This is a genomic window from Armatimonadota bacterium (genome assembly GCA_037138755.1).
GTDB lineage: Bacteria > Armatimonadota > Fimbriimonadia > Fimbriimonadales > Fimbriimonadaceae > Fimbriimonas.
In genome coordinates, this window is sequence record JBAXHT010000001.1 from 57,672 (window position 1) to 113,805 (window position 56,134).

At 54.6% G+C, this 56,134-nt stretch carries 58 protein-coding genes (2 of these 58 only partly in view); 26 read left to right on the forward strand and 32 right to left on the reverse strand.

The features are described from left to right. Window positions 1-833, forward strand: partial view of a Gfo/Idh/MocA family oxidoreductase gene (locus tag WCK51_00205; protein ID MEI7575286.1) — the 3' portion only. It extends 532 nt beyond the left edge of the window; 833 of the gene's 1,365 nt are visible here — the last part of the coding sequence; its start codon lies off the left edge, out of view; the stop codon is at window positions 831-833. Here WCK51_00205 and WCK51_00210 read toward each other — a convergent pair. Then, window positions 830-1,351, reverse strand: coding sequence for a hypothetical protein (locus WCK51_00210; protein ID MEI7575287.1), 522 nt, complete (start codon window positions 1,349-1,351; stop codon window positions 830-832). The two genes, WCK51_00205 and WCK51_00210, sit on opposite strands and share 4 nt — an antisense overlap. A 59-nt stretch (window positions 1,352-1,410) precedes the next feature. Between WCK51_00210 and WCK51_00215 the strand changes: the two genes are divergently transcribed. Further along, window positions 1,411-2,178: a DUF2071 domain-containing protein gene (locus WCK51_00215; protein ID MEI7575288.1), complete on the forward strand. Its 768-nt coding sequence runs from the start codon at window positions 1,411-1,413 to the stop codon at window positions 2,176-2,178. Here WCK51_00215 and WCK51_00220 read toward each other — a convergent pair. Continuing rightward, entirely contained in the window at window positions 2,159-2,629 is a 471-nt protein-coding gene (locus WCK51_00220) for a hypothetical protein (protein MEI7575289.1), read from the reverse strand. The genes WCK51_00215 and WCK51_00220 overlap by 20 nt on opposite strands. Window positions 2,630-2,670: 41 nt before the next feature. Between WCK51_00220 and WCK51_00225 the strand changes: the two genes are divergently transcribed. Continuing rightward, entirely contained in the window at window positions 2,671-4,260 is a 1,590-nt protein-coding gene (locus tag WCK51_00225) for a peptide ABC transporter substrate-binding protein (GenBank protein ID MEI7575290.1), read from the forward strand. After that, window positions 4,257-4,751 carry a pantetheine-phosphate adenylyltransferase gene (gene coaD / locus WCK51_00230; protein ID MEI7575291.1) on the forward strand — a complete coding sequence of 165 codons (495 nt, stop codon included), beginning with the start codon at window positions 4,257-4,259 and terminating at the stop codon, window positions 4,749-4,751. The genes WCK51_00225 and coaD overlap by 4 nt, the downstream gene beginning before the upstream one ends. On the opposite strand, the gene WCK51_00235 is transcribed toward coaD, so the two are convergent. After that, window positions 4,741-7,398 (reverse strand): pitrilysin family protein, encoded by a 2,658-nt coding sequence (locus WCK51_00235; protein ID MEI7575292.1) that lies wholly within the window; start codon window positions 7,396-7,398, stop codon window positions 4,741-4,743. The genes coaD and WCK51_00235 overlap by 11 nt on opposite strands. 58 nt (window positions 7,399-7,456) lie before the next feature. On the opposite strand from WCK51_00235, the gene WCK51_00240 reads away from it, so the two are divergent. Beyond that, the gene (locus WCK51_00240) at window positions 7,457-8,053 is read left to right on the forward strand and encodes an aminodeoxychorismate/anthranilate synthase component II (protein ID MEI7575293.1); all 597 of its coding nucleotides are present in this window, start codon (window positions 7,457-7,459) and stop codon (window positions 8,051-8,053) included. Here the strand turns inward: WCK51_00240 and WCK51_00245 are convergent. The 3 genes from WCK51_00245 to WCK51_00255 are packed head-to-tail and all read right to left on the reverse strand — an operon-like array spanning window position 8,041 to window position 10,777. After that, window positions 8,041-8,496 carry a hypothetical protein gene (locus WCK51_00245; GenBank protein ID MEI7575294.1) on the reverse strand — a complete coding sequence of 152 codons (456 nt, stop codon included), beginning with the start codon at window positions 8,494-8,496 and terminating at the stop codon, window positions 8,041-8,043. The two genes, WCK51_00240 and WCK51_00245, sit on opposite strands and share 13 nt — an antisense overlap. A gap of 22 nt (window positions 8,497-8,518) precedes the next feature. Beyond that, a complete protein-coding gene (locus tag WCK51_00250) occupies window positions 8,519-9,061 on the reverse strand; it encodes a hypothetical protein (protein MEI7575295.1) in 543 nt (180 codons plus the stop codon). Window positions 9,062-9,070: 9 nt separating this feature from the next. After that, window positions 9,071-10,777 (reverse strand): ATP-binding protein, encoded by a 1,707-nt coding sequence (locus tag WCK51_00255; protein ID MEI7575296.1) that lies wholly within the window; start codon window positions 10,775-10,777, stop codon window positions 9,071-9,073. 97 nt (window positions 10,778-10,874) lie between these two features. On the opposite strand from WCK51_00255, the gene WCK51_00260 reads away from it, so the two are divergent. The 3 genes from WCK51_00260 to WCK51_00270 all read left to right on the forward strand — a co-directional run bounded on the left by WCK51_00260 (window position 10,875) and on the right by WCK51_00270 (window position 13,879). After that, window positions 10,875-11,540 (forward strand): LON peptidase substrate-binding domain-containing protein, encoded by a 666-nt coding sequence (locus WCK51_00260; protein ID MEI7575297.1) that lies wholly within the window; start codon window positions 10,875-10,877, stop codon window positions 11,538-11,540. Window positions 11,541-11,623: 83 nt separating this feature from the next. Beyond that, window positions 11,624-12,829, forward strand: coding sequence for an aminotransferase class I/II-fold pyridoxal phosphate-dependent enzyme (locus WCK51_00265; GenBank protein ID MEI7575298.1), 1,206 nt, complete (start codon window positions 11,624-11,626; stop codon window positions 12,827-12,829). Window positions 12,830-12,838: 9 nt separating this feature from the next. Beyond that, entirely contained in the window at window positions 12,839-13,879 is a 1,041-nt protein-coding gene (locus WCK51_00270) for a glycosyl hydrolase 53 family protein (protein MEI7575299.1), read from the forward strand. On the opposite strand, the gene WCK51_00275 is transcribed toward WCK51_00270, so the two are convergent. From WCK51_00275 to WCK51_00285, 3 genes are read right to left on the reverse strand one after another with little or no spacing between them, the layout of a single operon-like run. After that, on the reverse strand, window positions 13,876-14,349 hold the full coding sequence (locus tag WCK51_00275; protein ID MEI7575300.1) for a DUF1003 domain-containing protein: 474 nt from the start codon (window positions 14,347-14,349) through the stop codon (window positions 13,876-13,878). The two genes, WCK51_00270 and WCK51_00275, sit on opposite strands and share 4 nt — an antisense overlap. Before the next feature lie 9 nt (window positions 14,350-14,358). Continuing rightward, the gene (locus WCK51_00280) at window positions 14,359-16,230 is read right to left on the reverse strand and encodes a M48 family metalloprotease (GenBank protein ID MEI7575301.1); all 1,872 of its coding nucleotides are present in this window, start codon (window positions 16,228-16,230) and stop codon (window positions 14,359-14,361) included. Window positions 16,231-16,258: 28 nt separating this feature from the next. Further along, the gene (locus tag WCK51_00285) at window positions 16,259-16,525 is read right to left on the reverse strand and encodes a hypothetical protein (GenBank protein ID MEI7575302.1); all 267 of its coding nucleotides are present in this window, start codon (window positions 16,523-16,525) and stop codon (window positions 16,259-16,261) included. Between the two features lie 122 nt (window positions 16,526-16,647). Here WCK51_00285 and WCK51_00290 point away from each other — a divergent pair, with 122 nt between their 5' ends. From WCK51_00290 to WCK51_00305, 4 genes are all read left to right on the forward strand, one after another. After that, complete coding sequence (locus tag WCK51_00290) at window positions 16,648-16,926, forward strand: DUF485 domain-containing protein (GenBank protein ID MEI7575303.1); 279 nt, start codon at window positions 16,648-16,650, stop codon at window positions 16,924-16,926. Further along, window positions 16,923-18,890 (forward strand): cation acetate symporter, encoded by a 1,968-nt coding sequence (locus WCK51_00295; GenBank protein MEI7575304.1) that lies wholly within the window; start codon window positions 16,923-16,925, stop codon window positions 18,888-18,890. The genes WCK51_00290 and WCK51_00295 overlap by 4 nt, the downstream gene beginning before the upstream one ends. 161 nt (window positions 18,891-19,051) lie before the next feature. Then, window positions 19,052-19,528 carry an SRPBCC domain-containing protein gene (locus WCK51_00300; GenBank protein ID MEI7575305.1) on the forward strand — a complete coding sequence of 159 codons (477 nt, stop codon included), beginning with the start codon at window positions 19,052-19,054 and terminating at the stop codon, window positions 19,526-19,528. 1 nt (window position 19,529) lies between these two features. Then, entirely contained in the window at window positions 19,530-19,838 is a 309-nt protein-coding gene (locus tag WCK51_00305) for a metalloregulator ArsR/SmtB family transcription factor (GenBank protein ID MEI7575306.1), read from the forward strand. A 5-nt stretch (window positions 19,839-19,843) separates the two neighbouring features. On the opposite strand, the gene WCK51_00310 is transcribed toward WCK51_00305, so the two are convergent. Further along, a complete protein-coding gene (locus tag WCK51_00310) occupies window positions 19,844-20,515 on the reverse strand; it encodes a hypothetical protein (GenBank protein ID MEI7575307.1) in 672 nt (223 codons plus the stop codon). 78 nt (window positions 20,516-20,593) lie between these two features. Between WCK51_00310 and WCK51_00315 the strand changes: the two genes are divergently transcribed. The 4 genes from WCK51_00315 (at window position 20,594) to lepA (ending at window position 27,553) form a co-directional block, all read left to right on the forward strand. After that, window positions 20,594-21,274: a hypothetical protein gene (locus tag WCK51_00315; GenBank protein MEI7575308.1), complete on the forward strand. Its 681-nt coding sequence runs from the start codon at window positions 20,594-20,596 to the stop codon at window positions 21,272-21,274. A gap of 47 nt (window positions 21,275-21,321) precedes the next feature. Continuing rightward, a complete protein-coding gene (locus WCK51_00320; protein ID MEI7575309.1) occupies window positions 21,322-22,365 on the forward strand; it encodes an LLM class flavin-dependent oxidoreductase in 1,044 nt (347 codons plus the stop codon). 5 nt (window positions 22,366-22,370) lie between these two features. Then, entirely contained in the window at window positions 22,371-23,522 is a 1,152-nt protein-coding gene (locus tag WCK51_00325) for an amidohydrolase (protein MEI7575310.1), read from the forward strand. Between the two features lie 2,234 nt (window positions 23,523-25,756). Beyond that, window positions 25,757-27,553 carry a translation elongation factor 4 gene (gene lepA, locus WCK51_00330; protein ID MEI7575311.1) on the forward strand — a complete coding sequence of 599 codons (1,797 nt, stop codon included), beginning with the start codon at window positions 25,757-25,759 and terminating at the stop codon, window positions 27,551-27,553. Window positions 27,554-27,680: 127 nt separating this feature from the next. Here the strand turns inward: lepA and WCK51_00335 are convergent, their stop codons facing one another. Genes WCK51_00335 through WCK51_00350 form a run of 4 tightly spaced genes read right to left on the reverse strand, consistent with a single transcriptional unit; the run spans window position 27,681 to window position 31,572 of the window. After that, window positions 27,681-28,619: a carbohydrate kinase family protein gene (locus tag WCK51_00335; GenBank protein ID MEI7575312.1), complete on the reverse strand. Its 939-nt coding sequence runs from the start codon at window positions 28,617-28,619 to the stop codon at window positions 27,681-27,683. Continuing rightward, entirely contained in the window at window positions 28,616-29,737 is a 1,122-nt protein-coding gene (locus tag WCK51_00340; GenBank protein ID MEI7575313.1) for a Gfo/Idh/MocA family oxidoreductase, read from the reverse strand. The genes WCK51_00335 and WCK51_00340 overlap by 4 nt, the downstream gene beginning before the upstream one ends. After that, the gene (locus tag WCK51_00345; GenBank protein ID MEI7575314.1) at window positions 29,734-30,561 is read right to left on the reverse strand and encodes an aldolase; all 828 of its coding nucleotides are present in this window, start codon (window positions 30,559-30,561) and stop codon (window positions 29,734-29,736) included. The genes WCK51_00340 and WCK51_00345 overlap by 4 nt, the downstream gene beginning before the upstream one ends. A 45-nt stretch (window positions 30,562-30,606) precedes the next feature. Then, a complete protein-coding gene (locus tag WCK51_00350; protein ID MEI7575315.1) occupies window positions 30,607-31,572 on the reverse strand; it encodes an endonuclease/exonuclease/phosphatase family protein in 966 nt (321 codons plus the stop codon). A 169-nt stretch (window positions 31,573-31,741) separates the two neighbouring features. On the opposite strand from WCK51_00350, the gene WCK51_00355 reads away from it, so the two are divergent. Beyond that, the gene (locus WCK51_00355) at window positions 31,742-32,929 is read left to right on the forward strand and encodes an ATP-binding protein (GenBank protein ID MEI7575316.1); all 1,188 of its coding nucleotides are present in this window, start codon (window positions 31,742-31,744) and stop codon (window positions 32,927-32,929) included. Window positions 32,930-32,947: 18 nt separating this feature from the next. Here WCK51_00355 and WCK51_00360 read toward each other — a convergent pair whose 3' ends face one another. Both WCK51_00360 and WCK51_00365 read right to left on the reverse strand, forming a co-directional pair. After that, window positions 32,948-33,253, reverse strand: a complete 306-nt coding sequence (locus tag WCK51_00360) for a hypothetical protein (protein ID MEI7575317.1) — start codon at window positions 33,251-33,253, stop codon at window positions 32,948-32,950. A gap of 16 nt (window positions 33,254-33,269) precedes the next feature. Then, window positions 33,270-33,542 (reverse strand): metal-sensitive transcriptional regulator, encoded by a 273-nt coding sequence (locus WCK51_00365; GenBank protein ID MEI7575318.1) that lies wholly within the window; start codon window positions 33,540-33,542, stop codon window positions 33,270-33,272. Window positions 33,543-33,611: 69 nt separating this feature from the next. Here WCK51_00365 and WCK51_00370 point away from each other — a divergent pair, with 69 nt between their 5' ends. Then, on the forward strand, window positions 33,612-34,325 hold the full coding sequence (locus tag WCK51_00370; protein MEI7575319.1) for a prepilin-type N-terminal cleavage/methylation domain-containing protein: 714 nt from the start codon (window positions 33,612-33,614) through the stop codon (window positions 34,323-34,325). Here the strand turns inward: WCK51_00370 and WCK51_00375 are convergent. Continuing rightward, a complete protein-coding gene (locus WCK51_00375; GenBank protein ID MEI7575320.1) occupies window positions 34,322-34,768 on the reverse strand; it encodes a thioredoxin family protein in 447 nt (148 codons plus the stop codon). The two genes, WCK51_00370 and WCK51_00375, sit on opposite strands and share 4 nt — an antisense overlap. 38 nt (window positions 34,769-34,806) lie before the next feature. Here WCK51_00375 and cysS point away from each other — a divergent pair, with 38 nt between their 5' ends. Together cysS and glpX are read left to right on the forward strand one after the other, a co-directional pair. Then, complete coding sequence (cysS, locus tag WCK51_00380; protein MEI7575321.1) at window positions 34,807-36,276, forward strand: cysteine--tRNA ligase; 1,470 nt, start codon at window positions 34,807-34,809, stop codon at window positions 36,274-36,276. 81 nt (window positions 36,277-36,357) lie between these two features. Beyond that, window positions 36,358-37,341, forward strand: a complete 984-nt coding sequence (gene glpX, locus WCK51_00385) for a class II fructose-bisphosphatase (protein MEI7575322.1) — start codon at window positions 36,358-36,360, stop codon at window positions 37,339-37,341. On the opposite strand, the gene WCK51_00390 is transcribed toward glpX, so the two are convergent. After that, the gene (locus tag WCK51_00390; protein ID MEI7575323.1) at window positions 37,338-37,970 is read right to left on the reverse strand and encodes a carbonic anhydrase; all 633 of its coding nucleotides are present in this window, start codon (window positions 37,968-37,970) and stop codon (window positions 37,338-37,340) included. The genes glpX and WCK51_00390 overlap by 4 nt on opposite strands. Before the next feature lie 314 nt (window positions 37,971-38,284). Here WCK51_00390 and WCK51_00395 point away from each other — a divergent pair, with 314 nt between their 5' ends. Then, window positions 38,285-38,713: a cupin domain-containing protein gene (locus WCK51_00395; protein MEI7575324.1), complete on the forward strand. Its 429-nt coding sequence runs from the start codon at window positions 38,285-38,287 to the stop codon at window positions 38,711-38,713. After that, window positions 38,710-39,426 (forward strand): GNAT family N-acetyltransferase, encoded by a 717-nt coding sequence (locus WCK51_00400; GenBank protein ID MEI7575325.1) that lies wholly within the window; start codon window positions 38,710-38,712, stop codon window positions 39,424-39,426. Before WCK51_00395 ends, WCK51_00400 begins: the two co-directional genes overlap by 4 nt. Here WCK51_00400 and WCK51_00405 read toward each other — a convergent pair whose 3' ends face one another. Continuing rightward, entirely contained in the window at window positions 39,427-41,049 is a 1,623-nt protein-coding gene (locus WCK51_00405) for a CTP synthase (GenBank protein MEI7575326.1), read from the reverse strand. 134 nt (window positions 41,050-41,183) lie between these two features. Further along, window positions 41,184-42,854 carry a hypothetical protein gene (locus tag WCK51_00410; GenBank protein MEI7575327.1) on the reverse strand — a complete coding sequence of 557 codons (1,671 nt, stop codon included), beginning with the start codon at window positions 42,852-42,854 and terminating at the stop codon, window positions 41,184-41,186. Window positions 42,855-42,939: 85 nt separating this feature from the next. Here WCK51_00410 and WCK51_00415 point away from each other — a divergent pair, with 85 nt between their 5' ends. Further along, window positions 42,940-43,965 (forward strand): cellulase family glycosylhydrolase, encoded by a 1,026-nt coding sequence (locus tag WCK51_00415; protein MEI7575328.1) that lies wholly within the window; start codon window positions 42,940-42,942, stop codon window positions 43,963-43,965. A 142-nt stretch (window positions 43,966-44,107) separates the two neighbouring features. Here WCK51_00415 and WCK51_00420 read toward each other — a convergent pair whose 3' ends face one another. From WCK51_00420 to WCK51_00445, 6 genes are all read right to left on the reverse strand, one after another. Then, on the reverse strand, window positions 44,108-45,280 hold the full coding sequence (locus WCK51_00420; GenBank protein ID MEI7575329.1) for an agenet domain-containing protein: 1,173 nt from the start codon (window positions 45,278-45,280) through the stop codon (window positions 44,108-44,110). Window positions 45,281-45,520: 240 nt separating this feature from the next. Beyond that, window positions 45,521-46,216, reverse strand: a complete 696-nt coding sequence (locus tag WCK51_00425) for a peptidase E (GenBank protein ID MEI7575330.1) — start codon at window positions 46,214-46,216, stop codon at window positions 45,521-45,523. A 48-nt stretch (window positions 46,217-46,264) separates the two neighbouring features. Further along, complete coding sequence (locus tag WCK51_00430; GenBank protein ID MEI7575331.1) at window positions 46,265-46,528, reverse strand: hypothetical protein; 264 nt, start codon at window positions 46,526-46,528, stop codon at window positions 46,265-46,267. 19 nt (window positions 46,529-46,547) lie between these two features. Then, window positions 46,548-46,697, reverse strand: a complete 150-nt coding sequence (locus tag WCK51_00435; protein MEI7575332.1) for a hypothetical protein — start codon at window positions 46,695-46,697, stop codon at window positions 46,548-46,550. Between the two features lie 193 nt (window positions 46,698-46,890). Further along, window positions 46,891-48,144 carry an aspartate aminotransferase family protein gene (locus tag WCK51_00440; protein MEI7575333.1) on the reverse strand — a complete coding sequence of 418 codons (1,254 nt, stop codon included), beginning with the start codon at window positions 48,142-48,144 and terminating at the stop codon, window positions 46,891-46,893. Between the two features lie 15 nt (window positions 48,145-48,159). After that, the gene (locus WCK51_00445) at window positions 48,160-48,618 is read right to left on the reverse strand and encodes a MarR family transcriptional regulator (protein MEI7575334.1); all 459 of its coding nucleotides are present in this window, start codon (window positions 48,616-48,618) and stop codon (window positions 48,160-48,162) included. A gap of 29 nt (window positions 48,619-48,647) precedes the next feature. Here WCK51_00445 and WCK51_00450 point away from each other — a divergent pair, with 29 nt between their 5' ends. Together WCK51_00450 and WCK51_00455 are read left to right on the forward strand one after the other, a co-directional pair. Further along, entirely contained in the window at window positions 48,648-49,658 is a 1,011-nt protein-coding gene (locus WCK51_00450) for an NAD-dependent epimerase/dehydratase family protein (protein ID MEI7575335.1), read from the forward strand. A gap of 71 nt (window positions 49,659-49,729) precedes the next feature. Then, window positions 49,730-51,196, forward strand: coding sequence for an erythromycin esterase family protein (locus WCK51_00455; GenBank protein ID MEI7575336.1), 1,467 nt, complete (start codon window positions 49,730-49,732; stop codon window positions 51,194-51,196). On the opposite strand, the gene WCK51_00460 is transcribed toward WCK51_00455, so the two are convergent. Beyond that, complete coding sequence (locus WCK51_00460) at window positions 51,193-52,143, reverse strand: D-2-hydroxyacid dehydrogenase (protein MEI7575337.1); 951 nt, start codon at window positions 52,141-52,143, stop codon at window positions 51,193-51,195. The genes WCK51_00455 and WCK51_00460 overlap by 4 nt on opposite strands. 41 nt (window positions 52,144-52,184) lie before the next feature. On the opposite strand from WCK51_00460, the gene WCK51_00465 reads away from it, so the two are divergent. Next, entirely contained in the window at window positions 52,185-52,601 is a 417-nt protein-coding gene (locus tag WCK51_00465) for a hypothetical protein (GenBank protein MEI7575338.1), read from the forward strand. 27 nt (window positions 52,602-52,628) lie between these two features. Here the strand turns inward: WCK51_00465 and WCK51_00470 are convergent, their stop codons facing one another. The 5 genes from WCK51_00470 to WCK51_00490 all read right to left on the reverse strand — a co-directional run. Continuing rightward, window positions 52,629-53,366 (reverse strand): hypothetical protein, encoded by a 738-nt coding sequence (locus WCK51_00470; GenBank protein MEI7575339.1) that lies wholly within the window; start codon window positions 53,364-53,366, stop codon window positions 52,629-52,631. Then, window positions 53,363-53,929 carry a DUF4337 domain-containing protein gene (locus WCK51_00475; GenBank protein ID MEI7575340.1) on the reverse strand — a complete coding sequence of 189 codons (567 nt, stop codon included), beginning with the start codon at window positions 53,927-53,929 and terminating at the stop codon, window positions 53,363-53,365. Before WCK51_00475 ends, WCK51_00470 begins: the two co-directional genes overlap by 4 nt. Window positions 53,930-54,071: 142 nt before the next feature. Then, on the reverse strand, window positions 54,072-55,007 hold the full coding sequence (locus WCK51_00480) for a glycine--tRNA ligase subunit alpha (GenBank protein ID MEI7575341.1): 936 nt from the start codon (window positions 55,005-55,007) through the stop codon (window positions 54,072-54,074). A gap of 53 nt (window positions 55,008-55,060) precedes the next feature. Further along, complete coding sequence (locus tag WCK51_00485; protein MEI7575342.1) at window positions 55,061-56,026, reverse strand: WD40 repeat domain-containing protein; 966 nt, start codon at window positions 56,024-56,026, stop codon at window positions 55,061-55,063. Window positions 56,027-56,122: 96 nt separating this feature from the next. Beyond that, on the reverse strand, window positions 56,123-56,134 hold the 3' end of the coding sequence (locus WCK51_00490) for an HD domain-containing phosphohydrolase (GenBank protein MEI7575343.1). The gene runs 588 nt beyond the window's last position; the window shows 12 of its 600 coding nt (coding positions 589-600); its start codon lies off the right edge, out of view — the gene reads right to left on this strand; it ends in the stop codon at window positions 56,123-56,125.

The window sequence follows — 56,134 nt, forward strand, 5'->3', positions numbered from 1 at the left end:
ACGTTTGCTACGGACGCGAGGAGCTTCTTGTTTTGAACATGGCGCGTCACGGCGTTTTTGGTGACTTGTTGCATGGCGAGGCGTCGTACATTCACGACCTCCGAGGACAGATGTTTGAGGTGGAGCACGGGACGGGTTCTTGGCGAACCTACGAGTACGCGCAGCATAACGGGAACCTCTATCCCACCCACGGTTTAGGGCCGGTGGCGCAGTATATGGACGTTAACCGGGGCGATGCTTTCGACTATATGGTCTCGATCAGCTCGCCGGCGAAGATGCGAAACAACTACGCGAAAGAGAAGTTTCCGCCGGACCACAAGTGGAACAAGATGAACTTCGTTTGTGGCGATATCAATACGTCGATCATTAAGACGAAGCTTGGTAGAACGATCATGTTGCAATGGGACGAACAGTTGCCTCGGCCTTATTCGCGACACAACTTCTTGCAGGGCACTCTTGGTGCTTGGGGCGGATTTCCAGATCGGATGTCTCACGAAACCAACGAAGGTGGCCCAGACGAGTGGAAGTCCGGAAAGGACTTGGAGAAGTGGTACGAAAAGTACGAGCACCCTCTGTTCAAGCGCATGGGTGAGGAGTCGAAGAAGAATGGCGGCCACGGCGGAATGGACTTTATGATGCTGTGGCGCATCGTTTACTGTTTGCGAAACGGGATTCCGGTTGACCAGGATGTTTACGACGCGGTTGCTTGGTCGGCGCCGTTCCCATTGAGCGAGATGTCGGTGGCGAACCGCGGAAAGTCGATGGACTTCCCCGACTTCACTCGTGGAGAGTGGAAGACGAGGAAGCCCCTCGATAACATGTCGAACGCTTAGTTCTTGGTGAAGACGATTGACACCGAAGGGGTCTTCATCCCTTTCGGTGCTCCGCTCTTCGATGCCTGCTCTTGAGCTTGCTTTGATACGTCAAACGTGATGGTTTTTCCGTTCGAGCTCAGCGTTCCAACGAGAGTTTTTGGTCCCTTACTCGACTTGCTTCCCGTCATCGTCACTTGGTTACCTTTCATCGTCCAAGTGCCTTCTTCAGTCTGTGGCTTCTGAGCTCCGGGACCTCCGGTGGTCGTCATGGTGTACTTTCCACCCTTCATAAGGACCGCGTTCATCCGAATTCCGGAGACCATGCTCATGCCCATTGCCATCTGCTGATCCATCATCTTGACCTGTTCTGGAGTCATCTTCTTTCCTCCCGCTTCGGCAGCCTTTATTGCTGCAGCCTTGGCTTCCTTCATGTCCATGTTGATCTTGCCGGTCCATTTTCCGGTGATATCGGCGGCATATGCGCTAAGGGTGAGCGCGAGCGCGCTGACGGCGAGGACGGTTCGAGTGAATTTCATATCTTCCTGTGTTCCTTACGGCAAGAACTACGAGTATTGTGAACGATAGGTTACGATTGATGGTTCCCATACGCTCAAATCCGCTTTATGATCGACTGGTGGAGCAGCGGGATAGGCCAACGAAAGACCCAGTGATGCGTCAGGCCTGGGAGCACCTGCTTTTCGCTCACGCTCGATGCGATGCGGAGGCTCTTGCCCGTGACCTGCCACACGGACTGGAACTTCAGACCTTTGATGGCGACGCCTGGCTGGGATTCGTGCCGTTTGCGATGCGTTCGTTGCGTTCTTTCCAGCTCACATGGCCCGACTTCTTAGAGACGAATCTACGAACCTACGTAAACCACCCTGTTCATGGCCCTGGAGTGTGGTTCTATTCACTGGATGCAAGTGCCTACCTCCCTTGCTTCGGGGCTCGGGCTAATTTCAAGTTGCCTTATTGCTACGCCGGACTCGACTTCGTCGAGAACGCTGACTGCGTGGCCTACTACGGAACGCGAGTTGACCGCCAGAGACTACCGTGGGTTTACGAGCGGCCTTCACCAGACTTCCGTTACACCGCCGAGGTTCGGGTCAGTGCGGAACAGCATCCAGCAGAAGTCGAGTCATTCGACTTCTGGCTTCTCGAACGGTACCGGCTCTATGCCGCGGATCGTAAGGGACGATTGTTGACTGGTCGGGTTTGGCATGAGCCTTATACAGTTTCCGAACCAGACGTTTTGCGGCTAAGTGTAGAGTCTGGTGACCCCAAGTTTGGAGAACTTCACTTTGAGCACTTCCGATACTGTCGGGGAGTCAGAGTGGAGTGTTTCAAACCCGAGTGGGTTTAGTGGGTTCAGCCTTTTTGACAGGTGCCGGAATTCGGGCGAATACTAGCTTCGTGACTGGAAGTCCGGGCTTACTCGAAATCACTACGAGCCACCTCTTTCCGGTTGCATCAAGTTTCGCCGTCATCGAGCGGGATACCTTGGCTCCATTTTCGTTGGTCGTTATGAGAGTGAGGACTCCCATTTTCTCCTTCCAAATGCCAAAGCTCTTTCGGCGCTCAATGTCGGCTCCGTTCACGGTGGCGACGAATGTTCCGTCGGCTTTGAGTTCGATTTCGTAGCGAAGGCTTTTGAGGAACGCCTTGCTCATTTGAAGTTTGAGAAGTGCATCGGAGTCCATGCTCTGCGCGATTTTGCTCGGCCCGAGCATCGCGATCCCAATCCACTTACCGGACACATCTGCCCAGCCCGCCGAGGCGGTGAGAAGCGCGAGCAGAACGAGCAGTTGGCGCATAAACCGTCATTATTATGAGGCAAACCGCTAAACTAGTGACCGTGAAAGCGCAGTTGCTTTTGGTGGTCGCCCTGGTTTTAGTAGGGTGTGGTAGCGATTCTTCGGGCGGGGGCGGTTTCTCGTCACGCAAGAATGAGGGGTCTGCAACGACATTCCGCTATGCCCTTTCAAACAACCCGACCACTCTTGATCCGGCCAAAGTTCAGGACGTGGATACGATGGATCTGCTCGGAAACATCTTCGAGCCGCTTGTTCGGTATGGCGAGGATAACAAAGTCGAAGGCATTCTTGCTGAATCCTGGACGGTCTCCAGTGACGGGCTTGTTTATACGTTTAAGTTGCGCAATGCGAAGTTTCACGATGGCTCGCCGGTCACGGCTACCGATGTTAAAGCGTCCTTGGAGCGTGCGCTCAGTAAAGACATGGCATCTCCGACAGCGGAAACCTATTTGGGGGACATCATCGGAGCGAAAGAGCTCTTGGCGGGTTCTTCGAAGAAACTGAGCGGGGTTAAAGTTGTTGACCCTAAGACTGTTCAGATCTCGATTGACAAGGCTCGACCGTACTTTCTCGGCAAGCTGAGTTATGCTTGCGGATCGGTGATTCCGGCGAAGCAGGGGGTTGAAGAGATTCGTGAGATCAGGACCGCGGTGGGCACAGGTCCATTTGCACTGGAGACGTTTTCACCTGAGCAGCAGGTGACCCTGAAGGCCTTCTCTGATTATCACGGTGAGAAGCCTGCTATTACTTCGATCCAGAGGCGGATTATCAAGGACGCATCGACGCGGCTTGCGCTCTTCAAAAGCGGAGAAACCGACATGACGACCTTGGAGAAGCAGGACTGGGCGGCGGTGAAGAACGATGCCAAGCTGAAAGATGAACTCAAGTTAATCAACCGTCCGGCGGTTTTTTACTTGCTGCTTTCAGCTAAGGCACAGCCTGCGTTTAAGGATGTTCACTTGCGCCGAGCAATGATGATGGCGATTGATCGGGACCGAATCACTCAGCAGATTCTGGCAGGGGTTCCCACGGCAAATCGTTGGCTGCCTGAAGGGATCAACTCCAAAGCTCCGTCGGTAACTGCTTTTGGATTTGATCCAGCGAAGGCAAAAGCCGAGCTTTCACTGTCTGAGTTTAAGTCGGGAGACAAGGTTCCGCCGATCGAGATCACGTTTCGGGCTGAGAACTCAGATGCCAAAGCAGTCGTTGAGGCGGTCGCCGGAGACTTAAGACGTAATCTTGGCGTGACCGTTCAGCCGCGGTCTCTCGAATGGGGGGCAATCCTAAAAGCTCGAAACCGAGGAGAGCTGCCTTGCGCGTTCCTCAGTTGGTATGGCGACTACATCGACCCGCAGAACTTCCTCTCCATGCTCTTGACCACCGATGCTTCGGCGAACTTTGACAAGTGGTCGAACCGGGAGTTTGATACTCTGTGCGCCACTGCGGATGTTGAGCCAGACGCTGAACGACGGGCTGAACTTTACGCCAAGGCAGAAGCAATTATTCTGACCGATGTTCCAAGGATTCCGCTTTATCATCAGATTGACGGCGTGCTTGTGAACCCTCGGGTTCAGGGGCTTCGATACAATCTATTGGGCTCTTTGCCTCACAACAAGGTGACCCTCAAGTGAGGGTCGTCGCGGTCTATCCAGGTACGTTTGACCCGCCGACGAAGGGTCACGCTGACATCATTGAGCGGGCATCGAAACTCTTTGACAATGTGATTGTGGCAATTGGCAAAAACTCGCACAAGGTGCCGTTGCTTACCGTGGACGAGCGTTTGGAGGCACTCACTGCTATCTCTCAGCCCTATAAAAATGTCTCCGTTGAGTCGTTCGATGGTTTGCTCGTCGAGTTTGCCAAGGCTAAGGGAGCGAAGTCGATTGTTCGCGGGCTGAGGGCAGTCGCTGACTTTGACTATGAGTTTCAGATTGCGATGGTGAACCGGAAGCTGGAGCCAGAAGTTGATAGCGTGTTCTTGATGACTCGCTGGGAATATAGCTTCCTAAGCTCTTCCGTGGTTCGCGAAGTTGCTCTGCTAAAGGGTGATGTGAGCACCATGGTTCCGGACCCGGTGCTCACGATTTTGAGTCAAGCCGTCGAGCGACGGCTTAAGGGTTAACGAACTCGGGCTTCGGCAGATCAAGCCCCTTGATCTGCTCGAGGATTGCTTTCTTGTCGCCAACGAGGACGATCAGAGAATTCGAGCGATTGTACATTCGCTTCCCGATTGCGTTCAGTTGGGCCGCGGTGAGCTTGGAGACAGCAACTAGTTTTGCATCCTGTTTGGTTTGAGTTGTTCCCATTGCCTCGAGGCCGAGAGCCGTTCCCACGATTTCGTTCAAGGAGCCGTATCCCGTGACAATGTTGGTTCGGATCAGCTTGCCCGCCTTGCCAGCTTCTGTTTCGGTGACATCCATGGACTGAATCCGGTCAAGTTCCTTGATGAACTCCTTGAGCGAAGCCCCTGTCACGTCGGTACGAACCGACGAGCTCAGTCGGAGGTACCCGAAGCTGGCATTTGCGGTCATTGACGCTCCAGCTCCGTAGGTGTAGCCTTTGTCTTCCCTCAAGTTCTGGTTTAGCCGGCTGGTGAACGAACCTCCGAGGATGGTTGTCACGGCATCTAGAGGAGTAGCCTCGGCATCGCTCTCTTTGAGGCCGGGGAAGTAGAGGCCAATAACGGTTTGAACCGCATTCGGCCGATCCACGATCACGAGGCGGGATTTGCTGACGCTGGGTGCGGCGAAGCTCTGATAGCTTGCCGACTTAGCACCTTTCAGCTTTGCAAGCTTCGTTGCGAGCAGAGATTTTGCCTGCGTGATCGACATGCCTCCGGCGGCGAGGATCGAGTTTCCGCTTGCTCGTACCTGGGTGACAACCGCCTTAACATCCTTCAGGGTGATTGCTTTCAGGCTAGCTTCAGTTCCGCTTGCCGGACGGGCGTAGGGGTGGGTTGCGCCAAAGAACTCGCGCATTGCGACCTTTCGGGCGACGGAATTAGGGTTATCATTCTCCTGCTTCACCTGGGCCATCACTTCGTCTTTGAGGTCCTTGAAATCGGAATCTGCCAGCGTTGGCGAGAGGATTGAGTCGACCATGAGGTCGATGGCCGCGGACGCATTGGAGAGAGGGGCGGTCAGGCTGAAGGTCGTTCCCGAAGTTCCAGTCGTGACGTTCAGGTTTGCTCCGAGGGCGTCAAGGAGTGCAGAGGTGTCGCTGGCCGACTTTCCCTTTGCACCGCGAACCATCATCTCAGTTGCCAGGTTGACGAGCCCTTCTTTACCTTTGGGATCGGCAAATGTGCCTTGGGAATACTGGACGCTTACAGTCACCTGAGGGACACCAGCGCGGCTCCAATAGCGGATGCCACCGATGTCGGTTGGCTTTGGAGAAGTAAACGTTCCTGCTTCATCAATCGACGGCTGGGTGTCGCGGGGATTCTGCTCGGCGGAGGTCGATTCTGGCACGACGCGCAGAGTTAAGCGAGGTTTGCCAACTAGCGAGTTCGCCACTGCCTGCTTCACTGCCGCTGGAGTCAGGGCCTTATAAGCGTCGATCTCCTTCTGGAAGTAGTCAGGCGTTCCGTAGTAGAATTCGTACTCGTTCATCTTGTCCGCCTTCTGATCGAGGCTTTGGAGCGTGCGCGCCGTTGCGCTTTCTCGGCTGGCGACGACGCGCTTGAGTTCGTCGGCGGTTGGTCCACTTTTGGCTAGTCCGGCGACGACACGGTCGATTGCGCGTTCCATTTCGACTTGAGACTTACCCTCAGCAACCGTTGCATCAATGTAGAACACCGAGCCGAGGTAGCTGGAGTCTTGGTAAGCAGAGACGTCTGAGGCGAGTCCTAGCTTGCTGACGACTTCCTGTTGCAATCGGCTGGCGAGTCCGCCAGCGAGAATTGTCCCCGTGGCTTTCAAGGCGAGATCACCCACTTTGCCGTATGCTGGCGTATGGTAGCAGAGGAAGGATTTGGGCGCGGAAACAGCGTCCACCATCGTAACGGTGCGGCTTTCAAACTTGAACGGCTGGACCAGTTTGCGTCCGATATCGTTCTTGCGAGGCAACGTGCCAAACAATTTCGCAATTACAGGTTTGATCTTTGCGGGATCAAAGTCGCCAGCGACGATCAGAGATGCGTTGTTCGGGACGTAAAACTGGTTAAAGAAGTCTTTAACATCCTGCACCGATGCCGCAGTCAAGTCCTCGTGGGAACCAATCACCGATGTGCTGTAGGGGTGACCCTTGGGATAGAGCAGGCCAGGCATGGCCTCCTGGGCTTTGCCGTAGGGTTCGTTCTCAACATTCTGCCGTCGCTCGTTCTTCACGACATCGCGCTGGAGATCGACCTTCTTCTCGGTCATGTTTTCGGCGAGAGCTTCAAGCCGATCTGCATCCAGCCAGAGCAGAGTGGGAAGAATGTTCGAGGGACCGAAGGAGAAATAGTTCGTTCGATCCGTAGAGGTTGAGGCGTTGTTGTATCCTCCAGCCTTCTCCATGATCTGGTCGAATTCGCCGTTCGGAACCCGCTTGGTTCCCATGAACATGAGGTGCTCGAAGAGGTGGGCAAAGCCGCTTCTTCGCTCGGGCTCGTCTTTGCTGGCGACGTAAAACCATGTGTTGATCGTCGCTACGGGCAGCGTCTTATCAACGTGAAGAATTACCTTCATTCCGTTCGGGAGGGTGTACTTCTCGAAGGGGACCTTGATTCCGCCGCTGGCTTGGCCAGCGAGAACCGTAGTGAGTGCGAATGTAGCGAGAATCGGCATACGGCATAGTCTATCGCCTTTGCGAGCACGATGGTTCCGGCTAAACTATGCGGACGCTATGATCCTGGTTATCGATAACTACGACTCCTTCACCTACAACCTGGTCCAGTATCTGGGACAGTGCGGTGCCGAAGTCGTGGTCTACCGAAACGACCAAATCACCCTTGAAGAAATCGTCGCTCTGAAGCCCTCCGGGATTCTCTTGAGCCCAGGGCCTTGCACCCCCAACGAATCTGGGATCTGTGTCGATATTCTTCGCCAAGCTCTTGCCGGGGCTCCGGGATTCGACGTTCCGGTGTTTGGTGTCTGCCTTGGTCACCAGGCGATCGGGTTCGTCACCGGTGCCACCGTTAATCGAGCGAACAAGACGATGCACGGAAAGGCGTCGATGGTTTCACACGACGGCATTGGACTGTTTGAGGGAATGCCAAATCCGTTTTCGGCGATCCGCTACCACTCGCTTGTAGTGGATCGCTCGACCGTTCCGGAGGGGTTTGTTGTGACCTCCCGATCGAACGATGACGACGAGATCATGGGGCTTCGTCACGAGTCGCTGCCGATTGAAGGGGTTCAGTTCCACCCCGAGTCGGTTCTCACCGAACAAGGGTTTAAGATGGTCGAGAACTTTGCCAAGCGCGTGGCTCAGCGGAGTTGATTGAGCAGTTCCTGCCGGACACGTTTGCGCTGGATGTGTCTTGGCTCCGATGTGACGCTGAGAAGTTTCGGCTGCTCATTTTCGTTGCTCACCCGAATGATGTAGGTCCCCTCGCCTTTCTCGAATTGGCAGTAAGCGTAGTAGCTGAACTCGTTCTTGCCGCTGGTCATATCGCCCATGTCGGCCATTCCCATGATGTTGGTGATCTCTTGAAACTTGCCCAGTGACTTCTCGAGCTTTTGAGAATGCAGTTGTATCTCAGGTGATCCTTTTCGGTCCTGATGAGCGGCTATCAACTCGGTTCGGATGAAGTCTTTATCCCGGCCAACAATCGCCATGAAGCCTCGGCCATAGGTGGCACCGACAATGGCGAGGAGGAAGAGGACAAGACCAAAAATGGCCAGAATCGTGGTGAGAACTTTTCGTTTGGGTTGCTTCGCCATCGGCGATTTTCAACCCTTCCGATTACTTCTTAGTTCCCTCAGTAGTCTTCTTCAGTCGCTCTTTGGCTTGATCGAGACCGGAATCTGTCATTTCCATCAGCTCGTTTGAGTTAAGCGCAATCGAGTAGATTTTCGGTTTGGGACCGTCGTTGCGAACCGTTACCTTGAACTTCCCTTTCCCCTTTTCAAACTCACCATCGACGGTGAACGAGAGGTAGAAGCCACGATCTTTCTCGCCGGACTTGGTGACTAGGCTTTGAGGAACGTCTTCGACCTTTCCAAGCGTCTTGAGCTTGCCGAGTTTTTGGTTGAAGATCGCGAACCGCTTCTTCGTACCGTCCCGACCCTCGGGAGTGAGGAACTCTTTGTCGGCGAATTCGGCAAACACTGCCTCATCCCAGCTCTTTCCTGTTTTCTCAAGAGAAGTCGCGACGAAGGAACGGTTAGAGGCGATGGTCTCTTTCACGCGCTCCAACGTGGTTCGAGTGAGATAGAACACGCCTCCACAACACAGCACCAGCACCCCGATGAGGGAGGCGAGGAGGATGCCGGTCTTTTTGTTCATGCCGTTATCTTACTGGTTTGCAGCCTTGGCTTCTTCGATGTCGATATCCGTCGGAATTCGGAACATAAAGTCCGACCCGACGCCGACTTCAGATTCGCACCAGATTTTGCCCATGTGAACCTGCTCGACTAAGTGCTTAACCAAGAATAGGCCCAGGCCCGTTCCATAAATCTTTCGGTTGTCGTCATTGTTGACTCGATGGAACTTCTCGAAGACTTTGCCGAGATGATCCTTTGGAATTCCAAGTCCCTGATCCTTGACACCAATCAACAAGGTCTTGCCTTCGTTTCGGGCATGGATAATCACGTCGCCACCGTTTGGCGAGTATTTGATGGCGTTGTTCATCAGGTTCGTGAGAATCTGATCCATCTTGTCTTGATCGCCTACGATCAGCTTTGGAAGCGGATTTTCGATTTCCACCTTTATGGTGTGTTTGCTGGTTGCTTGCTTTTGAACCATCGCGACCTTATGAATAAGGTCTGTGACGTCGACGTGGCCATAATTCGGGCTGAGCGATTCGCCCGCCTCGATTCGGCTTGTGTTGAGCAGGTCATCAATCAGGCGGCGAAGTCGGTCGCACTCGCCAACAACGATGCCAAGGAACTCTCGCTGATCGTCCTTGGTATACATGTCCTCGTCGATGCCTTCGAGTAGAGTCGATGAAAAGCCTTTGATCGCGGTAAGCGGGGTTCGCAGCTCGTGCGAAGCCATGGCAACGAACGAGGACTTCATGCGGTCGATGTTTCGGATCTCGGTCACGTCGGCAAGGATTGCGACGACGCCGATTCCCTTACCGTCTTGCCCGGTCACGCTTGCAAACTGGGACTCATAGATCCGCTCGCTGTTGCCGAGCACCACGTAGGTCTCAACTTTGCCGGGATCGGTGCCGTCGATGAGCTTCTGGATGGCATCCACAACCGCCGAGTCCTTGATGACCTCGTTCATGTGCTTGCCGAGAGCATCCTGTGGAGCTTGGAACACCGCACGGGCGGTGGCGTTGACCTGGCTGAGCCGACCTTCGGTTGAAACCAGAACCAGTCCGGAGGTCAGAGACTCGAAGGTCTGAGCAAGCTCTTCCTTCTCTTCGACCACCTCGCGGTACATCTGGAGATTGGCGATGATCGAGCCAACGTTTCGCGCCATGCGCTCTAGGAGCCGAACGTCCTCGTCGTTGAAGTCTTCACCGTGTCGCTTGTTGAATGCGTGAAGTACGCCGATGGTCGACTTCTCAATGACTCGGTTCTCTTCGTCGCGCTTCTCGATGATGAGCGGTACGCAGACGCCATTGGAAACGTGAAGCAATCCGTACGACTCCTCGCGTGACTCTTCGTGGGACTCGATGTCGTGATAAATTAGAGCTTCGCCTTCGCGGAAGACCTTGCCGGAGATGCCGTGAGTTGCTCTAACTTTGAACGCAGCCAAGTGAGCTTCGTCGAGACCAAAAGCTGGCGGGATGCCTTTCAGCTCGCCGATTTCTCGGTCGTGGAACATGATGACGATCTTTTCCGCCTGGAGGATCATCGCGATGCGCTGGACGAGCCGGCGAAGAGTGATGTCGGCCTGGTCGATTGGGGTGACATCGACGGACTGCTCGGATCGCTGCGAAACGGGCAGATTCTTATCGGTCTCTAGCTCGCTAATTCGGCGATTGAGACGATCTACTTCCGCTTGCAGCTCGTTTATCCGCAGTTGACTGTTTGACAGTTCTTCAGGCATCTTGCAAAAAATCCTTTGTGATGACGACCAAAAACCGCCGCCACCTAAAATGACACGTCTAGTATGACCGTTTGTAGCGTATAAAAGACAGTAAGAAATGAGCGAAGAACACCCGGAAATTCCGATCTTTCCGCTGCACGCAGTGCTGTTCCCTCATTCACGCCTACAACTTCACATTTTTGAGACCAGGTACCGCCAAATGGTGTCGCATTGCATCGCTTCTGGTGGGTATTTCGGCGTAGCTCTGATCCGCATCGGCGAAGAAAGCGGGGAGCCCGCTGAGCCGTATCTCGTTGGGACCCTCGTGCGGATCGTTGACGTTCACACCTATACCGATGGACGGTTCGATATCAATGTTTTGGGACTAAGCAGGTTTCGTATTCGCCATCTGGATGAGACGATGCCTTATCTCACCGCTCAGGTTGAACCACTCATAGAATCGACCGTCTCGAACGAAGATGAGTTAGATGTTTTGGCAAAGGAGTGTCGCCAGTTGTGCGAGAACCTGATTCGCCACCAGTTAAGGGTGGCCGAGATGGACATCGACGTTCGCTTCCCGGACGGGCCGGAAGGGCTGTCGTACTCGATAGCTAACCTATTGGACTTCACCCTGCTGCAGAAGCAGTCATTCTTGGAGATGACGGACACAGTTTCTCGGCTTGAGGCGATGCACGCTTACTTGGCTGACCTAAACATCCCGAGTGAGACGGAGCCGAAGCGACTTCGAGCGATTGATTTGAGAGACTGGGTTTCTGTTAATTAGTCAAATCACTGAATTTCAAACTCTTTATTAGTTTCCCTTAAGGTTTAACGAATCATTCTGAGTCAAAGTGGAATAATTGACTTATGATCGAAAACTCAGTTGATCCCGGAACACGGTTGAATGCTGACCGGATGCAACACCCCTCGGGTCACGTCAATACCCCGATCTCTGACTCGGCGATGTTTGCATTTGGAACGGGGGCCGAGATGACCGAGATGTTTGAAGTCGGAATCCCCGGGCGGTTCCTCTATTCTCGTCACGCCAATCCGAGCTGCGCGGCACTTGCGGTTAAGCTCGCCGCATTGGAAGGGACCGAATCCGCCTTGGTGACGGCCTCGGGGATGTCCGCAATTGCGTGCGCGATTCTTCAAACCTGCTCTGTTGGCGACCACATCATCGCCAGCCGAACTGTGTACGGTGGCACGTATGCACTTCTCGACAACTTCCTTCCACGTTTTGGAATCACCACCTCTTTCATCGACATCAACGATGGCGCGTCCCTTGCTTCGGCTTTGACGCCGAACACCAAAATGGTCTTCGCCGAGACGATGAGTAATCCTCTGCTGGCGGTGTGCGATATTCCTAGCCTAGCTACTTTTGCGCAGCAGAACGGGTTGACGCTCATGATTGACAACACGTTTGCGCCGCTCATTTGCAGCCCCGCTGAGCACGGTGCAGATATCGTCATTCACAGCCTCACGAAGTACATCAATGGCATGGGTGACCACCTTGGGGGCGTCATTTGTGGCGGTGAATCTCTTATTCAATCCTTAATGGATGTCAACACCGGAGCGACGATGCTGCTGGGGCCCTCGATGGATGCTGGCGTCGCTGCGGATGTCCGAAAGAACCTCCAATCTCTGCCCGTGAGAGTGCGTCAGCATTCGGCCAATGCGCTCAAAGTTGCGGGCAGGATCCAGGAGTCAGGTTTTCGAGTTGTGTATCCGGGTCTGGTTTCGCATCCTGACTTCGAGCGACTTGGCTCTTTGGCGAATACAGGCTATGGAGCGGGGGCAGTTATGACCCTCGACTGCGGAAGCCGCGACCGGGCCGACGTGCTGATGCAGCGCCTGAAAGAAGCCGGGGTCGGCTTCTTGGCAGTCTCGTTGGGTTACGTTCACACGTTGTTCTCGATGCCCGCCTGCTCAACCTCTAGCGAAATCCCCGCCTCGGAAAGGGAGCGAATGGGACTGAGCGAGGGATTTGTGCGGTTTTCAATTGGGATCGATGCGGACGGCGATTGGCTTGCCTCGCAGATTGTCGACATCACTAAATCGGTTCTCTCGTAGAATAGCAACGTGATTTTCGCTGCACTCGCTCTCGCTCCGACTTACTACAGAGGGGTCGATGCCTCATTCATCCCAGAATATCGGGATCTGAAGGCGGAGTTCTTTGTGGGTGCAAAGAAGACTGAACCTTTGACCGCGTTCGCCGGGGCCGGTGTCAATATTCTGAGGCTGCGGGTTTGGGTGAACCCGCCCAAGGGGTACTGTGACCTGGCTCATACGCTCCAGATGGCGAAGGAGGCCAAAGGGGTCGGGATGGAGACCCTGATTGACTTCCACTATTCCGACGACTGGGCCGATCCTCAGCACCAGATCACGCCTTTGGCGTGGCAGAAGATGAACCTAAAAGAGCTCTGCGAGGCGACTCGGGCTCATACCAAACAGGTTTTGGATGCATTGATCAAACAAGGCACTCCTCCGAAACTGGTCGCAATCGGGAACGAGATACGTAATGGGATGATGTGGCCGCTCGGCAAGCTTCCTGAAGGCGGCTACGACAATCTGGCGGCGTTGCTTAAAGCCGGTTTGCAAGGCGCGGCACAAGCCGAAGGTAAGCGAGATCGCTGGCAGACTCAAATCCACCACGATTCGGGCGGTGACGCCAAGGCCTGCCGAGTATTTTTTGACAACTTGAAGTCCTGCGGGGTGAAGTACGACACGATCGGTCTGAGCTACTACCCCTGGTGGCACGGCACGTTTGACCAACTGCGCGAAAACCTAGCGACGCTTGCAGAGCGGTACCGCAAGCCGGTGATGGTTGCCGAAACGGCTTACCCGTTCAGCTTCAAATGGGCGGACGACACCGGAAACTTCGTGTGGGAGAAGACGGATATGAAGTGTGCGATTCCTGCTACACCGGAAGGTCAGGCACTGTTTCTGCGCGAGCTTCACAAAGTCGTTCGAGCGACTCCGCGTGGACTAGGTGCAGGAGTGATTTACTGGGCTCCGGAGTACGTCGCGCATCCGGGTATGAAGACACCATACGAAAACCTGGCGCTCTTCGACTTTGAACATCGCCTTTTGCCGGGGGCTGCCGCACTCGCCGGACGTTAGGATTTCGCATCCAAGCGTTTCAAAATTTGCTCCATCATTTCTTGATGCTTTTCGAGCCTCAGTAGAATCTCGGTGATTTCGTGCTCGGCTCGCACGTTGACTTCAAAATCACTTTCCGCCCGAAGCTCGCTGTGACGGGACTGCAGATTCTGGCCGACCATGATGAGCGGCATGAGCAGAATCTGAATCACGTTTGAGATGAGGAGATAGGCGACAAAGGCAGGGAACGGATCGAACGCTTCGAGCCCAAAATGTGGGGCGAACGCATTGTAGGAAACCCAACACACTGTCCAGGTGAAGATCAAGAGGAAGAAGGACGGCGAGCCGACCTTGTCGGTGATCTTCAACGCGAGAATTTCTAGCGGACTCAGCTTGTCGCAGTGCTCGCGGTTTGGGTTGAGAACCGGCTTCGGCTCCGCCAGAACTTGATCTTTGGTTCGGTGTTGATGCCTGCGTTTGTAGATGCCCATTCACTAAGCTTAGTCCGGGTTTGCTAGCCTGAGTGCTGCAATACGATTTTTGAGGGACGGGTGTGTCGACAAAACCTCATCAAACTTAACTAGCTCATGAGGAGCCTCGTTGAGGGTGTGAATGGCGACCAAAGCCCTCTCCACCGTTTCACGACTACCAATTGTCTCCATCGCAAAGCGATCAGCTTCTCGCTCCGCTTTGCGCTTCTGCCAACTGACGACAGGAAGGATGATAAAGGAAATCAGCATGTTTGCGAAAATGCCAAGCCCGAAGAGGCTGATCTTATAGTTACGGTCGAGCCACTCGGCAAACGAGTAGTAGCCGAAGAAGAGCGGAACCTGCAACGCCAAAGAGAGCAGGATCCCTTTTGGCACGTGTTGGAATCGGATATGTCCAACTTCGTGAGCGATGATCGCTTTCACTTCCTCTTCAGGTAGTTTTTCAAGTAGTCCCTCGTTGATGGTGACAATGCGCCACAAACTGGCAGATGCATTGATCACCTCCGTCTTCTGGATTCTTACCCCGCGAATCTTTGCGTTCGCCCGCTGGGCGTAATCCATCGTGACGTCGTACCACTGATCGCCAGGACTAAGTTCGATGTGTGTTTCGTTCCTCTTCTTCCGGCTGATCAGCGCCATGGCTGCAAAGGTGATGACCATCGGAGCAAAAATGATGACTCGGATCAGGGTGGGGTTGACCCCGCGCAAGTACGGTTTCAAAAAGGGCATTCCAACCAGAAACGCCATCATGAAGATCAGAGGAATCATTATTAGCTTGAGAAACCACATTGACTTCTCGGCCTCAATCTGCTCCTTGGTCTTTGGGACTTTATCAATTCCCCGTCGCCTGAGTTTTAGTTTCAACCAGATTCGTGACCCCACGAAGCTTGTCCCCGCCAGAAGAACCATTGCAGGCAACAAAAAGTTTGTTGGTATTCGATTCAAAACCTCTGGTGTTGGTGCTCGATCCATTGCGCCCCGGCCCAAAACCATGGGAAGGACGATGAGCATTGGGAGTACGCCCGGCAGGGATTTCAGTATTGCCATCGGACGATTTTTGACCGACTCAAGATAGGCCGCTTGTACCTCTTCGGGCGATTTTGGGGGCTTTGATTCTTCGCCCGGAGTCCCGACGGCTGCTTGCTTGGCAAATTCGTCAGCGTTGCGAAGAGAAACGACAGCGGGCCACCACATTAGAATCGGCATCGCGAGCACCAGAACCAACATGAAGCCGATCATCAACCAGGCGACCGACTTTCCGAGCAAGGTCACAGTCTCATGGTAGACGAGCTTTGAGGCTGGTTTGACTTCCTTCGCGGAGAAGAAACTGGAGGTAGTTAGGTCGCGAGAGTCGACCTTTCCATCTACATTTAGCTTTATAAATTTTGCGTCTGACTTTCGGACGTAGTAGTAGATCGGCTTCGGTAAGACTTTGCTTTTCTCGAACGCTTCGACGAGCTTGGAAAAATTCCACTCAAAGTGACTGGTGTCTCCCGCTCTTCTAATGTAATCGTTTGCTTCGAGATCGACCATTCTCGTCTTCGTCCCTTCGGCTTCAATGAAGTCAATTTTTGGAAGATCCACCTCGTTCGCAATTCTCTTGGAGTCCTCAAGAAGTGCTTTTCGATTGACATCGAAAGGAACCATCACAAGTAGGTCGACATTATCGACCTTAAAGAGAATATGAACCTGCGTGCCCCTATCGCCTCCTATCAGGTCGACCCAGTTTGTGCCTTGATTCTCGCTCTCTCTGAGTGCGCCGCGCATTGCACTCGAATAACTCTCGGTCTGAAATCTAACGTCCTGGCCCGATGCAAACTGGGCCGATGCAAGGCTAGTCAAGAGCGCAACAAACAAGAGAACTGCGCGGACGTAAGTCACGTCTGCATTGTATCAAAACTGACCGTCTCTAAATGTAAAGATTCCAGCCTTTTGTCTCGCTAGGAGAATTCGTTGTCTCGTGGGTGATGTACCTGATCTGGTGAGCGGGGACAAAGAAGTTCATCCCGTCGACGGCGTGGATTTCGATGAAATCGCCGTAGACCTTGACGGTTGCGGTGTAACCCATGTCGGGTACTCCTTCGCCGATGAGCTTGAATTCAACCGTATGGTGCTGCTCATGCTCGCGGCGGATGATTCGGGCGATATAGTCGGACGTCGGGTGCATTGTTGACATGGCGTAATCCTATCACGATTGATTTGGGTTGCCAAGTTCCATATCATCACCGACGCGTATAAAGCGGATAAAACCGAGGACTCTTCCTCCGCCCCGCAAGAACCCGCTATAATCCCTCACCCATGGATGACGCACAGAAGCGTGAACTGACTCATCGGCTGATCAAGCGGCAACTGAACCTGAGCCTTCGCATTGCAGCGATATTTGTGCTGATCCTGGTCGGGCTTCCGCTGGTGAATCTGTTTTTGCCCGATCTGGCGGCGACAAACATAGGTGGGTTTAGCGCGACTTGGCTCGTTCTCGGCCTCCTCTTTTATCCCCTAACATGGGTGCTCAGTAGTTGGTTTGTCAGTGGCTCCGAGAAGCTGGAAGCCGAAATTGTAGCAGAGGAGTCGAAGTGAAGGCGGCTGAGTTGATTCCGCTGGCTTGGGTCGTTTTGGTGACCGTTGCGACCATTATGCTCGGCGTTTGGGCGACCAAAAAGTCGTCTTCGGCGAGTGATTTCTTTGTGGCCGGTCGTTCGGTTAATGTTTTTTGGAACGCTTCTGCGATTTCGGGCGAGTATCTGTCGGCCGCTTCATTTATGGGAGTGGCCGGGCTGGTGATGAAGAACGGGTACGACGCTCTTTGGTATCCGGTGGGTTATGCGGCGGGGTATCTGTTTTTGTTGCTGTTTATTGCGGGTCCGTTGCGGCGTTTTGGGGCCTATACGATTCCAGATTTTGCCGAGGGACGCTTTCACTCGCCAGCCTTCCGTAAGGTCGCGGTTTCGTTTGTGCTGTTCATCGGGTTCTTTTACACTCTGCCGCAGATGAAAGGCGCTGGGGTGACGATGCAAGGCATCATGGGCTGGCCCTACTGGGTCGGAATCTTGGTCGTTGGCTCGGTTATCACTTTCAACGTTGCGGTGGGCGGGATGAAGGGGATCACGCTGGTTCAGGCGGCGCAGTACTGGATGAAGGTTTTTGCGATTTCACTGCCGCTGTTTGTGGTGATGTCGGTTGTTGGTTTTTACAACAAGCCTTTAGAGACGGCTCGGGCGGACGCTAAGGGGATTCCTTCGATTCCAGGTGACGTGATCAAAATGAAAGGCCAGGCTGCGGCTCCCAATAATGCGCTGGCCCTATCCTCGGCTCGAACAAGTTTGGTCAAGTTTGAAACGGACGCAAAGTTGGTTGCAGTCTCGGTGAATCCAAAACCCAAGCCTGGGGATATCTTCGACGCGAGCCAAGCAATCACAGCGATCGGTTCTACCCTTGCTATCGACTCGAAGAGTAAGGATGTGACAGTTCCAAAGGACACTCTTATTCAAGTCACACCCTTTGAAGTGACTTCGGCCGAGGGGAAGGCCAGCAAGGCATCGCTCAAGCTTGAGTTTGCGGAGAAGTCTGAAATTCGGGTGACCGCGCCTGAAGGCCAGCCGGCTCTGGCTCCGAACGCTCCGGCGAACGGTAAGTGGCTCAACCCCTTTGGCCCGCTCACCAGCAAGCACGGATATCCGCTTCTCTACACCTACTCGCTCATCATCGCTTTGGTATGCGGAACGGCGGGTTTGCCGCATATTCTTGTTCGGTTCTATACCAATCCCGACGGAAAGTCTGCGAAGCGGACGACCCTTTGGGTGATGGTGATGCTGGGCGCGTTTTACGTGTTCACGCCGATTTGGGGCTCGCTGGGACGATTGGCGATGCCGATTCTTTATGCCTCCAACAGCACGGACTCGGCGGTGATCAAGCTGCCGATGATGGTCGATGGCGGCGGGGTTTGGGGCGCAATGCTCAGCGGAATTACCTCAGCGGGGGCCTTTGCGGCGTTTATGTCGACGTTCTCGGGATTGCTCGTCTCGATGTCGGGAGCGTTTGCCCACGACATCTATGGGAAGATATTGAAGCCTTCCGCTGCACCACAAGACAAGTTGAAGATGTTCAAGTTTGCCGCAATCGGCATCGGTGTAGTATCGATGCTCCTCGGCTTGCTGGTGGAGAGCTTTGATATCGCGATGATGGTCGGCTGGGCGTTCGCAATTGGTGCGGCCTCGTACTTCCCTTTGTTGCTTCTGGGTGCCTGGTGGCGGGGGCTTACTGCTAAGGGGGCGGCAAGCGGGATGCTCGTTGGCGGGTTGGCTTCATTGGCGGCGATTGTTACAACGATGCTTGTGGATAAGAAGGTCCTCACTTTGGATCTGTCGCCGCTGGTGAAGTCGTTGATGGAGCAACCTGCCATCTGGGCGGTTCCTTTGTCGTTGCTGCTGATGATTTTCGTGAGTAAGGCCACTGCCGGCGAAGTTCCGGCGGATGCAGATACGATCATGCTGAGGCTGCATGCTCCGGAGGAGCTGGGGCACTCGAAGGATTACATCAGCTAGTCGTTAGTTTCGGATTCAAAGGGCCAGTTACTGGATGGTCGGTGATACCCTCGGGAGCCTTGCCCGCCCAGGGAGCGAGTTAGCGGCCAACACAGAATATGCATCCAAAACATTGCATAACTGCGATCAACGCCGTATAATGCATCCGTAAGGCTGCACATATGGAAATCACTCGTACCTCTGATGCTCTCAGTAGCGAATTCGTCGTCAAAGCTCCGCTTGAAAAGGCGTGGGCAGCTCTCACCACTAAGGACGGGTGGGAGGCTTGGTTTAGCGACCGGGTGAACAGCGACTTTCAGGTGGGGAGTCCGCTGGTGATGTACTTTGACGGGTATGGCGAGCAAACGGGGACGGTCGTTGAGCGGGACGAGCACAGGTCGTTTGCGTATCAATGGCACCCGGGCGAGGGCGACTGGAGTGAGCGTCCAGATGCGGAAAAAACCACCGTTCGCTTTACGATTGAGCCAGTTGACTCTGGAACGAAGATCACCATGGTCGAATCTGGGTTCAGCAGGGTGCTTGAAGCGCGGCGTCCGAAGGCGTTTGAGGACAACACGGGCGGCTGGAGCTACATGATGAAGCAGATCGTGCGTTGGTTGGAAGACGACGTTCGCCAGTCCGGCTCGATCAAGGAGTAAGATGGCTTGCCACAAGATTTTCGAGGCCCTCGGCGATCCCACTCGGTTGGCGATCGTCGAGAGGCTGTCGGCGAATGGGCCGACGCCGACGGTTGAGTTGGTCAGTGATTTTGGAATGACCCGCCAGGCGGCGACCAAGCATCTGCTCATCCTTGAGAACGCGGGCATTGTTCGGAGCGAGACGAAAGGCCGGGTGATCCTGCGGATGGTTGAGCCCGCAGCAATGCATGAGGCGAAGGACTGGATGGATCGGCACGCGCAGCGATGGAGCCGGCGGCTGGATGCATTGGCGAGTTATCTGGATGGTTAGAAGAATTAGACGGGAAATCTGGGTGGGACCGCCACGGCTTTTAGCTGATCGTTCACCTTTCTGCTGAGCAGGTAGCCGAGCCAATAGCAAGCGATGTGACTAACCATATCGACCAAATTGAAGCCGATAGATGCGGTATTGATCAAGATCCGCAACGTTGGTATTAGCTCGAAAGACAGAGTGCAGAAGTGGGTGACGAGCGCATAGCAGAATACGGTGGCCAGTGGTTCGGTAGAGCCAACCGAGAGCGCGTTCATAGTTCGCTCGTCTTTTGACCGAGATCTGACAACAAGAAAATCCAACACATAGATTAGGCTGATCAAATTGACAACTGGCATCACGCTGAGCCAAGCCGCACCTTTGGAACTCACTCTGGGTTGAAGCCCACGAAGGCCAACGACGGTCTGCCACGCGAGTCCAACCCACTGGAAGACGATGACTCCGAATGCGATTGCGAACACCAAGTAGCCAAGTGCAAGAGGGGCAAAAAGGAGGAGCTTTCCCGAATCATCGAGATACTTGGGACCCCACACCAATTCGAACGTGCTCAGAACAGTGCTTGAACCAACCCACAGTCCGCCCCAAATCAGTCCGAACTGAACCAGTCGTTGGAGTTGCTGGGTAGGAACGAGGTAATCGGTTACATCTCCAGGACGGGGGTACTGAGAGAAGGACATTAAGGCAAATTATACGCTTTAGGTTCTTGAACCCGATTTTCAAACGGTTTCCAAATAGCTTTGCTTTAGAATGAGTGCATGAAACCTGCTGGATTCGTGACCATTGGAGCTTTGCTCGCTACTTTGACCATCGCACACCAACAACGGCCCGCGCAGAATCCGATTAAACCTGCGATGACGGACACGACGAGGGCGAACATCTACGCCGACAACTGGTTCATGCTCTACATCAATGGGAAGCCAGTCGCTGTTGATCCAATTGACTTTCTGCCGCATAACGTGGTGACACTCGACTTGTTACCTGAGTATCCGATGACAATTGCGGTGTTGGCGAAGGATAATGCAGACCCCAAAACCGGATGCGAATACGGCGACCATATTGGCGATGCCGGATTCATTCTGAAGTTCGCCGATGGAACGACAACCAACGCAAGCTGGAAGGCGAAGAGCTTTTTCACCGGTCCTTTGAACCGAGATACTCAGAATCCCAAAGTTAGTCGACTCGCGCTTCCAACAAACTGGTTTGCCAAGGACTTCGACGACTCCACGTGGAAGAACGCCAAGGAGTATTCCGAGCAGGAAGTTGGGCCCAAAAAGACCTTTTATGACTTCGATTTTAGCGGAGCGAAGTTCATTTGGTCGGACGATATTGCACTTGATAACACGGTGATTTTCCGGACAAAGATCGACAAGCTGGGCTGGAGAGCGCGTTGGACTACGAAACCGGATCTGGATGTATCCAAGTCACCAAGCGAGTGATTGGTTGAAATGCGATAGGCTACGCGTTGGGGCGTAGGAATCTGATCATGGAAACTGGGATTGACAGCTTTGCGGCGGTTCACAAGGACCCTTTGGACGGCTCGATATCGTCGGCGGTGGACCGATTGGAGATGCTGCTTGAGGAAATTCAGACCGCGGATGAAGTCGGGCTGGACGTTTTTGGAGTTGGCGAGCATCATCGGGCGGAGTTTTTGGACTCGGCTCCGGTGGTGATTCTTGCGGCGGCGGCGGCTCGGACGTCGAAGATCAAGCTTACAAGTGCGGTAACTGTGCTCAGTGCTGCCGACCCAGTTCGGGTGTTTCAGGAGTTTGCGACGCTCGACTTGATCTCAAAGGGCCGCGCTGAGATCGTGGTCGGAAGGGGGTCTTTTGGGGAGGCGTTTCCGCTTTTTGGACTACAGGCCGAGGATTATGATGACCTGTTTACCGAAAAGCTCGACCTACTTTTGACTTTGCAAGAAGACGTGAATGTGCATTGGAACGGACGCCACCGTCCAGCGCTGACGGGGCAAGGAGTGTACCCACGGCCATATCAGAAAGAGATTCCAATCTGGTTGGGAGTTGGCGGGACTCCACAGTCGTTTGTTCGCGCCGGTCTGCTCGGATTGCCGCTGATGGTGGCGATTATTGGCGGCGAATTCCGGCGGTTCCGTCCGCTGGTGGATCTGTACCGTCAGGCGTTTCGGGAGTCTGGGCATCCCGAAGAAGGGATGAAAGTCGGAGTGCATGCGTTCGGGTTTGTGGGTGAGACAACCGAGTTGGCGAAGGACACGTTTTTCCCGGGCTGGTTCCAGATGTTCACAGAGATCGGTCGTGAGCGCGGTTGGCCGCCTCCTTCGCGTGCGCAGTTTGAGGCGCTTTGCGGCGATAGCGGGGCCTACTTGATCGGCGATCCAGCGAGGGTTGCGGAAAAGGCGTTGGCAGCGAGCGAGGCGTTGGGCGGGATTCAGCGACTAACGTTCCAAAAGAGCTCTGCTTTGGTTCGACATGAGCAGATGAAGGAGTCGATTCGGCTTTTGGGGAACGAGGTCGCGCCCCTGGTAAGGGCGAAGTCCGGGCAGGTAGCCTAGGCGCAATGGACCTTCTCACAATTCGGCACGATCTGCACGCTCACCCCCAGATTCGCTTTGAGGAGACCTATGCGAGCGAGCTGATTCAGCGGGAGCTGTCGGCTCTGGGAATTGAATTCAAAGCTGGATTGGCTAAGGGCACCGGAGTTTTGGGCTATTTGCCCGCGACTTCTGATCCAGCGAGCGCCCCGACGATTGCTTTACGTGCCGACATCGACGCACTCCCGATTCACGAGGAGACGGGCAAGCCCTATGCAAGCACGATTCCGGGCCGGATGCATGCTTGTGGACATGATGGGCACACGACAATCTTGTTGGGGGTTGCTTCCGCTTTGGCAAATCAGGCGGTTCGACCGAATAACGTCTTGATGGTTTTTCAGCCCGCCGAGGAAGGTGGGGCCGGGGGAGATTTGATGGTCAAGGACGGTTGCTTGAACGGTTCGCTCCTGGGCAAGAAAGCAGACATGATGTTCGGGTTACACGGCTGGACGACCGTGAAGATTGGTCATGTGGCGACGAAAGTTGGGCCGATGATGGCTTCGACAGATGAGTTTTACGTCGAGATGGTCGGGCAAGGCGGACACGCGGCGGCTCCGGAGAGCACTCGCGATCCGATTGTGGCGATTGCGTCGTTCATCACGACGGTTCAGCAGATTGCTTCGCGGAACACCGAACCGTTCGACAACATCGTCGTGACAGTTGGGCAAGTTCATGGCGGAACCGCGAACAATATTATTCCGATGTCCGCGATGGTTCACGGGACGATTCGGACGATGAACGCGGAGACTCGGGTGATGGCGAAGAAGCGGCTGGAGCAGGTGGCCCACGGCGTCGCTGCGGCACACGATGTCGAGGCAAAGGTGACCATTAATGAAGGGTATCCGGTCGTGGTGAACCACGAAGACGCAGTTGCGCGGTTCGTGACAGTAGCGCGTGGCGTGCTGGGCGAAGACAAAGTCAGCGACAAAGCCGAGCCGACAATGGGAGGCGAGGATTTCGCTTATTACTCGTCGGAGTGCCCTTGTTGCTTCTACCAGTTGGGTCTGATTCCCGAAGGTGTCGAAGAGATTCCAAGCGTGCACACGCCGCACTTTGACTTCAATGATGATGCTCTAGAGATCGGGGTTCGCGTGATGACTGCGTTGGCGTTGTCGTAGCCCCGGCGTCCACGCCAGGATCCGGAACCCGGCAGGGACGCGCCAGAGTGTGCAGACTCGAAGCTTCGACAGAGATTATTACGCGGTGAGTAGCGAGCAGATGCTCAACCTGGAGCCGTCATGTAGAACCTCGAACAGAAAAATCAGATATCAACTACAAATTATTTTGAAGTCTTTTCCAATTTGGTCAGTACTTGGGTTATAATTCACAATAGCGACAGCACTATTGAGGAAGCAATATTTGTAACTTGCTTAGAGAATGCACTAATGGATATCCCTCCCAAGTCTGGTTCGATCATTAATCCCAATCCAATTTTCAAGGTTTTTTTGAGGGCGGTTGGATTATGCGTACTGCTTTTGCTCGGGTTTATCACAGAGAAACGGTTGAACGTTGTTACTGAGTGGAGGTATCAGAATCGTGTTAAGTCTGCCGCTTGTGTTGACGATTCGAAGCCTACCGAGAAGGATTTCATGGAGGCACTCCAAAGTAGTGTAAGGAGGCAAAATTGAGGCGCACTACTGGACTCACTCTGATCGAACTCATCACGGTGATCGCTATCCTCTGCGCTCTTGCGGGACTAGCTTTCTCTTTGACATCCCCAGCCCGCGAATCGGCCAAGCAAAGAGCATGTGTAAAGCAGCTGGAACAGATTTTTGTCGGACTTTCACTCTACGCCGCCGACTACGATGCAGAAAGTCTCTATCCAGAACTTCACGGCCTATCATACATTGGTATAACTGGCAATACGTTCGCGCCATACGTGAGCAAAGAGCTTTGGTTCTGTCCCGAGGTTCCGCAGCATTTACGCTCGGGCAGAATTTCAACTTACAGCTCTAGTATTCTAGTAGCTCCCGTAGACAGTAGCGGCAACATTTCGAGTTTTCGCAAAGCTGCCATCAGCATGGAGAAACAGCTAGGTACCGATATGTTTGTAGTGGAATGTACCGCTCACGACGAATTATATTACGCCCCGTCAGAACGTTCAGTTGACTTATCGTTAGCCACTCCCCATAAGTGCTTGCTCCGCGTAAATGGCTCCGTTTTCTGCGGAAGATACAAACCACCACGAGACTTCATTTTGACCACTCCGTAGGTTAGAACCATGCAAAAACTAAAATCACTCTCCCCTATCGCTGCTCTCGCTTTGGGAATCCTGATCGCAGGCTTCAGCACAGCATTGCCGCCAGTTCCATGCAACAAGAGCATGATTTTCCAGTGCGCTGAAGGATGTGTCCGAACAGAAGGCGGCCAATACAACTGCTGTAGCACGGCAGGCGGCGGATGCTGTGCACGACTATGTCGCCCCATTTTTTGTAACGGTCAAGGTTGCACCAACGGAAACAATGCTGCTGCGGGGAGCGTTATTCCAGATTCAGTCTGTGCAGACCCAGCCTGTGAATAATCGACTTTCTAAGAGAGCACAGTTTTTAACCCTGGTAAGCATCGTTTTGCTTGCAACACTGGTTACAGTGTTCTTGCGGTGGGGAGATGTTCGTACCCGGAGGCGAAACGATGTCACTCGATTTGTTGAATTCGTGAATGCTGGTCGATACACGGAGGCATTTTCACTCACCGATGAATCTTGCCCAGAAGGGATGCTTCGGCTTTCACGTCAATCAGCTACGAGAATTTTCGAGTCATATGTACGATCCGCAAAGCAACCACCGCAGTTGCGTGTCGTTAGTATCCTGGAAGGTGAAGGAAACAGTAGTGATAGGTTCACTGTAAGTGATCCGCATAAACCCACGTCGATGGAGTTGTACATTCGGCGAGATGCATCTGGAAACTGGAATTTTAGCTCCACTGAAACGATGTTCCTTCTAGTGTTCTACTGCGGTGAGGATCGCATAGATAGGTTCACAAGACTCCTCGCTGCCCTGGAGCAGAATCAGGAGGGTTGCTTTCCTATGGTGCAGGGTAGGGTCACAACCCCAGATCGTATCCGAAGATTCCTTTCCGGAGAACTCCCCTCCAACCAAGTCTTCACATACGACTCGTGTCCCTAGTTGTCACTCTATCGCTCCACAGGGCATGCATTCCTGCTCGATAGGCTGTCTGCCTCTTGAGGACGTGGAACCAAGGTCAAGCTTGCATACGCCAGACTTTGACTTCAACGATGATGCTCTAGAGATCGGGGTTCGGGTGATGACTGCGTTGGCGTTGTCGTAGCCCCGGCGTCCACGCCAGGATCCGGAACCCCACGGGGACGCCGGGGGTACAATCAGGTTCCCGCATGGATCAATCGCGCATCCGCAATTTCTGCATCATCGCGCATATCGACCACGGCAAGTCCACCCTTGCCGACCGCCTCATCGAACGATGTGGCGCGATTCGAGGCACCGCTCAGGAGCAGATGCTGGACTCGATGGACATCGAGAGGGAGCGCGGGATTACGATCAAGATGGCGGCAGTTCGGCTGCTTTACATCGCTAAAGATGGGCTTGAGTACGAGCTGAATCTGATCGACACTCCGGGGCACGTTGACTTCACTTATGAGGTTTCGCGGGCACTTGCAGCTTGTGAGGGAGCTTTGTTGGTTGTCGATGCAAGCCAAGGAGTTGAGGCACAGACCATCGCAAACGCAAACATGGCGATGAACCAGAACTTGGAGATTGTTCCGGTGATCAACAAGATTGACCTTCCTCACGCGGACGTTGAAAGGGCGCGGGAAGAGATTGAGATGGCGGTTGCAGTGGATGCGACCGACGCGATTCCGTGCTCGGCTAAGGCAGGAATTGGAATTGATGAGATTTTGGAGGCGATTGTCGCCCGGATTCCGCCGCCAGATGGTCGGGACGACAAGCCGCTTCGGGCCTTGATTTACGATTCCCACTTCGACGCCTACCAGGGCGCGGTGGCCTACGTTCGGGTTCGCGACGGAGCGGTCAAGAAGGGCGATGTCATCAAGATGATGAACACCGGATCGACGTTCGTGGTCGATTCAACCGGCCACTTCGGGCCGGGTTTGCAGGTCAATGACGGGATTTTCACTGGAGAAGTTGGTTACATTACCGCAGCGATGAAGTCGATTGGCGACGCCCAGGTGGGCGACACGGTCACAACTCGCGATGAAGGTGCTTCGGAACCTCTGCCGGGTTACCGGAAAGCTCTGTCAATGGTCTTCTGCGGCCTTTACCCGTCGGACGGGGATCAGTACGAAGACCTCCGGGATGCGATTGCGAAGCTCCAACTGAACGACGCCTCGCTGCAATTTGAACCCGAAACATCGGCCGCGCTCGGGTTCGGGTTCCGCTGCGGATTCCTTGGCTTGCTGCACATGGACATCGCTCGCGAGCGGCTAGAGCGCGAGTTCAATCTCGACCTCATTCTCACCGCGCCAAGCGTGGACTACATCGTTCATAAGAAGAACGGCGACGTTGAGCACATCTCGAACCCCAGCGAATTTCCGGACGCGAACGAGATTTTGGCGATCGAGGAGCCGACGGTTAAGGCGACGATCATGGTGCCCAACGAGTACGTTGGCGCGGTGATGACGCTTTGCCAAGAAAGGCGCGGGATCTATACTAAGACGGAGTACCCGACTCCCCAACGCGTGATCTTGTACTACACGCTTCCGATGGGCGAGATCTTGCTCGACTTCTTCGATAAGCTGAAGTCGAACACTCGCGGCTACGCCTCTTTCGACTATGATCCAGACGAGTACACGGCTTCGGAGTTGGTGAAGCTTGATATCCTTTTGAACGGCGATATTGTCGACGCTCTTTCGTTCATTGTTCATAAGTCCTTCTCGTACAACCGGGGACGCGCGGTGGTCGAACAGCTTCGAAAAGTCGTTCCTCGCCAGCAGTTCGAAGTCCGAGTTCAGGCGGCGATCGGGGCGAAAGTGATTGCAGCGGACACCATTAAGCCGTTCCGAAAGAACGTCATTGCCAAGTGCTACGGCGGCGACATTTCGCGTAAGCGCAAGCTTCTCGAGAAGCAGAAAGAAGGTAAGAAACGCATGAAGCAAATCGGCTCGGTTGAGCTTCCTCAGGAAGCGTTCCTTAGCGTTCTGAAGGTTGCAGAGTAGTTTGGAGTGCGGACGCTTGCGCCCGTTTTGAGTTCCAGCGACTTGTCGCGGCTGGTGCGGCAGATTGCGAGATAGAGCCGAGCAAGCTCGGCACATTCAAAGCGGGCGCGAGCGACCGCACTCCAAATTAGAGTTCAAAGCGTTTGCGAGTGACTTCCCAGCTCGTCACACCGCTGACTGCATCCGCCGCCTCGCAGCAACAGGCTCCCACCGCGCAGCCGATTCTCATGCTTTCTTCGATGGAGTAGCCGTTGGTCATTCCGAAGATGAAGCCAGCGATGGTGGCGTCGCCGCTGCCGGTGGTTCCGACGACTTCGACGGGGAAGATGGGTTGGCGGTGGCCTTTTTTGCCGTCCCACCAGAACAGGCCATCTCCGCCGCACTTGAGGATGAGCTGGTTTGCGCCGAGCTTGAAGGCCGCTTCGAGGGGGTTGTTGGAGTCCGTGACGGCGTGGGCTTCTCCCTCGCTGGGCATGAAGAAGTCGACGTGGGGGAGCACTTTTTTGAGAATGCTGGGCCAGTGGGCTTTGCCGGATTCGCCTTTCCAGTCGGGCTGGCTCATGTCGAGGGAAGTTCTTAGCCCCGCCGCTTTGGCGCGGCGGAAGATGTCGGCGAGTTCATCGCCGCCGTCGGCGTACATTCGGCGCATGAGTGGCGGGTAGCCGAAGTGTAACCAGTCAGCTTTCGGGAGGTTTGTGAAGTCAAGATCGCCCGATCCGAAAAGGTGGTTGGTTCCGGCGTGGTGGAGGAAGGTGCGGTCTCGGCCAGGCTGGCTGATGACGATCGAGTGGGAAGTTTGGCCGTGGGGGGTTCGGATCAGGTACTGATCGAGGCCTTGCATTCTTTCTCGAATTGCGTTTCCGAAGGCGTCTTCTCCAATTCGCGCGACCAGCGTGACCTCGGCTCCGAGTTTATGGAGCGCGAGGCCGACGTTAGAGACGGCTCCGCCGGTGGAGAGAATTGATTCGCCGGTGTCGACAAGCTGACCCGGTTCGGCGGGGTTGTCGGTGAGGAAGGTGGGGATGATGTCTAGGCAGAGGTGACCAGCGACGATGACACGACTCATTTGAGGGTCACCGTTTGACCGGTGCGCTGAGATTCGAGCGCGGCGGTGAAGAGGTGGTGACTCGCGAGGGCTTCGTCGGGGGTAGCGCATTGGAATTTGGGCTTGTTTCCGGCGAGCTCGTCGATGAACGCCGCCCACATTTGAAGGATCGCACCGGGGAATCCGAATTCGAAAATAGGTCCGGTAATAGTGGGGTAGGCGGACGAGTAGCCGAGGTCTTCTTCCTGCCAGGCTTGTTTTCCGCCGGGTTGGTAGGGCATTGTTCGCAGGGTTTTTGGGTGCTTGGTGTTGAACTCCGCACTGTTTTTGGTTCCCAGAATCTTGATGTACCAGGAGTCGGTGTCGCCGGGGGAGACCCGCTTAGTTTCGAGAATCATCGGGAAGCCTTGGTGGGTCTCGCAGGCCAGGATGGCGTTGTCCCAGGTGTCGCAAGGTTCTTGATTCCCTGCGCCGTTTGGGCGGGTTGGGAAGATGTTGGTGAGCAGAGCGCGGACGTTTTTCGCCTGGAATCCGAAGCGCAGGGGCAGATGGAGGACGTGGAGTCCGAGGTCTCCCATGCAGCCGTATTCGCCATTGGTTTCGGCCTTGCGCTTCCAGTTGATTGGCTTGTTCGGATCGAGATCGCTGCTATGGCAGAAGCCGGCTCGGAGTTCCATAATTTGGCCGAAGGCGTTCAGTTCGACCATTTGGACTATACGTTGGGCGGCGGGAAAGAAGGGGAACTCGCTGGAGCAGCGCACGATCGTTTGCGGGCTTTTTTTGATGGCCTGGATGATTTTCTCGGCGGCAGATAAGTCAATTCCGAAAGGCTTCTCGGCGAACAGATGCTTCCCTGCTCGGATGCAGTCGATGTAGATCTGCTCGTGCATGTTGTGCGGGACAGCGCAGTAAATGGCTTCGATGGCTGGGTCCGCAAGCAGATCGTGGTAGTTTGTCGTTGTTTTGATTCCGGGATGGTGAGCGGCGAACCACTCCATCGCAGTTGGGTTGACGTCGGAGACGGCGACGATGACTGGCTTCGCTGGCATCGCCAGCAGATGCATCCAGCGTGCTGCTGCACTCGCGAACTCGCGCCCCATGAGCCCGCACCCGATCACTCCGAACTTGATCTCTCTCATTGTTTCAGCTCTTCGGCGGCTCGCTGGGGAGTCCAATCTTGGTGAACGATTCCCATCAATGCTCGTGTCATTCCGGCGGGGTTAGGGTGTTGGATCACGTTGCGACCGTAAACGATTCCCTTCGCACCTTGGTCCATCAGATCCTTCGTTCGCTGCAGGATTTCCTCGTCGCTCGCACGGCCGCCGCCTCGGACAAGGACGGGGATGCCGGAGGCAACTTCAATGACTTTGTGATAATCACTGACATCCTCCGTCGGGTCGGCTTTGATGATGTCGGCACCTAGCTCGACGGCTTGGCGGACGAGCGGGCGGATTTTGTTGATGTCTCCGTCGACCATGTAGCCGCCTGCTTTTTCGTTCGACTGCATGACGAGCGGCTCAACCATCAAGGGCATTCCCGCCCGGTCGGCTTGGGATTTGAGCTGGTTGACATTTCGGACGCAATCTCGGTGGAGCTCGGGTTGATCCGGAAGGAGCAAAAGATTGACGACAACGCAAGCGGCATCGAGGCGGACGGCTTGGTCAACCGCGTCGGCGACAAGCTCGCTCATCAGCGTTCTTGGTAGCGCGTTTCCATAGACATTCGCGACGTCGGTTCGGAGAACGAGGGCAGGCTTCTGGCCCTTCATATTCTGCAAGATCGGAGCGGTGCCCGGTGGAAGCTGCACGGCGTCCGGGGCCGCGGCGACCACCGTTTCTATGGCCTTGCAAATATCTTCTATCCCACTAAGGAAGGAAAGCTCGTTGAAGAAACCGTGGTCGATGGCGACGTCGAAGCACTTACCATCGGCGGCGAAGAGTCGATTCAGGCGGGGCTTGTGCACGATGCTACGATCTTACTCTGAAGCACCTTACTTCGCCAGTATCAATCATGTCGGCTTGCGCTTTTGGATGATCGCGTCGAGTTGGTGCTGATCAATATCCACGTTCACTTGGATCCAAAGAGGCAGGTGGTCCGACATCTGGTAGGTGTAGTCCTCCTTGCTCATGCCTCCTGCGAACAGCACCGGAATGGTTGATTCATCTTGGAAGAAGTCGAGGATTCCGCCCTTTTTCGTGAAGTTCTCCGAGTATATGGGATGGTGAAGAATCTGGTCATAACGCTTGTCCTTCTTGAGGTTCGTGCCGAACTCTTCTTGTTGGAGGGCAGTAGGGATTCGAAGGCCCCACTTGGTGATTGCCTTGAACAGCTTTCCAGTATTGTCATCGATGTTGAAGTCGCCCATCACAATGAGGTCTTTATCCTCCTTTGATTTTTCAAGCCTTTTCGCTTCGATCCAGTCCGCTAGACGCCCAAGCTCGTCAGCGCGGGCGTCAATGCTGTCTCCCCAGCGGATGTGGGAGATCAGGACAACGAAGTCGAAGTTTCCAGACTGAAAGGAGGCCATGTACGGAGCTCGCCAGAACGACTTTTCTGAAACATACTCAAAACCTTTTTTCTGCCTAGGGGGGCTGACTTCGGCAGCGAGTCCGGTGAATTGAACCGCGCGTTCGTCGTAGACGAACGCAAGACGTTCGCGATTTCCTCCGGCGTCGGGAATCATGTCAGAGTAAACACACTTCCAGTAGGGACCGAGAATCTCTAAAACCCGCGCAAGGTCCGAAAGGTTATCTCTAAGCTCGATCACGCTGACTAGATCGAACTGACCGATTATCTCCGCGATATAGTGGATCGAGGCTTGTTTGCGCTTTTGCTTGCCAAATTCACGAATGTTCCAGGTGGCGATGTTAATCGACTCATCCAGTTTCGAAGGCGGAATTTTTGCGGCTGCGATCAGTTCTCGGACTTTTGTTAGTCCGATCGCGATATCCGAAGAGACGTTACCGTGAAACATAAGACCACTGTACAACTTTAGAAACTAATTGACAAGTCGGTGTTGACTATGTCTTAATACTCTCGCGATGCTTGTAATCCGCCGAAGCCTGTCCTTCTCGTAAGAGAACCTCCTTGAGCGCAAACGCTCAACCGCTTCGACGTAAACCAAAGACTACAAAACAAGCAATATGCGACTTCCCAAAGACCTTTTTTCGGAGGCATTGACCCTCCCTGACTTGGCGATGGTGTACGAACTCGGCGAACGAGTGAGCACCGCCGCCCACGACCTTGCGATCCTCAAAACCGAGGATTATGCATTCAATCCAGCTGAATATGCCGCTTCCGGCGGATGCGAACTTCACGTCCGTAACGATGTGACGGGCCTCTGGCTCGCGCAGTGGAGCGACAACCACGTCCGTTTGCGACCGAAGCATGCGGCGTTCGACGTTGCCTGGCGAGGCGAAAAGCTGAGCCTGGTGTGTATTGAGCCCGACTGCGAACCTCGCTTCTGGATCGTTGCCGGAACTTCACTCGCCTTGTGCGAGCGGTTTTTCGCGACCGTCAGCGCGTGGTACTCGGCTTCCAGCGATGCCATTTCTGTTTTTGATCATGGACACTTCATGCGCGATGAGGAACTGCGAGAGGATATTTCCAATCGTTCACTTGAGTCGCTTTGCCTGACTGACCAGATTCGATCTGAGATCCAGCGCGGGGTGATCGAGTTCTTCGGAGCAAAGGATGTTTATTCACGACACAACATTCCTTGGAAGCGAGGAGTGATTCTGCATGGACCCCCTGGAAACGGAAAAACGCAGACCATTCAGGCGATCGTGAACCAACTGAAGCTGCCGACAATCTACGTCCGATCGCTGCATGCTAGGTGGGATTCTCCCGAGGATTGCATTCGGCTGATCTACGAACGGGCCCGGCTCGCAAGTCCGGCGATTGTCGTTCTAGAGGACATGGATGCCCTAATCACCCAAGGAAACCGATCGTACTTCCTCAACGAACTCGACGGATTCCGAAAGCTTCACGGCGTGATGACGATCGCCACGACGAACCACTTGGACAAGCTCGATGTCGCCATTCGAGATCGACCAAGTCGGTTCGATGAAAAGATCTTCTTCGACAATCCAGATCTGGAGAGTCGGACCAAGTATCTTTCCGAGGTCATTGCCAAGTGGCAACTGACCGTTCCGTCTGACAGAGTTCAAAAACTCGGCGAACAGACGAACGGATACTCGTTTGCAGGGCTACAAGAGCTGACAAGATCGGCTCTCATGAATTCTTTGAAGAATTCAGAGGATCCTTTTGAAGGTTTGATTCCCGAAACCGTTAAGAAGAAATCCAAGGCCAAAAAGAAGAAGAGCTCCTAGCGGAGCTCTTCAATAATCTTAGTGGTGATCGTGGTGACCGCTTTGTGGGCCGTACCATTCGTGCTCGATATCGCGAGCGACCGTTTTGCTATAAACGAACCAGATGTACAGGTTGATGACCGTTGCGATGATGAGGCCGATACCCATTCCACGCAGACCGCCGTCGACCGAGTAGAGGGCTAGGTCACCTTTAAGCGTCTTTGTAAAAATGGTTCCGCAGGCAAATCCGAAGACGGAGAACACGAGGAAGAGCACTCTTCCGAGGGTGCGAGCGATCTGAGCATCTTGCTCAAGCGCAGGTCGTGTTTCGTGGTTGTCAGCCATATCTATTAGATTATATCTACTTGAGGAAGCGGTTGAGGGTGGTTCGCACCTCTTGTGCCTTTTCTTCAGGACTCAGTTGATGCTCAGGACCCTCGCCGAAGACACAGTCTTCGATGTGGTGAGTGAGAAGCAGCAGCCCGAGTTGGTCGAGCGCGGCACGCAAAGCCGACACCTGAGTGAGGACGTCGACGCAGTAACGCTCCTCGTCAATCATCTTCTGGATTCCGCCGACTTGACCGGAAATGCGGGCGAGACGCTTTTTGGCGTCGGCGTAGATGTCGTTGCTCACTCAACAATTATCACAAAAATGTTCGCCTAAAGAAACTTACACTACCCCCCTATGGTATATATTACTGATATGAGACGAGCTTTTACCCTCATCGAGCTTCTGGTTGTGATTGCCATTATCGCCATTCTCGCGGCGATTCTTTTCCCGGTTTTTGCCCAGGCGAAGGCCGCAGCCAAGAAGACGGCGGACCTCAGCAACATGAACCAGATTGGCAAGTCGATCTACATGTATGCCGGAGATAACGACGATCACACGATGTACGTTGACCACGAGGCAGATTTTGAGTGGTTCGTGCCGCTTTACCCTTACGTCAAAAGTAAGGACGTATTCCGCACACCGGCTTACAAAGCGAAGCCGGTGATTGACCCCGATGGGGCAACCGGACTCATCACCCCGGACTCCGACTACTCGCTGAACGGACTGTTCTCGCACGGCGAGTCGATGACAATCAGTTCTAGTCCAGCCCAGCAGATCTCCGTGGCAGTCAGGAACATCGAGAATTTCCATCCCGACTACCATCCCTGGCCGGGCACCGCTTGGGCGGATAGAACGACGCCTGACTGGGACGACCTTACTAAGTACGTGGGTAGCGACCACTCGGATGAGCCGGTGGAAGACTGGTTCACCGGAAGACTCTTCAGAACGCCGTGGAATAACAAGGGCTCCAACTTCAGCTTCCTAGATGGACATGCAAAGTATTACCCTTGGGAGCAGACCCTTCGGGTGAACGATCGACTACCAGGTATGCACAACGTGGACCGGATTGTGGAGAAGACGCTCTAGCCGCTCTTTTTGCCGGAACCAGGCTTTGGGGCGGTCTTCTTGGCCGCCTTTTTCTTTGCTTCGGCCAGGAATTCCTTCATCATCGGCTGGTCGAGACCGCCGACGGTCATGAGGACGACCTTGCCAGCTGAGTTAATGACGACTAGAGTCGGGTAGGCACTGACTTTGTACTTTTGCGATGACTTGGTGCCCTCTTTCTCGCAGTCTTGTTTCACGACGATGAAGTCTTTGAAAATCGCCTTAGCTTCCGGAGCTTGGAAGACTTCCTTGTCCATTTGCTTGCACGGCCCACACCAAGTCGTGTAGAAATCAACAAGAATCAACTTGCTGGTCTTTGCGGCTTCCTTCTTCGCCTTCTCAAGATCGTGACTGTACTCTGTCTTGGCAAGGCATAGAGAAGACAAAAGGATGCCAGAGAGCAGAACGATAGTGGATCGTTTCATACCTCTTATGATGCACCAAGTAAACTGTCGTTTCCCTTATGAGTGAGAAGCAATTTCGCCTTTACGATTCGCTCTCGCGTTCGGTCAAGCCGTTGACGACGCTGGAGCCAGGCCATCTACGCTTCTATTCCTGTGGACCGACGGTTTACTCCTACGCTCATATCGGTAACTTCCGGTCGTTTATCACGGCGGATTTGGTGGTCCGAACCGCGCTCTCGTTAGGTTGGAAGGTCACCTGGGTTTCAAACATCACGGACGTGGGGCACCTCACCGAAGATGACGTTGCCGACGCCCAAGGCGAAGATAAGATGGAAAAAGCCCTGCGCTCGAAGGAAGGCGAGCAGTTCCATAACGTTTGGGAGCTCGCCGAGTTTTATGAAGACGCCTACCGGGACGACTGGAAGCAGCTCAACCTGTTGGAGCCAGATGTTCGACCTAAGGCAACTCAGCACGTTCGGGAACAGATTCTTGCGGCAGAAGAGCTGATTGCCAAGGGCTACGCCTATGAAACCGACAGCGGGATTTACTTCTCTGTTGAGAAGTTCGCTGAATATGGGAAGCTGAGCGGGAACACGCAAGAGAACCTGCGAAAGGCGGTTCGAGACGTCGTTCTGGACGAAGAGAAGAAAGACCAGAGCGATTTCGCGATCTGGAAGAAGGACGACAAACATCTGATGCAGTGGTTCTCGCCGTATGGATGGGGCTTTCCGGGTTGGCACATCGAGTGTTCGGTGATGGCTCGGGCATACCTCGGGGACACTATTGACCTGCATAGCGGCGGCGAGGATAACAAGTTTCCGCACCACGAGTGCGAAATCGCGCAGAGCGAGGCTCTCACTGGAAAGCCGTTCAGCAACCACTGGACTCATACGGCGTTTCTTCAGGTGAATGGCCAGAAGATGGCGAAGAGCGCGGGGAATTTTTACACCGTTCGCGGCCTCGTTGCCGATGGAGCCGATCCTTTGGCGATTCGATTTGCGCTAATTGGCGGGGTGTACCGGAAGCCATTCAATTTCACCGACCAGGGTCTCAGCGATGCGGCAACAAATCTGGAGCGATTCCGACGGGCGATTGACGCGGCCTTGGCAGCGTCGGGCGAGGGCGCCGACACCCTTGGCGAAGAACTAAGCGGGCTATTTGACGACGCATTAGAAGCAATGTGCTCGGACTTGAACACGCCGGTAGCGATTGCCAAGGCGTTAGAGGGGGCCCGGCTGATTACCCGGGAAGGGTCACTGAACGCGGCGAGTGGCGCGTCTGCGAAGTCGTTCCTAGAAAAAGTCGAGCTGCTGCTAGGGATTATTGGACCACTCCAGGTTGCTCCCGAACCCACCCAGTCGCTCCCAGCTGTTGACGAAGCTAGGATTCTGGCTCAGATCGAAGCAAGGAGGGCCGCGAAAGCCGCGAAGAATTGGGCCGAAGCCGATGCGATTCGGAATGCGCTTCTCGAAGAAGGGATCGTCCTCACGGATAATCCCGACGGGACTGTCGGCTGGTCCCGTGCATAACTAGGCACATATCTTGCATCATTTAGAGTAACTAAACCGTTCCGACAAAGCTGTCGGAACAAGTAGGAGTTTCACAACGCCGTGAGCATCAACCCGAAAAGCCCCCATCTCGATTTTTTGCGCGTCACCGAGCGCGCCGCTCTCCTCGCCGCCCGGTGGGTTGGCAAAGGCAAGAAACATGAAGCAGACGATGCCGCTTGCCAAGGCATGCGTTCTGCGCTTAACGAACTTAACATCGCCGGAACCATCGTCATTGGCGAGGGTGAGATGGACGAAGCTCCGATGCTCTACATCGGCGAAGCTGTGGGTACCGGCAATGGTCCTGAAGTTGAAATCGCTGTTGACCCTCTGGAAGGAACCAACCTCTGCGCCAACGGAATGCCGAATGCGATCGCCGTTCTCGCTGGAACAATCAAAGGCGAAGGGCACCTGCTCCATGCGCCCGACTGCTACATGGACAAGCTGGTCGTCGGCCCCGAGTGCAAAGGAATCGTCGACATCTCGGTTCCCGCGAAGGTGAACATTCGCTTGATGAGCAAAGCTCTGGGAAAGAGTGTTGAAGAAGTCACCATAGGGATTCTCGACCGAGACCGGCACCGCACGCTGATCGAAGAAATTCGCGAGACGGGAGCCCGCGTGCACCTCATTTCCGATGGAGATCTTTCGGTAGCCTTGGCCGCCCTTGACCCGGATTCCGGTGTGGATGCCTTGATGGGCTCAGGCGGCGCACCAGAGGGCGTCATTTCGGCTGCAGCGGCTCTCTGCTACGGCGGCGAGATGCAGGCGAAGTTCCTGTGGTCGTCTCCCGAGGAACGCGAGCGGGCGGTTGGCATGATCCAGGGCGATGTGGATCGGATCATGACGACGACAGATTTGGCGAGTGGGCACGTCCAGTTTTGCGCCACCGGAATTACATCCGGAGACATGCTGAAAGGTGTCCGATACCGACGCGACTTCGCGCTAACGGAGAGCATCCTGATGCGGAGCAAAACTGGAACGATCCGACGCATCCAGACGATGCACCGAAACATCAAGCGTCGTGACGATATTCCTGGCGGATACTAGTCGATGTCGTAGCGGAAAATCGGCTCGATGTGACTGTTGCGATCATAATTGACAAGCTCTTTGAGAAGTCCGGTGCGCATATCGTAAACCCAGCCATGAACTTCGGGGAGTCCGATGGTTGCCCAGCTTTTCTGGATGATCGAGGTTTCGACCACGTGCTTAACCTGTTCAATCACGTTCAGCTCGACAAGCCGATCATATTTCCCAGTGCTAGTGATGAGACGGTCGAGTTCGTGTTGGTGGAGCCGATAGACATCTTTGATATGCCGGAGCCACTTGTTGATCAACCCAAGATCCTTATTCGACATCGCATTCATCACGCCGCCACACCCATAGTGACCACAGACGATAATGTGACGAACCTTCAGAACCTCAACCGCGTACTGCAATACCGCGAGCATGTTGAAGTCGGTATGGATCACCAAGTTAGCCACGTTTCGGTGAACAAAAAGCTGGCCCGGGGAGGCTCCAGTGACTTCTTCGGCCGGAACCCGGCTATCCGAACAACCGATCCAGAGAAACTCCGGCTGCTGATCGTGCGAAAGGTCTTCGAAGAATTTGGGGGAGACGCTTAGCTTTTTCTGAACCCATTCGTGATTGGCGGCCAGGAGTTCGGAAGGGTTCTGCATGTGTCCTCGAGGGTTTGCTCATGATACCGGACGAATTCCTTGAGCAAATTAAATGAATTGCGGTACAAGTGTGCAAGATTTAACTTTCAAAAGGCTAAGATAGTCCAGTGCCGAGAGAGATTGCGGAATGGAACGAGTCGACACAACGGATGGTTGGCGACCGGTTACGTCGAGCCCGTTTGGGGCATCACTTTTCTGTGCGCCAAATGGCGGTCTTAGCGGGATTAAGCAAGACATCCGTAGTGCAAGCCGAGGCGGGCCGAACCTCGAGACGCTCGACCTATGAAAAGATTGGATTAGCTTTGCATTTGCGCATGGAGTCTTTGCTCTCAATCACTCAGAGCACGACGGATCCATTCTCAGTACACCGACAGGCCGACGACCGTTGGTATCGACTGGCTCACTTTAATGAGGGGCCGATCCAGGACCAGTCCGAGGAAGGCCGCAAGAAAGCGGTCGCCGCCGGCGCAACCCCATTCTGTTACCTTTCTTCCCGCCTTCACGGAGGGGCAATCAAGCCGAATATTCTAGAGGTTCATGCGCAGTCGGAGAAACGATCTCATCCTGGTGAGGAGTTTGCCTTTGTCATGCAAGGTCGTGCACTGCTAGAGATTGGAGAGTCCGTCATCGAGCTTTCGGAGGGCGAGAGCGTGACGTTCTGGAGCGGCGAGCCACATTCCTACGGCCCTGCTCCGGGCTCCCCGCTTCCGGTGCGAATTCTGAGCGTTAGAGTCGATCCATGACAATTCCCAAGGCAGTCGAGATTTTTGTTCAGGCGTTCAGTCAAGAAAAGAGCCGGACTTATCCGTATGTTCCAACCCAACTAGAACCTTGGCTCTGGGTGATGCAGGACACTCCGGATCGGAAGAAGGCACGGAAACGCGAGGTGATTTCGATCTCTGGCGATCCGGCACAGACGGTCAACAGAATTGAAGAAGCGGGTTTCGGCTGGCACTTCATCTGTGAGATCCACCCTCCGGACGTGGATTTCGAGTCGATTCGGTCGGAATACAAGCGTCTGGGTTACCGCGCGATCTCAACGGAATGGTTGTATGTCCATCGGCTGGATACTCTCCCAGACCGCACTCAGAAGATCGAAATTGTCAAGATTGAGTCCGAGGAGATCATGGCGACGATTCCACAGACCGCCTCCCAAAAGCGAAAGCTGATGGAAGGGACCACAAAGTTTGCGATTCACGACGGCAACCAGGATCTCGGGTGGGTGACCCACATCCCGATGCTGGGGAGCAACTGGGTTTCCAGTCTCTGGGTAAGGCCGGAGTATCGGAGTAAGGGAATGGGAAGAGCCTTGATGACAGAGCTACTGCACCATGCCAAAACACGAGGCGATGCCGCAAGCGTGCTACTCGCCAGCTCCGATGGCGCGCGCCTCTACCCAAAGGTTGGGTACGAGTTGATCGCGGTTCTCCAGATGTTCTGTCCAGCAAAGCGGTAACTACTTCAAAGCAGCCTTTTGCTTACTCTCAAGGGCAGCCTTGACCAGCCCTTGGAAGAGGGGATGCGCTCTGTTCGGTCGGCTCTTGAACTCGGGGTGGGCTTGGGTGCCAACGAAGAACGGGTGAGCGGGCACTTCGACCATTTCGACCAGGCGATAGTCAGGCGAAACTCCCGAGATGATCATTCCTTGCTCCTGGAGCTTTTCGCGGAAGTCGTTGTTGACCTCGTAGCGATGGCGGTGCCGCTCTGTGATACGCGTCGCACCGTACAGCTTCGCGCTCAAAGTGTCGTGAACCAAGTTGCAGGGGTACGAGCCGAGGCGCATCGAGGCACCTTTGTCGGTTACATCTTTCTGCTCAGGCAGGAGGTGGATGACCGGATACGGCGGGTTGGGAAGCATTTCTTCAGAGTTCGCTCCGACCAGACCACAGATGTTACGGGCGTACTCGATGACCGCCATCTGCATCCCGAGGCAGATCCCGAAGAACGGCATCCCGCTCTCGCGCGCAATGCGAATCGCTTCGATCTTCCCTTCGATTCCGCGACCTCCGAATCCGGGGCCGACAACGAGGCCATCAATATCTTTAAGGGCGTCTTCGGGAGAAAGTTCACCTTCCAAGGTGTCACTTTCGATCCATTTGACGTTGACTTTACAGTCGTTCGGAATTCCTGCGTGAACCAGGGCTTCGGCGATGGACTTGTAGGCGTCCCCGTTGGAGGTGTACTTCCCAACCACCGCGATCGTGACATCGTTGGACGGGTTCTTGAGTGTTCCGACGAGCTTGCGCCATTCTTCCATCTGATCCGGTCGATGCTCAAGACCGAGGCGTTTGGAAACGAATTCTCCCAGGCCGAGGTCTTCGTACATCAGCGGAACTTCGTACACCGTGTCGAGATTCTGAGACTGGATAACGGCTTCCTTAGGGACTCCGCAGAACAGACTGATCTTCTCGATCACGTCGATTTCCATCTTGACTTCGCAGCGGCAGACGAGGACGTCGGGTGCGATACCGATTTCTCTCAGTTTGTAGACGGAGTGCTGGGTGGGTTTAGTTTTGACTTCGTGCCACGGCCCGACGGTGGGGACCATAGTGACGTGCACGTACATCGTGTTTTCGTAGCCGAGGTCGGTTCGCATTTGACGAATGGCTTCGAGGAACGGAAGGCTTTCGATGTCGCCAACGGTTCCACCGATTTCTGCGATGACGACATCGGCTTCTTGCTCGACAGCGACCTTCTGGACCAACGCCTTGATTTCGTTGGTGACGTGGGGGATGACCTGGACTGTGCCTCCCAGGTAGTCACCGCGGCGCTCGGCTTCGATGACGTTTTTGTAGACCTTTCCGGTGGTGACGCTGCTGCCTTTGGAGCAGTTGACGTCCATAAAGCGCTCGTAGTGGCCAAGGTCGAGGTCGGTTTCGGCACCGTCTTCGGTAACAAAGACTTCGCCGTGCTGGAAAGGGTTCATTGTTCCAGCGTCGACGTTGATGTAGGGGTCAAGTTTGATGGGGGCGACGGTGAAGCCACGGTTTCGGAGAAGCCTTCCTAGGCTTGCGGTGGCGACTCCTTTGCCAATCCCGCTCACAACTCCGCCCGTTACAAAGATATATTTCGTCGCCATTTTGACCTTTTGGTAAAACCCCAAAAAGGATGACGTTCGGCAAAGGCCGAAGGGAGGTGGGGTTTGGAGAAGTATACACGCTGGAGAGCGCGAGACAATTGCCCCACGCTCTCAGCGCTACATTCCGGAGAACTCTAACCTCCGCCTTTCACCTTGAGCGGAAGCCGCGGCAAGAAATTGATCGGATTGCCAAACTGGAATTGCGGCGCATCCAGCATGATGATTGGATTGGTTTGGTCTAGAGTCACGTTGAGATTCTGGTTCGTGCAGATTTCCCGTAGATCCTTTCCATCACTGTAGTAGAAACGAAGGCCACGAAGAGTGAATGAATCTGGATTCCAGGTCCCACCGCCGGGACCTGGTCGAATGCCGATCCCCAGGGCCATGATCCGGCTGATAAATGGAGTGAGATTAGATTCTACGGTCGGTACCGGTACGGGTGCGATCCAACCAAACCGAAGGGTTGAATTGGCTGGAACGGAGGAGCCTCGCCAAAGTCCGGTTAATCCCGGTCGGTCAACGCCTTTGCCCCAGTTGACAACTTGGACGACCTTTTCCGGCTGGCTCCACATATCCTTGGGTTTAAGAATCGTAATCAGCTCCAACGTTGAGTCATCACGAAGATCGTCTGGCCCGGCCGTAATCTCAAAGCCCAGACTTGCCGGAATGTCCTTTGGAAGAACAAGTGGGGTCAGGCTCGGAGTTGACCAACGTGTAGCATTTCCACTGAATTTGGCGCCCGGGGTCCAGCATCCCCACTCGCGTGTGAGGCGATCTCCTTCTACGGCGCTGACTCGAAGCTGAGCCATATCTGCTCGATTCACCCGGAGACCATCGCCGGTGTTGACTCCGCAGTTGATTCCGTATCGTCGGATTTCCGTTCGATTTACGCCCGGCACCTCGAGATACAGATTGAGTTCTCGACGCCCGTTAGCATTGAACGGCGCAAACTGGTTGAGCGCGTAAGTCTCCTTTGACTCGGTCATCCCCCTTGGAACTCCGCTGGAGGAAAGTCTTTGCGCCGCACGCCAAGGCGTCTCAATTCGCCGTCCGTCGGCAAGGTCCACGTAGAACTGCCAATTCGCAGTGTCGTCCCAATCTCCCGCCGCGTTGCCTTGTGTGTTTCGAAACAGGCTGGAGGAAGTCACCGTTGCGCACAGCCGGTTGGTTCTAGTGAACTGCTCGTCTTTAAACGTCATCACTTCGCCACTTTTCCACTCATCGAAGGCATTAGCCGTGGTGAACTCATAGTTGACGGTGTCGTCAAACAGTAACTCTTCCTTTGCGTAGCCACCCTGCAAGGTCTCTGAGGCAAGTACTTGGACTCGGCCAATACGCCACTTGTCCGGCTTGAGAAGCTGGCCATCGCCCTTGTGAAGTTGAGTTGTAATTCCGATGTGCTTGATGCGACCGACCTCGAGCCAATCGGGGATGTCCCAGTGCCACGCAAGCATTGTGTTTCCTGCAAGTGGTACACCCGGCACCGCCAGGGGAGCAGCCGCACGCGAGCCGTCTTCGAATTCAAAGAACAGAGATGCTGAGCCGCCGTCTCGCAGATCATCTCCCCCGGAAAGAACCGACACAAACATGTGCTTGAACTTGCGGAGAGGCTGTCTGGGTGCCCTCGGTAGCGGATTCGCATTATTCCCTGTCGCTTTGTTCGGGCTCAGTTTGAGGACGTCCAGCGAGGGGCGAAACTTCATATTGAAGATCGCGTGAGGTGGAGGGTTGAATTGTTGGGAGAGAATCGCGGGCTGCGGACGAGTCAGCTCATTTGCAATGACGGCGAGAGTAATCAAGGACATAGCCGAATTCTAAGCCTTTGATATCCCAGATGGCAAGCAAAAGATCAGGCAAGCTAATGCCTAATGCCCGAGATACAATCCTGATATGTTGAGCGTAGTGATGAGCGGGGTTCTTTTGACAAGTCTAAACAACCAGTGGACTGCAGAGCAGGCAAACAAGTGGCAGGCGAAGCAGCCTTGGGTTGTTGGGGCGAATTTCTTGCCTTCGACTGCGATCAACCAGTTGGAGATGTGGCAGGCAGAATCCTGGGATCCGGTGACCATTGATCGCGAGCTCGGATGGGCGGAAGGGATTGGGATGAACACGGTTAGGGTTTATTTGCATGATCTGGCTTACCAGGCTGATCCAAAAGGATTTAAGAAGCGAATGTCTTCTTTTTTGCAGATTGCTTCGAAGCACAAAATTCGACCGTTGTTTGTTTTCTTCGATGACTGCTGGAATCCGAATCCTTCTATCGGGATGCAACCGGCGCCCAAGAAGGGGGTTCATAACAGCGGCTGGGTTCGATCGCCGGGAGATTCTTCGCGGTCATTGGCTGAGTTTCCGAGGTTGAAGGTTTATGTTCAGGACATCCTTCGAACTTTCAGCAAAGACAAGCGGGTTTATCTTTGGGACCTTTACAACGAGCCGGGGAACTCGGGTTATGAACTCAAATCAGTTCCGTTGCTAAACGCAGTTTTTGATTGGGCGCAGGAGGTTCGGCCTTCTCAGCCGCTGTCGGTTGGGGTTTGGTATGGCAACGAAACTTTGAACAAGATACAGCTAGATCGGAGCGATGTGGTGACCTTCCATAACTACAACGACACTGCTTCTCTTTCGGGGCAGATTGCTTCGTTGAAGGCGCTGGGACGGCCGGTGGTTTGTACGGAGTGGATGGCTCGGACCAACAATTCACGGGTACTGACCCATCTTGGTGTGTTCAAAGATGCCGGCGTCGCGGCGATCAACTGGGGACTGGTTTCTGGAAAGTCGAACACGATTTTCCCCTGGGGGTCGAAGGAAGGTGGCGAGGAGCCTAAGGTTTGGTTCCACGATTTGTTCCGGCAGGATGGGACGCCGTTTGATGCGGCGGAGATTGCGGAGTTTCGGCGGCTGACTGGGCGATCGTAGATACCCCTCGCAGGAGAGGGTTCGGTGAGCGAAGTGAACCGGGGGAGCGGGAGGAGTCTTGTCGGTTCTGGAGTTACACGTGGTTAAAGTCTGGTAGTTTCGAACTCTCTCCAGCCCGCCGGACTGCTGCTTGCCCACGAATTTACGGGTTCGGCCGGCCAAGTGAAGTACTGATCGGGCGGATCCGACTTGGGCCGAACCACTCATCCTTCGTCGGAGGCAAACCGTCCACCCGACATCCATGCAAGCTCTCGAATGTGGCAAGTACGGTCGCTGGGTGCCACTTGCCATCCGTACCACTTTTCACCTCGACCCTATGTCCAACTTTATACCGTGGGAACTGGGGCACTCTGACATCATCTGCTGAAACGACCTCGTCCTCATCAGACTTCGTGTTCTTCGTGTAGTGAATCTTGAACCCATCCGGGGTGACGGCGAGAATCTCGGCTCGGTACCACTTGCCTTTCCACCTCACCTCAACAAGCTCTCCAACCCTATCGGGTGCCTGTCCCTTAGCAACCGTGAGCCGCATGTTGAGATCAAACGCTCCTGAGGTTGCGAACATCGGCTTACCTTCTGCGGCATGCGCCATGTATCGCTTGGTGTACCACGCAAGCTCCCCAAAAGTCACATAGCCATCCTTGTCCAAGTCCACGACCGGATTTCCGCCAAATCCCCGAAGCAGGCTCTGATAGAATCGGCACCCACTTGATGCAGATTGCTGAGAGAAGGTCGAACTGAGGGCGCCATAGCTAATTCGACTTCGGCGGCGATCGATCAAGTCCACAACTCCACCCGAGTAACAGCTATCGATGAACAACAGCGCATGACTTCCGCGGAAGTTCGTCTCAATCGCATCAATCAACCAAGTCTTCTGCAAGCTCCGGTCATGCATGCTCAGGATGTTGCGTCCGCTATGCCCGCTGAAGGCAAAGATCAGCATTTCGCCCGGGCGGCTTTGGCGAAGGAAAGCGGCGAACTGGTTTGACACGTTCTGGGCGGTCGCCTGCTGTTTGGTCAACAGCATGATCTGATTTGCGGGTACCCCAAGCTCTCGGAACTGATCCACAAATGCCGACGAGGGAATCTCAAGCCACGATGCGGGCGGCGCACTCTCTCCCTCATAAAGCAGAACGTCAATGAAGAAGACCCGGGTCTTTGCGGGCGTCCATCCGAGTTGGTTTGGCGTTTGAGCGAATGCGGTTGCCCCGCATGAAAGCAAATAAAGCAATACTAACCAAACCCGATACAGCGATGTCTGGTTGATCCTCTCGATTGCTTCCATGAGGACTTTGAAGTTCCGTCCGGACCACATGATCTCTCATTCCCTCGGCCGCCTCCGCTCATCAGTTGCCGGCGGCCACCCGTGTTGTTTGAAGATACGTCACACATTGAGACGCGGTTGGCGTTACTCCCCGGAATGGCTCAAGATTATCTTTTTAGCCTGAATGATCCCCAATTTGAACGAGGACACCCCGTGAACGCATACGACAATTATCGTACAGAACACATTTAGAAGAATGTGAAGGAGCTTCTGGATGCAGATCTCTATGAATCAGTCCTTAAACAGCGGCGTGAATTCCAGCGGTGTCTCGCCTTCTCGATCCACATCGAACGCTCCTGCCCTCTCACGATCGACAACGACCTTGTGGAACTCCTCGTTCACAAAGTGGACCGCCGCTCCATCCGTAGCGGCGTAGCCGGGGGCGATGGTTTGTTCTCGGAGCATTTGGCGCAGGAGGGGTTTACGTTCGGGTTCGGAGTCGTAGTGGGGGGTGAAGCTGCCGGGGAGCCAGCCTAGGCAGGGCATGACCTGGATTCCGGGGCCGAGGGAGTCGGTGGTGCACTGCTCGAACCAGATGTTGGCTCCGGCGGAGATTCCGGCGAGGATGGTGCCTTGGTTGTAGGCTTTGCGCAGGATCGTGTCGATTCCCCAGGCTTGCCAGAGGAGCATCATGTTCATGGTGCTGCCTCCGCCTACGAAGATGAGGTCTTGGTCGAGGAGCATTTCTTCAGGGGTTCCGGTCCAGGTTTGGGATCGGAAGAGTTGGAAGACGCTGGTTTGGGCGCCGAGGGATTTGTAGGCGGTTTCGAATTTGGCGATGTAGTCGAGCGAATCTCCACTGGCGGTGGGGATAAAGCAGACTTTTGGTTTGCTGGCGGCGCAGAGGGAGAGGAGGTACTCGTCGAGGCGAAGGTTTTCGAGGCTGGACCCGAAGCCTCCGCCGCCGAGGGCGATGATCTGGCGCATTTGCTGGTTGGGGGTTTGGGGCGAGGGTTGTTCCCACCCCTTGAGGTGTTATTGAGCTTCTTCGGTTGATTCGTCGGCTGGGGCAGAGTCGCCTAGGAATTTGTCGAGCATTCCGTCGATCGCGCTACCTTCGGGGGCAAATTTGTTTTTGAGTTCGTCGAGCATGTCGCCGTGGAGGGCGTCGTCGATTTGGCCTTCGATGCTGTCGGGGATCTTATCTCGGAATTTATCGAGAACGTCTCCGGCTTTGCCTTCGAGTTCTTCGTGGGTCATGCCGAATTTGGAGGCGATTTGGTTGAGGAAGTCGCTCATTTCGGGTTCATTGTACACGCTATCCGGGGTTCTGTTTGCGGATGCGCTGGCTGCTCTGCTTGGGCGTGAGCTTGCTGTTGTCGCTGGCGGGAGTTTGGTTTTGGGCCGGAGCAGCGTCTCGCAGTTTGTCGAGGGCGGCTTTGATGTCTTTTTTGGATGGACGGGACATGGTGGGATTCCTTAAAGAAAAAGCGACGAGCTGTTTGGCTCGTCGCTTTGAGTCGATCTGGAGTGGTGGAAATTAAGAAGTCTTGAGCTTCGCGGAACCCTTCTTGATCGCGCGATTCTTCTTCTTGACTTTCTTGACGCTTGCTTGCATCTTCACTTTAACGAGAGACTTTGCCATATCTTCTAGTTATACCCTAAGCCAAAACCGCGAGTAACTCCTGCACTTCAAGCATTGCGGTATTGAGTGCCGAAACGGCGTGGTCAACCTGCTCGGCGTTGATGATGAGCGGCGGTTCCCAGCGGAGGACTCTTGGGTTGTTGAGGGCGTAGGCGACGCAGACGCCTTCTTTCATCAGAGTGGCGACGGCGACTTCGCCGACTTCGTCTTCGGTGAACTCGATTCCGATCATGAGTCCGCGACCACGAACGTCGCCAAGGATAGCGGGGTATCGAGATTGGATTTCTCGGAACCCGTTGATCATTCGCTCGCCCATTCTTTGGGAGTTCTCGATGAGCTCGGGGGAAAGTTGGGAGAGGGCGGCGAGACCGGCGGCGCAGGCGAGGGGGTTTCCGCCGAAAGTGGAGGTGTGGATCATCGGGTTTTCGCCGTAGACCTTGTTGTAGATGTCCTCTGTATAGACGGTGACGCCGAGGGGCATGACTCCACCGCCGATGGCTTTGGCGAGGGTCATGATGTCTGGGGTGATGCCCTCGTAGTTACAGGCAAAGGCGTAGCCGGTTCGGCCAAGTCCGCTTTGGACTTCGTCGAGGATGAGTAGCGCGCCGTGCTTATCGCAAGCTTCTCGAGCGGCTCGTAGATAGCCATCTGGAGGAACGATGATTCCACCTTCACCTTGGACGGGTTCGAGGATGACGCAGGCGGTTTGGTCGTCGATGGCTTGGACGAGGGCATCGGTGTTACCGTAGTTCACGAACTCAACGCCGGGCATCAGCGGGAAGAATTTCTTGCGGTACTTCTCACGGCCGGTGGTGGCGAGGGCTCCGAGGGTTTTGCCGTGGTAGCTACCGTTGGTGGAGACGATTTTTGCGCGACCGGTTGCGCCTTTGGCGAGTTTGAGCGCGGCTTCGACGGCCTCGGCTCCAGAGTTACAGAAGAAGGAGAATTGGAGATTGCCGGGGGTGATTTCGGCGAGCTTTTCGGCGAGGTCGGCTTGTTGTTTGGTGAAGAACGCCTTTCCGCTGAGGGCGATTTGGTCGAGTTGAACTTTGACGGCTTCGATGACGACGGGGTTGCGGTGGCCGAAGGTGAAGGTTCCGTAGCCGCCGAGACAGTCGAGGAATTGCCGACCTTCGTGGTCGTAGATGTAGCACCCTTCCGCCCGCATTTCGACCCCGAATCCGGCGAAGCCCATGAGCTTGGCGAGGTTGGGGTTGATGTACTTCGTGTACTTTTCGTAAACGTCGGTGTAGAGGGCGTCGGCGCTCATATTGTGAGTATACGGCTAGTCGGTCGGCGAGGGTGCAAGCGGGGCAAGATGCAATCCCTTCCAGATGAGGTGCTTCACCCTTTGAATGGCTTCGATATCTTCCGGTTCAAGCTGGTGGAACAGTTCCCCGATGTGGGTTTCGAGAGCCGCCTGACCTTTCCGCAGCATCATCTGTCCCTTCTCGGTTCGAACAAGGTTGAACTGGCGGCGATCCGTCGGATGAACTTCCCGGACGATCAGGCCCTTCTTTTCTAGCTCGTTGATGATGCTTGTGATCGACGACGCCGGGGCACCCAGGGCTTTTCGGAGTTCACCGGGGGTTCTTTGCTTCTCGATGATGGCCAGGACAACCATCTGCTTGCTGCCAATGCCGAACTCTTCGAACGCCTCGGAGGCGCCTTCGAAGGTCTGCGAGAGGAACATCCAGATTGTCTGGACAAATTCCCATCCCAAGGCGTGCGGCTGCGGAGACATTTTTATTACGAATATCGTATTATACGAACATGGAATCAAGCCAGACAGTTTTCGTGACCGGCTCGACGGGCCTGCTTGGAGTTAACCTCATTCATGCTTTATTGGATCGGGGATACACGGTTCGCGCATTGGTCCGCTCGGTGGAGAAGGCGAAGCGGGTTCTGCCTTCCTCGGACCGTCTGGAGGTGATCGAAGGAGATTTGGATCAAGTTGCAGCGTGGCTTTCCGACGCGACATCCTCCGACTTTGTGGTTCACGCGGCCGCCTACTTCCGCGAGTATTTTGGACGTGGCGACCACGATGTTAAGCTTCAGCGGCAGAACGTAGATGTTCCTGTCGAACTCGCCAAGGCGTGTCTGGCGAGCGGAGTCTCTCGGCTGGTGATGGTCTCAAGCTCGGGAGCGATTTCGCCTCCAACGGACGGAAAACCCGTGACCGAGGAGAGTCCCGCCGAGGGGCAACTTCCGCACAACGGCTACATGCAAAGCAAATCCCGCATGGAAAAGGAGCTTCACAAGCTCGCTATTCCCGCGTCGCGGATGGTGATTGTGCGGCCGGGCTGGATGTGGGGCCCTCATGACAACGCGCCGACGGGGTCGGGGCAGATCTATCTCGATATGCGTAAAGTTCGGAAGTATCAGTTTATCGACGGACCGGCATTTGGGATTGTGGATGCGCGGGACGTGGCTCGGGGAATCGTGGCTTGCTTAGAGGTCGAAAATCCATCACCGATTTACAACATCTCGGGCGAAAATATGTCGCCCTTGGCGGCGATTCGGGCGATCGCGGCGGTCCACGGCAAAACGACGATCTCGCCAGTACCGCTGAAGTTTGCAATGATGATGAGTCGGATTCTCGAACTGATTACGCGTCCGCTCGGTAAGCGGAATCCGCTACCTCTACAGGGTTTGCAGGTTCTTGGGTCAAACTTCGCAATGAGTTCGGAACTGGCAAAACGGGAGCTCGGAGTGACGTTCCGCCCGTTCTCGGAGACAGCGCGGGAGACAGTCGAGCATTTGGATCGAGTCTTCCCGCTTTAGGAACATCACGAAATATTTTGTGCGGAGTAGTTTCTGTTCCTCTTCGACAGGAAAGAACTTATAATCTCAACATGCTTGCGGCGCTCAGTTTGGCTACAGTTCTTTCCCTCCAAGGAAACTGGCTGGGTCAGAACGCCATTCCGCTCTCTCCTTCCGGAAAATTCTCGCAGTATGACGACCTGAAAAAACTACGTTCTATGCTGGATGGCGTTCGCATCGTCGGAATGGGAGAGGCGACGCACGGAACTCGGGAATTTTTTGAGACCAAGCACCGAATGTTCCGCTTCCTCGTGGAGGAGATGGGGTTTCGGGTCTTCATTCTCGAAGCCTCGATGGCGGGGTGCCTAATGATGGATGACTACGTTTTGGGGAAGAAAGTCGATGTGAAGGAGGCGATCTATCGGCAGCAGTTTTGGACTTGGTCAGTGGTAGAGCTGAGGGAGTTGCTGGAGTGGATGCGGGAGTACAACCGGACCCACGCGGAGAAGTTGAGGGTGTTCGGTAATGACATGCAGAACTCTGAAGATCCGATGGTCTACTTCTTAAGCATCAAAGGGCGGCTTAAGAACTTCCCAAATGACACCAAGTTCCCTACGCAGGACGCTGAGTGGGAGAGCTGGCTACCACTAATCAAGGCTCAGTTGGGAGAGGAGGAGTTCAGGATTTCTGAGCTAGTTCTTGCTACCTATCGTCAAGCAAAGGGGAACGACTGGATTTCGGAGTTGCGCCTACTTCAGCAGCGGGTGATTCCGAAAATGCAAGAAACGTTCTCTGACGCTGAGAAACTCCTGAAGGAATTGCCGAACCTCGATCCGGCGGCAAGAAGCGGATTGGAATTTGTGGATCAGCACAAAACAAAGCTCGTCCAGGAGGCGGAAAACACGAGAGAGGGGGCTCAAAAAATGAAAGAGTGGAAAGTGGCACTAATCGCCGCGCAATCGAAAGCGACGTCCGACAAAAAGCTCTCCGAACGCATTCGCCTCCAAGTTGATCTCCTGGATTTTCTACTCTTCATCGGGACAATGCCGAAGGGCTTGAACCCAGGAAACTATCGTGACCAGTGCATGGCAACCAACTCTACTACGATTATCGAAACGGTTCTGCCGAGTAGTAAGGCAATGATCTGGGCGCACAACGGGCACATTGGTCGTGCCAAGTTTGCGCAAGGATTCGAGGCGATGGGTTGGCACCTTGATAATCTGTGGAAGGAAAAGTACGTACCCTTAGCGTTCGCATTTTCCGAGGGATCGTTCCGAGCATCAGACGGGAATCAAGTCAAAACTCACAAGGTAGGCGCCTCGAAGGGTGGGCTCGAAACCCTTTTGCGCAAGGAAGGTCCAAAAGAAGACTTCTTCCTACCAGTACGCGGCCCCAGCGGCCTCCCAGATTTCCTCCGCCCCGACCTGACTTCGCGGCAGATTGGAGCAATCTGGAACGCACAAGTTGAGAAGGTGTCGACGCAGCCGTTCAACCTGCCCTTGTGGTATGACGGACTGTTCTTCTTTCATAAGACGACTTCGGCACGAGCGCTAAACTAGACAATCTGATCGACAAGCGGTTCGTTGGTTTGGCACCGGCGGAAGTTTTCGACGAAGTGATCGAGAAGGGTTTGGGCTTCGTTTTGGAGGCCACCGGCGATGTGGGGGGTGATCCAGCAGTTGGGGGCGGTCCAGAGGGGGTGGCCCTCGGGCAGAGGTTCGGGGGAGACGACGTCGAGGAGGGCAGCGGCGAGGTCTTTGTTGAGGGCTTGGAGCAGGGCGGTTTGGTCGACGGTGTCGCCTCGGCCGATGTTCGTGAACGTTGCGCCGGGCTTCATCGCTTTGAACTCCTTTTCGCCAAATATGAGCTCGGTGGAGGCGTTGAGAGGGAGAATGTTGACGACGTGGTCGGCCCAGCCGAGCTGCTCTTTGAGTTCGGAAATCCGGTAGCAGGGGACACGCTCGGTGCCTCGGGGTTCCCTTCTCAGGCCGCGGACTGTGCAGCGGAAAGGTTGGAGGAGTTCAGAGAGGCGTTCGCCGATGGCTCCGTAGCCGACGATAAGAACGGTTTGTCCTTCGAGGATTCTTGTTTGGGGTCTTAACTCTCCGTAGGTCCAGGTCTTGGCGTCGAGGGACGGGGCAAGGCGGCGGTTGTGAGCGAGGATGAAGGCGAGAGCGTGCTCGGCGCAGGGGGAGTCGTAGACGCTGCTGGAGTTGGTGAATGCGGTTTTCGTTTCTTTGAGGTGCCCGAGGATTTCGGAGGTGTCGTAGCGGGTGTAGCCGGCACTGGTGATGTGCATCCACTTTTTGGTTGTGCTGTTGAGGAGGTCTTCTACGGCGGGTTGACCGAAAAGGATTTCTGCTTCTTGGGCGCGGGGGTCTCCGGCCCCGGCGGTGAGGTTATTGACTCCGCTGGCGTCGATGACGAGGTCGTAGGGGGCGATTTTCTCGCGCAGCCAGGCTTCTTCGGAGGCGGAGAGCACGACGTTTGTCCAGACGGTGGGCACGGCTTGATTCTACTGCCTATCGGGGCAGGTACATTCACAGCATGACCGCACGAGAACTCATCGAAAAACAACTGGACGAGACTGGATTCCAGTTCAACGCCTGTCTGAAGGACCTGACGGAGGAGACCTTTGAGGCGAAACCGGTCGCGGTTTTGATGTCCTGTAAAGAGACGGTGGAGCACAGCATGGAGGCGCTTCAGGCGGTGATTACCGGAGTGGCTGGGGGGACGCACAGTTGGGGAACATACCAGGCTCCTGCATTACCGATGACTCAACTTATCGAAACATTCAATTCGTTGAGGGGGCTGGCTATTGAGGCAGGGCTATCGGTTTTTGATGACGATGCTCATTGGCTGAATGACTACTTGGTCTTGCACGAGGTCTATCACGTCGGGCAGATGGCGGCGGTTCGGCATGCGCTGGGTGATGGGTGGGACAGCTACGCGATCTATCGCTAGAAAACTATTCTCGCTTTGCTGGATTCTTTACAGCCGGACCGCATAGCCGGCACCGAAAAACCAGTTACCCCCAGCGCCGCCTTCAAAGGTTCTTCCTAAATGGAAATCGGCTTGTTGACGATGGTTATGGGCAAATGTTTTACCCAAGTGCATTGTGTGCGTAGTTGGCTGATCTTTCGTCCAAGTTCCGAGCCATTCCACAAAGATCGAGGAGTTTTTGCTTGTGTTTTGACTGAGCATCATTGCAATGCTGTAAGCCGGGATGATGTCGGTCCCGATTCGTTTCCACTGGGCAAAATCTGACATCGTAATTGACGAGTTTTTAGTGATCTGCCGAGATGCAGAAAAGTACGCCTGTGTGTCGAACGAATTCGAAGTTAAATCCGCTTGACCAAGGGGCAGGCTCGTCCCAATTCCAGCGGCGGTATCCCACCCACTTAACCAACTGAGCTGCTTACTCAGATAGAAGCTTGAGTCTCCGAACCCACTGAAGTCGATGCCGCGCCCGCCAAACGAAAAGTTGGGAAGCGTGAAATCGAGTTCAGTCCCTCCTGAACGACCCAGTCTTAGAACTGCTTCGGGACCAGATAACCCATCCGTATTGTGATCATGCTGAAATGTGGTTCCGAACTCTAGGATAATTTCGCCCTTTGCTAGTAATAACGCGTTGGTCGTAAAATTTGGCCTGTTCGCGTTGAGCGGCTCCTCGTCCGCAAGAATCAGACCTGTTAAACAACTTGCCAAGAGTAATAGGAGTATCTTCATGTCCCTAAAAAGTTTGCCAACGCGTTCGGATGAAGCGGCCAGTTAAACATCCCGGCGAGTCCCATCACTAACCCAAAAATCGCAAAAATGAGTGCAAAACTGTACAGCCATCGTTTCCGTGCGAGGGCAGTAACCGCCAGAAGGGCAATGGCAACGGATATTGCCGAATCCGACATATCAAATTGATCGTCACGAAAGTTCAAAGCGTTGTAAAGCTTCTCGGCATCCTCGGCCTTGGCTTTCACATCGTTACCCTCACCGGCTTGCTTTTTGACAAGTGCCTCCCACTTCTCAGCCCCTGCCCTAATAGAGTTTCGAGACTCGATCGCCTTGAGAGTGTCGACTGTTGCTTCGGCAGTCTCGAGACGAGATTTATGTGCTTGGTACCAGCCCCAGTTGTCGATTCGATCAGCCTGCGCCTGCTGCATCGCCTGACAAATGTTGTCGTCTTTGATCTTAAAGATCCCCATGAAAACTGCTAAGAACGCGATAGTGATCGCCACAATGCTCGTCAATCGATCCTTGTTTGCGCTATCGGAATCAAACAGATCAGAGGGTTCCATTCGACCGCCTCGCCACCGAAATACATACCCCTTCCCGGTATCTAGATATCATCAACCGAAAGGACGATTGAATCGATTATTTGTTCATTACCGTGTTCACTACCGCACAAATTTGAACGTTAATCGTCAGAATCGGAAGACACTAAGCCGCAACTGCATACTGCTCAACGTGTTTCAAACAACAAGCTCGCACCCGAGCCCTGATTCGGTTGATGTACTTGGCTCGTTCGGTAACGCTCACGGCGCCCCGGGCGTCAAGGAGGTTGAACACATGGGAGCACCTGAGCGCGAGGTCTAGAGCGGGGTAGACGAGGCCCTTCGGGCCGGCTCCGGCGGGCGGGGTGCCTTCGGCTTGGGCAGAGGTGAGGATTCCTTGTTTCTCGTCCCAGAAGACTTCGGTTTCGATGACGCGCTTGGATTCCTCCTCGTACATGTCGAACATCTTGAAGAGCATGTCGGTGGAGGCGACTTCGAAGTTGTAGACGTTGTCTTGCAGCTCCAGTTGATAATCGACATCCTTATACGAGAGGTCGTCGCTCCATTGGAGGTCCTTCCAGAAGGACTGCTGGTTGTTGAGCATCAGGCAGAGGCGCTCGGGGCCGTAGGTGATTTCGGCACAGACCGGGTTGCACTCGATTCCGCCCATTTGCTGGAAGAAGGTGAACTGGGTGACTTCGGCACCGTTGATCCAGACTTCCCAGCCGACTCCGCTAGCTCCGGCGGCTTGGCTTTCCCAGTCGTCTTCGACGAACCGAATGTCGTTCTTGGAGGTATCGATTCCGATGGCATCGAGCGAGCCGAGGTAGAGGTCAACAATGTTCTCCGGTGACGGCTTCATGATGACCTGGTACTGGTAGTACCGCTGACTGCGCTGGGGGTTGAGGGTGTAGCGGCCGTCAGCGGGTCTTCTTGAAGGTTGGATGTAGGCGACGTTCCATGCATCGGGTCCGAGGACGCGGAGCGTGGTTGCGGGGTGCATGGTTCCGGCTCCGACTTCGACGTCGTAAGGCTGGAGGATGGCGCATCCTTGGGCTGACCAGTATTCGTTAAGGCGTCGGATCAGCTCCTGGAAAGTCATGCGTTAGATTATGACAGGAAGCGGGTGCCTATTCTAGGCACCCGCTGACCCCGTCAGTTCTTCCGTCGCTTTCTTGCGAACGCCGCGAGGCCCAGGCCGAGAGCGGCGAGGGAAGCTGGCTCCGGAACTACGGCTACCGTGGCGAGGTAACCCATGTTGTGGCCAGTGCTGATTGTTCCGTTCGCGGCCCAAGCGGATCCGTTCCACAGGTAACGAGAGATGTTATCACTCTGGTGTCCCGAGACGAACATTTCGGCACCATCAGGGCTGAAGGCAAGACCGATGGCCTGTTGCGGCGTGGCGACACTTGTCTTTGCAATCGGCTCGAAGTTTGCGTTGAGGTCGACTTTGTAGACTTGGCCTGCGTTTGCATACGTCGTCACGTACAACGCGCCGCCCTGGTATTGCATTTGGTGAGCAAAGTTACCATCCAGCGCAAAGAAGGTCGATGTATTCGTGGTCAGATTTGTCACGCGAAGTCCAGTGTTTTGAGACTCAATCAGTCGCTTGCCGTCTGGGCTTACCCAGGCGTCTCGAACAGGTAGAAAAGAGGAGCCGCCGACATCAGTGCTTCCCGTGTAATGTCGCGACCCGTTATTGACTGTCGAGACCCAGATGTCTCCATCGGGCGCAAAGTTGAAGCCGTGAAATCCCTGGAAGTTCGCGTTTGAAGCAGTCAGGATTTCGGCACCTCCGGTGAAACCAGTTTGTGTGATTCCGAACCTCTGTATCGAGCCCTGCCCGAGTGTGTTTCCGTACCTGTTACTCACATAGAGATCACTACCGCGAACAACGACGCCAATCGCATCATGAAGCGCAGATGCTGGAATCCCAGTTCCAGCTGCAGCCGCACCTCCGGTTGTTGCGAAGTCGTAAACCTGGACTCCTCCATACTGCGCGGTATTACCGCCGACTGAACCCGACGTCGTTTCGGCTGCGATAAGCCGGAATTGGGCAAACGAAGTTGCCGAGATTAAGGTTGCCAAAGCAACAAGATAGCCTTTTTTCAATGCATTCATGATCTTCACGAGTAAGCGAACTGCTCACCCGCAATACTATCAGGAATTGGCAGATACAGACGAGCAGTTTTAACGCAACGGGTCTGAAACTTAGTGTTAGGCCGAGCC

Excerpts from the sequence above, each read along its gene's own strand:
- WCK51_00210 (MEI7575287.1), bottom strand. The coding sequence starts at position 1,351 with ATGAAATTCACTCGAACCGTCCTCGCCGTCAGCGCGCTCGCGCTCACC.
- WCK51_00215 (MEI7575288.1), top strand. The coding sequence starts at position 1,411 with ATGGTTCCCATACGCTCAAATCCGCTTTATGATCGACTGGTGGAGCAG.
- WCK51_00220 (MEI7575289.1), bottom strand. The coding sequence starts at position 2,629 with ATGCGCCAACTGCTCGTTCTGCTCGCGCTTCTCACCGCCTCGGCGGGC.
- WCK51_00235 (MEI7575292.1), bottom strand. The coding sequence starts at position 7,398 with ATGCCGATTCTCGCTACATTCGCACTCACTACGGTTCTCGCTGGCCAA.
- WCK51_00240 (MEI7575293.1), top strand. The coding sequence starts at position 7,457 with ATGATCCTGGTTATCGATAACTACGACTCCTTCACCTACAACCTGGTC.
- WCK51_00245 (MEI7575294.1), bottom strand. The coding sequence starts at position 8,496 with ATGGCGAAGCAACCCAAACGAAAAGTTCTCACCACGATTCTGGCCATT.
- WCK51_00250 (MEI7575295.1), bottom strand. The coding sequence starts at position 9,061 with ATGAACAAAAAGACCGGCATCCTCCTCGCCTCCCTCATCGGGGTGCTG.
- WCK51_00255 (MEI7575296.1), bottom strand. The coding sequence starts at position 10,777 with ATGCCTGAAGAACTGTCAAACAGTCAACTGCGGATAAACGAGCTGCAA.
- WCK51_00260 (MEI7575297.1), top strand. The coding sequence starts at position 10,875 with ATGAGCGAAGAACACCCGGAAATTCCGATCTTTCCGCTGCACGCAGTG.
- WCK51_00265 (MEI7575298.1), top strand. The coding sequence starts at position 11,624 with ATGATCGAAAACTCAGTTGATCCCGGAACACGGTTGAATGCTGACCGG.
- WCK51_00275 (MEI7575300.1), bottom strand. The coding sequence starts at position 14,349 with ATGGGCATCTACAAACGCAGGCATCAACACCGAACCAAAGATCAAGTT.
- WCK51_00285 (MEI7575302.1), bottom strand. The coding sequence starts at position 16,525 with ATGTCAACAATGCACCCGACGTCCGACTATATCGCCCGAATCATCCGC.
- WCK51_00290 (MEI7575303.1), top strand. The coding sequence starts at position 16,648 with ATGGATGACGCACAGAAGCGTGAACTGACTCATCGGCTGATCAAGCGG.
- WCK51_00300 (MEI7575305.1), top strand. The coding sequence starts at position 19,052 with ATGGAAATCACTCGTACCTCTGATGCTCTCAGTAGCGAATTCGTCGTC.
- WCK51_00305 (MEI7575306.1), top strand. The coding sequence starts at position 19,530 with ATGGCTTGCCACAAGATTTTCGAGGCCCTCGGCGATCCCACTCGGTTG.
- WCK51_00310 (MEI7575307.1), bottom strand. The coding sequence starts at position 20,515 with ATGTCCTTCTCTCAGTACCCCCGTCCTGGAGATGTAACCGATTACCTC.
- WCK51_00315 (MEI7575308.1), top strand. The coding sequence starts at position 20,594 with ATGAAACCTGCTGGATTCGTGACCATTGGAGCTTTGCTCGCTACTTTG.
- WCK51_00320 (MEI7575309.1), top strand. The coding sequence starts at position 21,322 with ATGGAAACTGGGATTGACAGCTTTGCGGCGGTTCACAAGGACCCTTTG.
- WCK51_00325 (MEI7575310.1), top strand. The coding sequence starts at position 22,371 with ATGGACCTTCTCACAATTCGGCACGATCTGCACGCTCACCCCCAGATT.
- lepA (MEI7575311.1), top strand. The coding sequence starts at position 25,757 with ATGGATCAATCGCGCATCCGCAATTTCTGCATCATCGCGCATATCGAC.
- WCK51_00335 (MEI7575312.1), bottom strand. The coding sequence starts at position 28,619 with ATGAGTCGTGTCATCGTCGCTGGTCACCTCTGCCTAGACATCATCCCC.
- WCK51_00340 (MEI7575313.1), bottom strand. The coding sequence starts at position 29,737 with ATGAGAGAGATCAAGTTCGGAGTGATCGGGTGCGGGCTCATGGGGCGC.
- WCK51_00350 (MEI7575315.1), bottom strand. The coding sequence starts at position 31,572 with ATGTTTCACGGTAACGTCTCTTCGGATATCGCGATCGGACTAACAAAA.
- WCK51_00355 (MEI7575316.1), top strand. The coding sequence starts at position 31,742 with ATGCGACTTCCCAAAGACCTTTTTTCGGAGGCATTGACCCTCCCTGAC.
- WCK51_00360 (MEI7575317.1), bottom strand. The coding sequence starts at position 33,253 with ATGGCTGACAACCACGAAACACGACCTGCGCTTGAGCAAGATGCTCAG.
- WCK51_00370 (MEI7575319.1), top strand. The coding sequence starts at position 33,612 with ATGAGACGAGCTTTTACCCTCATCGAGCTTCTGGTTGTGATTGCCATT.
- WCK51_00375 (MEI7575320.1), bottom strand. The coding sequence starts at position 34,768 with ATGAAACGATCCACTATCGTTCTGCTCTCTGGCATCCTTTTGTCTTCT.
- cysS (MEI7575321.1), top strand. The coding sequence starts at position 34,807 with ATGAGTGAGAAGCAATTTCGCCTTTACGATTCGCTCTCGCGTTCGGTC.
- WCK51_00390 (MEI7575323.1), bottom strand. The coding sequence starts at position 37,970 with ATGCAGAACCCTTCCGAACTCCTGGCCGCCAATCACGAATGGGTTCAG.
- WCK51_00395 (MEI7575324.1), top strand. The coding sequence starts at position 38,285 with ATGGAGTCTTTGCTCTCAATCACTCAGAGCACGACGGATCCATTCTCA.
- WCK51_00400 (MEI7575325.1), top strand. The coding sequence starts at position 38,710 with ATGACAATTCCCAAGGCAGTCGAGATTTTTGTTCAGGCGTTCAGTCAA.
- WCK51_00405 (MEI7575326.1), bottom strand. The coding sequence starts at position 41,049 with ATGGCGACGAAATATATCTTTGTAACGGGCGGAGTTGTGAGCGGGATT.
- WCK51_00410 (MEI7575327.1), bottom strand. The coding sequence starts at position 42,854 with ATGTCCTTGATTACTCTCGCCGTCATTGCAAATGAGCTGACTCGTCCG.
- WCK51_00415 (MEI7575328.1), top strand. The coding sequence starts at position 42,940 with ATGTTGAGCGTAGTGATGAGCGGGGTTCTTTTGACAAGTCTAAACAAC.
- WCK51_00420 (MEI7575329.1), bottom strand. The coding sequence starts at position 45,280 with ATGTGGTCCGGACGGAACTTCAAAGTCCTCATGGAAGCAATCGAGAGG.
- WCK51_00425 (MEI7575330.1), bottom strand. The coding sequence starts at position 46,216 with ATGCGCCAGATCATCGCCCTCGGCGGCGGAGGCTTCGGGTCCAGCCTC.
- WCK51_00430 (MEI7575331.1), bottom strand. The coding sequence starts at position 46,528 with ATGAGCGACTTCCTCAACCAAATCGCCTCCAAATTCGGCATGACCCAC.
- WCK51_00435 (MEI7575332.1), bottom strand. The coding sequence starts at position 46,697 with ATGTCCCGTCCATCCAAAAAAGACATCAAAGCCGCCCTCGACAAACTG.
- WCK51_00440 (MEI7575333.1), bottom strand. The coding sequence starts at position 48,144 with ATGAGCGCCGACGCCCTCTACACCGACGTTTACGAAAAGTACACGAAG.
- WCK51_00445 (MEI7575334.1), bottom strand. The coding sequence starts at position 48,618 with ATGTCTCCGCAGCCGCACGCCTTGGGATGGGAATTTGTCCAGACAATC.
- WCK51_00450 (MEI7575335.1), top strand. The coding sequence starts at position 48,648 with ATGGAATCAAGCCAGACAGTTTTCGTGACCGGCTCGACGGGCCTGCTT.
- WCK51_00455 (MEI7575336.1), top strand. The coding sequence starts at position 49,730 with ATGCTTGCGGCGCTCAGTTTGGCTACAGTTCTTTCCCTCCAAGGAAAC.
- WCK51_00465 (MEI7575338.1), top strand. The coding sequence starts at position 52,185 with ATGACCGCACGAGAACTCATCGAAAAACAACTGGACGAGACTGGATTC.
- WCK51_00470 (MEI7575339.1), bottom strand. The coding sequence starts at position 53,366 with ATGAAGATACTCCTATTACTCTTGGCAAGTTGTTTAACAGGTCTGATT.
- WCK51_00475 (MEI7575340.1), bottom strand. The coding sequence starts at position 53,929 with ATGGAACCCTCTGATCTGTTTGATTCCGATAGCGCAAACAAGGATCGA.
- WCK51_00480 (MEI7575341.1), bottom strand. The coding sequence starts at position 55,007 with ATGACTTTCCAGGAGCTGATCCGACGCCTTAACGAATACTGGTCAGCC.
- WCK51_00485 (MEI7575342.1), bottom strand. The coding sequence starts at position 56,026 with ATGAATGCATTGAAAAAAGGCTATCTTGTTGCTTTGGCAACCTTAATC.